We start from the raw sequence: 57,671 nt of genomic DNA, 5'->3' as shown, positions 1-57,671 counted from the left end.
GGGATTTTTCTTTTACACTCATTTGTCTCACATACTGATTCATCTCATCTAATTTCATACAATTCCACCTATCTTCATAGCCAAAAGTTTTATTCCTAGAAAGGAGAATAGAGTCATGCGAGAATACATCCTGTTTGCTATTCTGATTATCTTGTTTTTAGCGGTCATTCTTTTCACCCGCTACTTGACTAAACCTGTTAAAGGTTTATTTGTCGTCTACTATCTGGCGCTTAGTATTTTATTTGTTATCATCAAGAAACGTATTGATAACAAATTTGAAGATGCTGCACAGATGCCAAATGCTTACTGGCTCGTAAATAATGAATGGATCGCGGATATCCGTCATTTACTATTTGTACCGATAATAGGGTTGCTGATTTATCTGCTTTACAAAGGCTATACAGACCCAAAAGGCCCGTGGAAACGATCGAACATTTTAGGCGTTATTTTTCCACTCGCCGCACTCCTGGCGGTTTGTTATTGGTTGTTCTCTTACACGTATGGTTATCATTTTTGAGACAGAGCTGGCTGATAGTCTTTTCGATTTATTTTGCAGGACAAGCTATCACTTTTATGGAAATTATATACCATAAACCAACAAAGGAGATAGTCGATGGATTTCAAAGCGCAGCAAAATAAATACACCTACTCATCCAGACAAGCTGCTCCTGCTTGGATGGACTTTATAAGAGAAACCGTGCCTTATCAGCAAATAAACCATGCAGTCGATATTGGCTGCGGCGGCGGTATATATACAAAGGCACTAGCAGAGCTAGGAATTCCGCAGATCACAGGTGTAGATTCTTCAGCTGTCATACTCGAGGCAGCAGCTGAAAGTTGTCAGGAGGAACAAGGCGTTCGATTCCATAAAGGAGACGCTCTGGCAACTGGTTTGAAAACCGCTAGCTGTGATCTAATTCTGGAACGCGCCTTGATTCATCACCTGCCAAACTTGCAGCCGTGTTTCTCGGAAGCATATCGGCTGCTACATCCTGGCGGTACGCTTTTGATTCAGGATCGAACACCTGAAGATTGTCTTCTGCCTGGCAGTACCGAACACATAAGAGGCTATTTCTTCACCTGTTTTCCGAAGCTTGCGGAGATAGAAATTAGCAGAAGGCATACTGCTGAACACGTATTAGAGAACTTGAAAGATTGCGGATTTCACACATTAGAACAACACAGTTTATGGGAAGTTCGTCACGTACATGAAACGAAAGAAAAACTGCTGGCCGACCTTCGTGCCAGACGGGGGAGGAGCATCCTGCATGCGTTAAAGGATGACGAACTTGAAGAGTTGATTTTGTATATTGACGATTGTATCACAATAGAAAGGGATATTGTGGAAAGAGATAGATGGACGATTTGGAAGGCGGTTAAATAGAAAGCAGTGCACGCGGAATTCTGGTATGATGTGCATAAATAGCACTTATATAGGAGCGTGCGGTATGTCACTTGAATATTGGCTAAGTTTGATTTGTGCATTTTTTTTCGTTTTACAACTATTCGCGCTCATTGAGCAAAGGGACAAGCTAAAAAAACACCAGAAATTTGGCGGCTACGTATCGTTGTTTCTTCTATTGAGCTTAATCTTATTACAGATATTTCCTTAGTTTATATTGCTACTCTCCTCATCCATTAAGAAGACCTTGAAAGGAATGTCCCTTTCAAGGTCTTCTAAATTAAAGCTTTTCCCCATCTGAAGCAATCACATTTTGATACCATACAAACGAGTCTTTCTTCGACCGTTCCATAGAACCGTTCCCTTCGTTGTCACGATCTACGTGAATCATGCCATAGCGTTTTTTCATTTCGCCTGTTGTGAAGGAGACGATGTCGATAATTCCCCATGGCGTGTAGCCCAGCAGGTCTACACCATCGTACGTAACGGCTTTTTTCAGCTCTTCGACATGCGATCGTAAATAGTCGATTCGCTGCGGGTCATGGATGGAACCATCTTCTTCTATGTGGTCGACGGCACCAAATCCGTTCTCAACGATAAACAAAGGAATCTGGTAACGATCATAAAATCGGTTCAACGTATAGCGCAGACCAACTGGATCAATCGACCAGCCCCAGTCGCTCGCTTTGATGTATGGATTTTCCACACTTTGCGCCATGCCGCCGTTTGTAATATTGGTGTTCTGTTCGACTTCTTTATCACTTTTAACAGTTGTACTCATATAGTAGCTAAACCCTAAGTAATCCACTGTCCCGTTCCGGAGGATTTCATCATCTCCTTCTTCAAAGACAATGTTATAGCCTTCCCGTTTAAATTCTTGTAGCACGTAGCTTGGGTAATAGCCGCGGACATGGACATCTGGGAAGAAATACCGTTCACGCATTAGTTCCTCAGCAAGCATGACGTCAGCTGGATTGGAGGAGTATGGATATACCGGGACATGCGATACCATCGCACCAATCTGGAAATCTGGATTAATCTCCTTCCCCTTACGCACAGCGAGCGCACTGGCAATCAGCTCATGATGGCCTGCTTGGTACATCACTTCGCGCGCATTTTCCCCTTCCCTAACTGTTACGCCAGAATTTGTCCAGAGGAATAACGGATTGTCTGTGTCCATTTTGTTGTTGATTTCGTTAAATGTCATCCAGTATTTGACCTTATTTTTATAACGACGGAACACGACTTCAGCAAATCGAACGAAATGCTGCACAACTTCACGGCTGCGGAATCCGCCATATTCGCGTGCTAAATGCAAAGGCATCTCAAAATGGGACAGCGTGATAACCGGCTGAATATTATGCTTCAGCAGCTCGTCAAATAGATCATCGTAGAACTGCAAACCGGCTTCGTTCGGTTCTGCTTCGTCACCTTTTGGGAAAATTCGCGTCCAGCCAATTGATGTACGCAAACATTTCAGACCCATTTCCGCAAACAGCGCTACATCTTCTTTATAGCGATTGTAAAAATCAATTGCTTCATGGTTTGGATAAAACTTATCCTCCTCGATGGTTTCTGTAATTTCTCTTGGCACACCATGTGCACCTGCTGTCATCACATCGATGACGCTTGGTCCTTTACCGTCCTGGTTCCAGCCGCCCTCGAATTGATGAGCGGCAAGTGCGCCGCCCCATAAAAAGTCTTTAGGTAGTGTTTTCATTTCTATCTCCTCCTATTTAATAGCTGTCATTAAGTAATTACCGTGTTCTGTCATCTCTGTTTCATCAATCGTAATTTCCGTATAGTCAGCTGGATTCGTTACAATAATTGGGGTAATCGTTTGTACGCCCGCGGACTTAATGGCTTCTGCATCAAATTCATTGATAACATCCCCTTGTTTGACACTGTCTCCTTCTTTCACACGAAGCGTAAAAGGCTCCCCATCCAGTTTGACTGTATCAAGACCAACATGGATTAATACCTCTACGCCAGTTTCTGACTGCAGACCAATCGCATGTTTCGTCGGTGCAATCATGACAACTTTCCCATCAAACGGGGCGTAAACCTTGTTCTCATTCGGCTCGATTGCCAGACCTGTTCCCATTGCTCCTGAGCTGAATACCTCATCGGGTACTTCCTCCAGCGCCATCAGTTTTCCGCTCAATGGCGCGTGAATCGTGTCTTCACTAAGTTGTGCAGCAGATGCCTCTGCTTTGCTGTCTTCCGTAGTGACTGCATCTTTCCCTTTTGCCAAGTCTTCATCAGCTTGTTTTGCTGTGTCTTCACCAAATCCAAAGATCTGAATCAAAATGATTGGCAGCACAGTAGCAATGACAGAACCGATTAAGATGCCCCATACGCTTGTAGGATAGTCAGCGTTGATACCGTTTACAATTGTCAGCGGACCCGGTAATCCAGCATAAGCGAAGTAATATGGATTAAAAAAGCTTGCCGTAATTGCGCCGATAGCACCCGAAATACAACCGATAATAAATGGCTTCTTAAAGCGCAATGTTACCCCATAAATAGCTGGCTCCGTAATACCAAATAATCCAGTCGTACCAGCGGAAATACCTATTCTCTTTGTTTCCTTGCTTCTTGCTTTAATAATTACACCGACAACCGCTCCAATTTGTGCGATTACCGCAATCGTTTGGTATGCCTGGAAGGAGTCCATACCATATTGTTCGTAGTTTGCTAGAGAAAGCGGCGTAATACCCCAATGAACACCAAAGATAACAATTACCTGCCAAAAGGCACCGATAATAGCTGCTGCGAGCCATGGTACATTATCAGCCAGTACATTGTATCCGTTTGCAATTCCATTCGCACCAAGTGTTGTAATCGGTCCAATAATGACTAATGTTAACGGAACGATAATTAAGATACTTAGAAATGGCACAAAGATAGGACGGACAACTTCGTGAATAATCTTGTTTAAAAAGCGTTCCAAGTAAGAGAGAATCCACACTAGAAATAAAGGTGGTAAAACAGATGATGTATACGTTGTCTCTGTAAGTGGCAGCCCTAAGAAATTCATGCTGCTGCCATTACCAATACTCTCAGCCATCGCCGTCCACTCCGGACTAACAAGAGCCGCTGTGGCTGCTACAGCGATAAACGTGTTTGTCTTAAAATGCTTGGATGCCGTAATGGCGATGAAAATAGGCAGGAAAGTGAACGGTGCCCAAGACATAAAATCCAAGACCGCAAACGTACTTGTATTCTCAAAGTTTGAAAATAGCATTTTTAGCAAAATCAGTACACCTTGCAATATACCAGCAGCAGCAAGTATATAGATGAATGGTGCAAAAACTGCTGACATGGTTGCAATCACCCGGTTCAATATCGAACCTTTATTTTCATGGTCTTCATTCTCTGTATCTACATTCACCAGTTTGACAAACTCTTCGTACACTTCTCCAACATGCTGTCCAATAACAACTTGGAACTGCCCGCCATTTTCAACTACTGTAATAACACCTGGCAGGCTGTTCACCTCTTGTTTCGCAGCCGGAGTGGAATTTTTTAGTACTAAACGCAAGCGTGTTGCACAGCGGGTGGCACTGACGATATTATCTTCGCCGCCAACCGCTTCTGATATATCACGAGCAAGTTTTGAATAATCTCTTACCTTCTCAGCCATATTAACACCCCTTATCCATTTAGTATACGCTTACATTATAATTATACCGTTATAATTTATCAAGTATAAACTAATTTTATTAATAAAGAATAATTTGAAAAGAGGGTTTCCGTTAACACGCTGCTGTGCTAAAATCGCTCTATCTAAACAAATGAGGAATGTAACGATGCTCAAATACCAGCAAATCGCAAGTGAAATTCAACAGGATATAGAAAAAGACGATCTTCCACAAGGCACTAAATTGCCTGTGCTGGAAACATTTATGTCCAAATACAAGACGAGTAAAAGTACGGTCATTAAAGCACTTAGTCTGCTCGAGCGAAAAGGTCTTGTTTATCAAGTGCGCGGCAGCGGCATCTTCGTTCGCCGCCGAAACCGCAAGGGCTATATCAGCTTCTCCAACCAAGGCTTTAGTGACGAATTGAGTGAATTTGATATTACAGCCAAGGTAATGGAGCTTGATATTCGCAAGCCTCCGGAAGATGTTGCCTTTAATTTAAAAATTCATCCGAAAGAAGATGTCTATTACGTAAGACGTATCCGTTATATTAACGGCCAGACACTTTGTTTAGAAGAATCTTATTACAATAAGTCTATTGTTACGTATTTGAACACTGAAATAGCTACTGGTTCCATTTTCGACTATATTAGTAATGCATTAGGCGTCAAGATTGGCTTTTCTGATTTATATTTCCACATTCAAAAACTGAACCAAGAAGAAGCACAGCAATTGCAGCTAAAGAAAGGTGATCCTAAGCTGTTCGTCGAGACGATATTTTATCTGAATAATGGGGTGCCATTCGACTTTTCTAAGGTGACATATAACTACCAGCAATCACAGTTCTTTTTCCAATCTACGGGACATTCGCTGTAAAATGAAAAATCGCTTGCGGAAAGCCTACGAAAACTGGGAAACAGAGCTAGACAAAAACGAATGGTATTTCAGTGATTGCTTTGACGCGTTGGCTGCAAGACTTTCTCCTTCAGAAGCATTTGATAGCATTCCGGATATTCTCGACGTTTTACTGCATGTAAAGGAAACCTATCTGCTAAATGAAACGCTCGACTTCCTTCTCATTATCTACAACACAGCCAATACGACCGAGTTACATCCTGCCCTCTTAGCAAAGTGCTATGAGATTAACTGTAAATTAGAACTGCTGGGAGATTCGTATAGCAAAAGTGCATGGGATGAGCTCAAAAAGATGCTGCGTGTACCTTGATTCCACGCACAATAAAGCCACCTAGTCTGCTTGGGACCTGGTGGTTTCTTTTATTTTCTTTATTCATTTACCTTCTCAATCAACATTCACCGCTTTAGTAATTACTGGGTCATGACCTTCAAATCCATTCAAATTTGTTTGACGCTAATATTCTCCGTCTGAGCTTTTAACGTACAAGCCTATACCAGATTCGTACTCGACTGAAATGTACTTACCGCCTTTATTAACGGTTGCTTCGAAGTCGATATTATTAAGTTCGAAAGAGCTGCTTTCTTTAAGATAAGCTTTTTCCTGAGCAAACACAGTGTCCAGCTCATCATCGCAGCTTCCCTGAGCGCATCCAGATAAAATCAATAGGGATAATACAAATATCAGACAGCTTGCTTGACCATAATTTAATAAAACAAAAAGACTGCATCCATTCTAGATGCAGTCTTTGCTTTTTATGCTGTTTTATTTGACGTCCTCGCTATCTTTTTTCCCGCTTTTCGTTTCTCTCTATATTCAGCTGTTGCTGTAAATAGGACATCCGTGGAAGAGTTAAGTGCCGTTTCGGTAGAATCCTGTACAACGCCGATTATGAAGCCGACACCAACTACTTGCATGGCAACTTCGGCCGGAATACCGAACAGGCTGCTTGCTAATGGAATTAACAGCAATGACCCGCCGGCTACGCCTGATGCACCACATGCACTGACAGCAGCTAATACACTTAGAAGAATTGCAGTAACAAAATTCACTTCTATGTTGAGCGTATGAACAGCAGCCAACGTCAATACCGTAATAGTAATGGCAGCACCGGCCATATTAATTGTTGCACCTAAAGGAATGGATACGGAATAGCTATCTTTATTCAATCCCAGCTTTTCACTCAGCTTCATATTCACGGGAATATTAGCTGCCGAGCTGCGTGTAAAGAAGGCTGTAACGCCGCTTTCTTTAATACAAGTAAAAACAAGTGGATATGGATTTTGTTTGATGGATAGAAAAACAATCAGCGGATTGACAACTAGCGCTACGAATACCATGCTTCCGAGCAGCACAGCTAGTACTTGACCATAGCTCGCTAGCGATGACAAGCCGTTCTCTGATATGGACTGATATACGAGCCCCATAATACCCAATGGTGCAAACTTAATGATCCAAGTGATGACCTTAGAAATGGCCTCTGAGACATTCGAAATCATAGTTTTCGTCGTATCTGGCGCATTTCGCAGTGCAATACCAAAAAGCACCGCCCAGGCCAGGATACCGATGAAGTTGGAATTTACAAGCGCACTTACTGGGTTATCAACAATATTGAGTAACAAGGTTTGCATTACTTCTCCCAGACCACCAGGAGCTGCTGCTACATCTTCCGGACGATCCGCAAGTGATAAAGTGACCGGGAATAGAAAGCTTGCCACTACAGCCACAAGCGCTGCAGCAAAGGTAGCAAGAAGATACAGACCAATAACCGACTTCATATTCGTCTGCTGTCCTTTTTTATGCTGCGATACAGCTGACACGACCAAGAAAAAGACGAGCAACGGCGCAATCGCCTTTAATGCGCCGACAAACAGCGTTCCAAATATCGTAATAGGTGTTCCTGCATTCGGAATCGTCAGTGCAAAAATGATACCAATAATAAGACCTATAATAATTTGCTGCACTAAACTTATCCGATTCCACTGCTTTAACATGTTTCTCATCGAATACCCCCACTCTAATGTCCACACTAGCTGCTAAAAGAGAGAACAGTGATATGTCCTCTCTAAAAAGACAACTGTCTTTATAATAAGAACAATTATAGAGCTAATTAGGATGGATTACAAGATTTTTCGATAATTTTTTATATCTAGGCAGATAGTACTCCTAAAGTGATTATATTCTCGTTCTGCTTTAAGCGTACTTCAATCATTTTTTCCCATCATCTTCGCCAAGGCCCACGCACCAGCACTTGCTACAATAACTCTTGTTAAAACCGGATGTTTGGCAGCTTTGACGAAGATACTCTTTTTTCGCTTCCAGCCAATGTTCGTTCCGCGTTCGTGTAAGCCATAACCAGCATGATACAAATTGCTTTCTTCCGGCGGGTTTGCGTGCCTATTTTTATCATATTGCGTTGGAGGAAATACAGCTTCCCATATCTTATCTGTGAAACGCGGGAAGTTCGAACCTAGGAACTGCAGGATTTTCGCTTGTGATCCGACGTAAATATCTCGTTTTGGGTTGGCTGCTGCATACAAAATCGCCTCTGCTACTGCTTCTGGAGGGTAAATCATCCCTTTATGAACTGGCATATATTCCTCGTAACTGCGGGCGTGTTCGTTATAAGGTGTATCTACTCTGCCAGGATGAATTAACGTAATAGAAACAGGCACCCGGTCCCGTTCACACTCCATACGTAAGCTTTCTGTCCAGCCATGAACAGCAAATTTGGAAGGTGCGTAAGTAGATTGGACAAGGGTTCCCCGGTCACCAAAGATACTGCCTATGTTAATTAATGCTCCCATATCCCCTCGCTCCAGATAGTGGCGCACCGCTGCTCTTGATCCATAAACAACGCCCCAATAATTCGTCGCAAACAATCGTTTCATATCCTGATCACTAACATCCATTGCATGACCGTAAATAGCTACACCAGCATTATTCACCCATGTATCAAAACGCCCGAATTCCTTTATGGCTGTTTCCGCTATTCTTGTAACGTCTTCTTCCAGACCAACATCTGCTTTCACATAAACAGCTTCATGACCCGCCTGACGCAGCTCTTCTGTCAATTCACGCAGCGCCTCTTCATTCCTCGCCGCTAAAACAACTTTGGCGCCTGCTGCTGCTGCCATACGAGCGGTAACCAATCCAATGCCGCTGGATGCGCCGGTTATGACAATTACTTGATCTTTTAAGTTCTTCAATTTGGTTATGTTCTCTTTTTGTTTCGCAACTTTTTCATTCATACTCCACACTCCTAGCTGTTCTTACAGGTAGTATGAAGCCCAGCAATGAATACATGCATCCATTTAAGAACGAATATGATACTTTTCAAAAAAGCGAAACCAATCTTTTCCGGAACCGTATAAAAGTTACTGAGGATGTAATGAATAAGATTCTCTGCTTTTTGTATAAACGATGGACAATATACATATATATCATTGGCTGTCGCTCTCTGCACAACTTAACGTAAAGGATGAATCGCTCTTGAGTAAATCAACGAAATGGATTACTGGTATCTCTGCAGTCGCGCTTATCGCAGGTATGACAGGATGTTCAAACTCGACGAAAGCCAGTTCTGCTCCTAAGGACACAGACTGCGAAGAATGGGAGCAGGAAGGAGACGCGTGGGAATGCGAGGATTCGAGCTCTTCTTATTACAATCATTACTTTTATAATGGTGCCTTCTATAAGAATAACAGCAGTTTGAAAAGTGCCATTAAGAAGAGCACGTCCAGCACCAAAGCTAGCAAAGGCTTTGGCAGCGGATCCAAATCTTTTGGCGGATAATATTGTATAAAGGAGAAAATTAATCATGGAATTATTCTTAAACTTCTTATCCTACCTTGGGGTAGCAGTCGTACTGTTAGCAATCGGTACAGCTCTCTTCGAAATCACTACAAAAGCAAAGGAATTCAAGCTTATTACAAGCGGAAATCAGACCGCTGCCCTAGTTCTCGGCGGAAAAGTAGTTGGGCTGGCTTTCGTATTAGGATCATCAATTGCCAATTCTATCAGCATGGTAGATATGATTATCTGGGGAGCAGTCGGGATTGTCAGCCAGATCGTCCTTTATTACATTGCCGAGTTAGCCACCGTTCGGTTCAGTATCCATAAAGCAGTTGAGGCAGACAATAAAGCAATCGGTATTCTTTTATTTCTTCTATCCATTTCATTGGGCTGGATTATTGCGCAATGTCTCACTTATTAAAAAAATCCCCGTTTCAGGGGATTTTTTCTATTACTCGACGTAGATGACATAACAAGATCGGTCTTCATCAATTTCGGTTGATGTGACACTCATTTTGCCAAATGCCGGCACCTCTACTGCATCCTTTGTTAGATAACGCAGCACGTCCCAATGTCGGTCTACTTTTATTGTATTCAAATATGTATTCGCTGCATTTCCATGGCTTCCTGGGTACAGCACTTTTCGGAACTCTACTGGTATCCCGAAAGCAGGGTTATAATTCTGTTCATCCGCTTCTTGCGGATTTTCACCAAGATCCTTTAAGGTAAGTTCTTCTTCCTTTTGGTTCATTTCATTTGCTACTAATTCATATTGACGCCCTTGCAGAATGTGGTAGGTACATAATTGCCGCGCCAGCATTTCGTCTTTCTCAATTGCGGGTGCTTTATACTCTAAAAAAGGTTCATATGTGTTTAATCCTCTATCAATATAATAGGTCAGCTTATTCATTTCCTGCCTCCTGTAAATTCCATTATCTAGTATAATATTCTAAACAAAACATGACCGGAGAGGTGATTTGAAGTGAATCCATTCAAACAAAAAAGAGAAAGCTTCTACAAGTCTATTCCTAATTTTTGGGCCGATATGTATGGCGAAGAATACAGTCTCTATGATATACGAGCCATCAGCGAAAAAGATACACACAGAAAAAGACTTTTTGCCTACCGCTGCGGAAAGATCTTATTTAAGACTGCCGATTTACTAGCAAGGCAAGAGATCAGCGATGAGGATTTACTCCGTCTCGGATTCCCGAAAGAAACATTGCGCCTGATCCGCTTGCAAACCATGAAAAACAAAACCATTATCGGTCGATTTGATTCTGTAGAAGTTGATGGTATTGAAAAGCTACTGGAATTCAATAGCGATACCCCTACATTTATTAAGGAATTATTCCATATTAATGAAGCTGTATGTGATGAATTTAGATACAGCAATCCGAATCTAAATGAAGAGAAAAGACTGCGGGCAGTATTGAGAGATGCCATTATTAGTGAAGTACGTAAGATGGATACGGATGAAGTGAATGTCGTGTTTACCTCTCATAGCGATAATATAGAAGACCGAAATACTGTTCTTTATTTGCAGGAACTTGCAGAACTTCCTTCACGATATACACCTTTGGAGAAACTGCGAATTCGCAAGGGGGAAGGTTTATATGACGATTTAGATAATAAAATCGATATATTATATCGCCAGACATTTCCTATTGAAAATCTAATCGAAGATGAAGACCCAGACAGCGGGGAGAAGATTGGCATTTTAATGCTGGACCTCATAGAAAAAAATAAATTGCGAATCATTAATCCGCCAAGCGCCTTTCTCCTGCAAAACAAAGCTATGATGGCGACTGTCTGGGCGCTGCACGAAGAAAACAATCCTTTCTTCACAGCAGTAGAACACCAGTGGATTGAAAGCTACTTCCTCCCCACTTACTTAGATCCCGCCCCTTTCTTGAAATCAGGTTCCAGCTTTGTCAAGAAACCGGCCTTCGGCAGAGAAGGCGACACAGTGGAGATTTACAACAGCGAGGGGAAAAAGGTAAAAGAAGATAAACAGAAAAGCTACACAAACCACCTCTCGGTTTATCAACAGTACGTAGATTTACCGAAAGTCAAAATCCAGACGGTAAAAGGCGAGCAAGAACTGCATCTTATGACTGGTACCTTCCTGCTAAACGGCAAACCGAGCGCTGTAGGATTTCGGGTCGGGAACCAAATTACAGATAACTTATCTTATTTTTTGCCTTGTGGTTATCAGCAAAAAGGATAGAACCAGAGATTTCGGGTCTATCCTCTTCTTTTACTGCTCTTACATTAAAAAATCAGGTTTATCTGCCTATTCCCCTACAAAACCACTAACAAATCCAAAAATGCATAAACACCATTACCTCTCTCAGCTTACCTTATCAGTTTACGTTTCCTACTGTATGTGTAAGATTTCTCTTCCATTTGTGCTTTTGTTCACGTATCTCGTATCACAAGCTGGCATCATGAAAGAAGAATGGATGCGGATTAGATGTTAAGCAGGACTTTAAACAGTATCTTATAAAGTCGACCAGCATCTGTTAGGTCCTATACGATCTATTACCAGATTTCGTCTACTTTTCCACTTTCTTTATTTAAAAAAGTAAACATTTACTCCTTCTTACCGAAATTACTCATATAGAGAGTAATTTCATTACGGAAGGACACAAATAATGAAAAAATTTAGACTAAGCATCAAGAATAAACTAATCACTGCCTTCGTAGCAATTTTAGTTATTCCAAGCATACTCATTGGAATTTTATCCTATCAGAGTGCAAAGAATGAATTATCCGATCAGTTGATCGGGAGCGCAAATGAAAATGTTATTATTTTAAATGGAATTATCGATGATACGATTAGACCGAAAATGCACGATACAGAGTTTTTCGCCGAGAATATAAATCAGTCTTTATATGATTGAAGTGAAAGTCCGCTAGTTAGGGTTCAATTTGATCAATACATTGAATTAAGACCAGAACTAGAAAGTGTATACCTCGGAACTAATGATGGACTTATGATTCAGTCACCAAATAACGTAAAAGATGAAGATTACGATCCGAGAGAAAGACCTTGGTATAAAAAAGCAATGGAAAACCAAGGAAAAGTAATCATAACGGCACCATACACATCCAGTTCTACAAAGAAAATGGTTGTCACTATCGCAAAAACAACCGACGATAATTCAGGCGTAATAGCAATGAACGTCGACCTTAACAAATTGAAAGATACTGTCAGCGAAGTCAATATAGGAAAACACGGTTTCGCAGTTGTATTAGATGAGAATCAAAATGTCATCGTGCATCCAAATGAGGAATCAGGCAGCAAAGCGGAAGGCTCTTATTATGATAAGCAGTACAAAGAAGACGCTGGCCAATTTAAATATGAAAAAGACGGAGAAGCTCGAGAGTTAGTTTTTACAACAAATGAGACAACTGGATGGAAAGTATCTGGAATCATGTCTCTGTCTGAGATTAGTGACGCTACTTCTCCTATACTAGTTACAGGTATTGTGGTAATTGTAATATCCCTTTTACTAGGAGCCTTCGTCATCTTCTCCGTTATCCGATCAATCATTAAACCGTTGAATGAATTGAAGCATACCGCTGAAAAGGTAAGCGAAGGCGATCTTACTGAAAAAGTCGACGTTAAGTCAAACGATGAGCTAGGCCTTGTCTCGCAAGCTTTCAATAAGATGATTGATAACTTAAGCGATCTAATTAGAAAAGTAGAAGATGAATCTGGACACGTTGCTGCCTCATCAGAAGAATTATTGGCTAGTGCCGAGCAAACTACCTCGGTGACGGAGCAAGTAGCTTCTGGCGTCCAACAAGTTGCAAGCGGCGCAGAAACACAAAAGAAAAATGTAGAAGAAAATGCGAGTGCTTTAAATGAAATCGCGATTGGCATCAATAAAGTAGCTGAAAGTGTACAATATGTAACTGACCTCACAGCTCAAGCAGCAGAACAAGCTAAAGATGGCGGAGAATCTGTCAGCAAAACTGTGCGCCAAATGGACACTATTTTTGAGTCAGTTACTGCTTCGAATCAAAAGATTCATTCCTTGCAAGAGCGCTCCAAAGAAATTGGCAGTATCGTTAGTGTCATTGTGGGAATCGCTGACCAAACAAATCTGCTAGCATTAAACGCGGCAATTGAAGCGGCAAGCGCCGGTGAACACGGTAAAGGATTTGCTGTCGTTGCAAATGAAGTAAGGAAGTTAGCGGAACAATCACAGCAATCAGCTACACAAATTGAGCGACTCATACAGGACATGCAGGAAGATACCCAAGTTTCTGTCAGCGTAATGGATGAGGCAACAAAACGTGTCGAAAACGGCATTGCTGCATCTAATGAAACGACAGAAAAATTCCAGAAAATTATTCAAAGTGTTTATGAGATTTCTCCTAAAATGGAAGACGTCGCAGCCATCTCTGAACAAATTGCTGCAAGCATCCAGGAAGTAACTGCACGCGCTGCCGAACTCTCCTCTATTGCGAAAGAAAGTTCATCTGCTTCTGAAGCAATGGCAGAATCCACAGAAGAGCAATTAGCTTCTATGGAGGAAATTGCCGCAGCAGCTAATGCGTTATCCTCTATGGCAGAGGAATTACAGTCTTCATTACGATTATTCAAGTTATAAGTATCGAGCCTCTTTTTAGGGGCTCTTTCTTATTTCTTAAAAGATAGATTATCAAATGAGGTTGTGCCCTTTCCCCTAATTACCATAAAATAGAATAGTAGAAAGGGAGTATAAAATGCGTTATATTATTGGTTTTTGTCTCTGTTTACTTCTATTCACAGGGTGTCAAAAAGAAGAGGAAGCTGCAAAGCCCGAGAAAAAACCTGCACCTTCCGGACCCGCTGTATCATATAAGATTGATCAGTCAGGCTTACAAGTTACCGCGAACAGCGGGCAGGACTGGGAGAAAGTACCTGCGGAAGTTGACGAGATTTTTGGAGGAGAACATCAAGGATCAGAAACAGAGTTAATTGATCAAAGTTATGTTTTAACCGAAGACAGATTTGCTTTTATCATTGGAGGGTTTGAGGAAACATCAGTCTTATCCTCTACGGACCAGGGAAAAACATGGCAGTCGGCAGTACTGCCAAATGCAATTGAAGGTATACGATTCCGGAACATCGGATTTACCAGCGAGAAGAATGGTTTTATCATTTTGTCTGGCGGCAGGACTATGTCTGCTGAAGGAAATCAAATCTACCAAACAACCGATGGCGGCGAGACGTGGAAGCTGATGGGAAGTGCACCAACCACAAGAATCGTTCAAAGCGGAACTTTCGTTTCCAATGATTTAGGCTTCATGAGCTTTGCTTTGACCGGACAAACAGAATACTATCGTACAACCGACGGCGGAGCAAGCTGGCAGCCATTCCAAGTTGACTTGCCTGGCATATACAGTGAGATCTTTACTACAATGGAATCAGCAGAACAAGATGGAGACCACATTATTATGACTGTGGGACAAGGCGCTAATGGAGATTATTATGGCGGCAATGTGATGGCCAAGCTAGTTTCCAATGATAATGGATCCAGCTTTGAAATGACTGGCTTGATTGACCCTGACGATGTCATGACAGAGGAAGAAGAGAAGAATTGGCGAGAAAATGATGATTGGGATTCGTATTTCTAATATACACAAAAGGCTTTGCTCTTCTAGTAAGAGTCAAAGCCTTTTTCATCTTGCCACGTTGAAATTTAAGTAATATCGGACAGTCTCTCTGCTGTAGCTGCTATTCGTTCATAAGCACCTTTAAGTTCTCCAATAGATCCGTAATTCTTATCAATGCTATTCATCACTTGGTTTACCATCTCAGACATAACAGCTACTGATTTCGTAATCTGGTTTAACCGATTCGAAATATCCTCAACCGAATGTTTGCTCGTGTCTGCCATTTTACGAACTTCACTTGCCACCACGGAAAAACCTCGTCCATGCTCCCCGCTCTGGCTGCTTCAATGCTGGCATTCAGACCTAATAAATTGGATTGATCCGCTATTCCTTTTACTGTGGAAGCCATGTTTTTAATTTAATCGATATTTTCTTTTACAACCCGAAATTCTTCGATTAATTTGTCCATATCCGTAACAGCCAGCTGAGATGATTGATGCACTTCGCTTGTGCTGCTATTCATCTCTTTCACTAAAGTCATAAATTCTTTAGAGCTTTGCTTTAAAATGTTCTCCTGCTTCGTTATATCTGTGGCAATCTTTATAATGCTGCCTACTTCACCATTTTCATTAACTGCTGGTGTATAAAATGCATCCAGTCATAAATGCGATAGTATTTACGCAATCTTACACTGTAGGAAATGGAAAATCCAAGGAACCCTTCCTTAATTAATATTGCGCATAGAAAAAGACCCGGAAATCGGAGATATAATTCTCACGAGATCAGGGTCATGAATGAAAATATTTTAGTTAGAGTCTATCTTCTCCAGCATCGCTACACACTCTACGTGCACTGTATGCGGGAACAAATCAACCGGCTGCACTTGATCGAGGCGGTAGCCGAATTGCTCAAGTTCTTTGATATCTTCTGCAAATGTTTCTGGATTACAAGAAACGTAAATGACTTTCTTCGGTTCAGAACGTCCGATTTTACGCATCACTTTGCCGCCTGCACCTGCGCGTGGCGGGTCGAGCAGCAGCAAGTCTGGTGTGCCAAAGTGTTCGAGAACTTGGTCAATACCGTGTCTTGCATTTTCAGCAAGGAAGTACGTGTTGGAAATACCATTATCAGATGCATTTCGTTTCGCAGATTCAATTGAACTTTCCACTATCTCAATACCAGCAAGTTTCTTCACTCGGCTGGCAAATGGCAGGGAGAAGGTGCCGACGCCGCAGAATAGCTCCAGCATATTTTCCGTGCCTTGTGGATTGGCCATTTCAAGCGCTAGATCAATTAGTTTTTGTGCTTGTACCGGATTCGTCTGGAAGAAGGTATCAAACCATAGACGATAACGGTAACCGCTGATTTCGTCATAAATGAAGTCGCGTCCAGACAAGAGATGCATGTCCTCTGCCTGTGTACGGTCTGCCAAATCTGTATTAACGAACCACATGAAGCTCTTCACTTTCGGGTAGTTCTGTTCAATACGTTCTTTCAGCTGCTCCACAGCTTCTGCCAACTCCGCATCAGGTGCTTTTGTTGCGAACAGACCTAACATGATTTCGTCTGTTACGAAAGATTGTCTTACCATTAAATGACGAAGCAATCCTTCATGTGTATCTTTGTTATAACCGCTTAGCTGGTACTCTTTTACCCAAGCAGAAATCTCCATCGCAGCATTCTTCATATCTTCCCCAGCAATCAAACATGTTTCAAGCGGAATGATATTACGGAAGTTGCCTTGTTCATGCAGTCCCATGGAACCATCCGCTGCGAATGTGAACTCCATTTTATTACGGTAATGCCAAGGGTCTTCCTCCATGCCAATTGTATCCTTCACAAGTTCTGGATCAAAACCTTGGCTGATGAGTGAATTCTTCACAAAATCCGTCTTTTGTTTTAGCTGGCCTTCATACTGCCAATGCTGCCACACACAGCCACCGCATAAATCAAAATGCGGACATGGTGCTGTTACACGCTCTGGATGCGCCTCAACTATTTCCTCTAAATCGGCTTTCGATCTTTTCGCATGCGGCCACGCTACAGTAGCGCGCACCTTTTCACCTGGCAGTGTTTTTGGGATGGTTACTTTTATGTTATGAGTCTTGACCAGTTCGTGCTCATACCGAACAACTGCTTGGCCAGCCCCTTTATGATCTAACTGGTTAATTTCTAGTTCCATTAACTCTGGATCCAATTCAATGCGTTTTGCTTTTGGCATTATTCTTCCTCCTTTCTTAACGGAATCTTTAATCTATTATCTAAATGAAAGGTAATTTATAAAAAGGATTCCTATACTTTTTTATCATGTTTTGCGGTTTGATGCTAGCTAAAATTGCAAAAGTCTCGATTCAAGAGAAAAAGACTCGATCCTTAAAAGAATCGAGTCCATCTTGTCACACAGTTCACTGCGTGTACTCAATAGGAGTTCCAGGACCGATTGGCAGCCCTGTCAGCATCCAGATTAACAGCATGATGACCCAGCCGATTGTAAAGGCAATGGAATAAGGAAGCATCGTGGAAACCAACGTTCCGATTCCAACCTTTTTGTCATATTTCTGTGCGAATGCGATAACAATAGCAAAATACGGCATGAGCGGAGAGATAACATTAGTAGTGGAATCAGCTATTCGGTACACAAGTTGTGTGAACTCTGGTGAATAGCCGGACAGCATCATCATTGGTATAAAAACTGGCGCCATGATTGCCCACTTAGCAGATGCACTTCCTATAAATAAATTGATAAAGCCCGATACTACAATAAAGGTGAGTATAAGCGGGATTCCTTTAAACCCTGTGGCGTCTATAAGTGCAGCGCCTTTTACAGCAAGCACAGTGCCTAAATTGGATTCGCTAAAGTAAGCGACAAATTGGGCTGCCGCAAAAGCCAGCACGATATACGCACCCATTGTAGCCATTGTTTCCGATAATTGATTGGCAACGTCTTTATCATTCTTAATTTCTTTGGTGATAAGTCCGTACACCAATCCAGGAATAAAGAATACAATCAGAATGATGGGCACTAGTGTACCTAAGAAAGGCGTATCGATGAAGTTTTCTTCCCCTGCCCGTAATGGTCCCCAAGAAGGGACAACCAGTAACGCAACACCGGCAACCGTTACGAGGAATGCCAGCAGCGCTCCCCACAGCCCTTTCTTTTCTGCTGGTCGTAAGTAAGTTACATCTTCTTTCACACTTCCTCTGTACGTTCCAAGACGTGGTTCTACAATCTTATCCGTAACCAACGTCCCTAGGATTGTAAGCAGGATGACCGATCCGAACATAAAGTAATAGTTCATCGCATAGTTGATACCTTCCGCATAAGCGGGATCAATAATAGAAGCAGCATCTTTTGTTAAACCGCCAAGCAGCGGATCAAGAGATGTAAGCAGTAGGTTCGCACTGAATCCACCTGATACCCCCGCAAATGCGGCAGCCAAGCCTGCTAATGGATGACGTCCCAAACCAGCAAACAACACTGCTCCCAGTGGCGTTAGCACAACGTAGCCGGCATCTGCAGCCATACTGGACATAACACCGCCGAATACTAAAGCTGCTGTCATCAACGTACGAGGAACAGAAGTAACGAGTCCTCGTAAAGCTGCGCTAATCAATCCAGACCGTTCCGCAATTCCAATACCAAGCATCGTAACTAAGACAGTTCCGAGCGGCGCAAAATTTGTAAAGTTGGTAACAGCACTCTCAAAAAGATAAAGAATGCCTTCTGAGCTAAGCAGGTTTTTTACTGCAATCGTCTCTCCGTCGTTGATCGGATCTTCCACACTAAGCCCGATAGCAGAAAAGATGGCTGATAAAATAACCACAGCTACAGCAAAAATGAAGAACAATGTAACAGGATGAGGGAGCTTGTTACCGACTCGCTCGATACCATTCAGAGCGCGCATAATAAAACCAGTCTTCTGTGACTTCTCCATGCTCTTTACCTCCTATAATTATAAAGTTCAGACAATTGCGCGAAATCATACTCTAGTATAGACAAGAGCTCTTATCATTAGAATAGGTAAAAAATCTGGTTCTTTGAGCTGAAAGAATCCAAAATAAGGCCCAGCATATGGTAAAGTTTCTTCACCAATACTAGGCCTTACTAAGGAGTACCTATTTAATTCGTGTTAGCTCGCTGCCTGAGCAGATTAGTTTCTTCCGCCCCGAGAGTTTGATTTCGCTTTCCCTCTTCTTTGTTCATCTGGACGCTTTCCTTCACCATTTTTCTTTTCCCGAGGTGCATAAGAATCTTTTACCATGAAATGTCCCTCCTCTTATCGTGATCGTACAGAATTATGATTTCCGGAAGAGGATGTGTTATGCAAATCTATACGTAGGATTAAAAGTGTTTTTTAAATTTGGCTTTTTAAAAGAATTACATAATGAAACATAGCACAGGCCTCCAATGGTGAAGGAAAAAGACCCTTCCCTTAGATCTACGCCTTTGTTAGATAGGAAGTGACTTATAAAATTCGTCATCACAAAGAAAGATACGCCGACTAATACTCCAAAAATAACTGCACAAATCTGAAGTTCTCTAATTTGTGCGGCCTTCTGCTCTGTGTTATAACCATATTTAGTGTACAAACATCTACCTTTATTAATTGTATCTATACATAGACAGGAGTGTTCATCCCTTGGCGCAGCAGGATTTTTCAAGAGGCCCAATTATGAAGCAGCTAATTACGTTTGCTGGCCCAATAATGCTTACGAATTTATTGCAAGTCTCTTATCAATTTATTGACAGCCTATGGGTTGGAAACCTTTTAGGGGCAAATGCACTTGGCGCGGTAACTATTTCTTCCACCATTGTGTTAACAATTCTGGCGTTCATTATCGGAATTAACAACACCACATTGACGATTCTATCCCAGCAAAGAGGCAACAGAGACAAACAAGGACTGAGAGCTTATTTAAACGCCTTTGTTATAGTGTTAGGTTTGCTATCCATACTCGTGGGCATCATTGGATTGTTATTCTCCTGGCAAATGCTGAGTCTGCTTAACACACCGGCAGGCATGGTCGAGCAAGCACAGACATATTTGCAAGTGAACTTTCTAGGTATTTTATTTTTAATGGGCTATAACTTTATTGGAACTGTATTAAGAGCGTTAGGAGACAGTAAAACACCCTTAAAATTCGTTTTTGCGGCAGTTGTTTTGAATGTCGTATTGGATCCGCTCTTTATTTCTGTATTTGACTGGGGTATTCAAGGCGCTGCGTATGCGACCATCTTATCGCAAGGTGTAGCCTTTCTATTAGGTCTAGGTTACACCATGCGTCACCGGCTTGCTCCTTTTGCCATCCCTTTCTTACCGACAAAGAAGCAGGTATGGCTGATCCTGAAGCTTGGTATTCCATCCGGATTGCAAATGATGGTTATTTATGCTGGTGTAACAGCGATTATGAGTGTCGTCAATTCATTTGGCGGAGCTGTTACAGCAGGTTTCGGAGCATCACAGCGAATTGACAGCTTAATTACACTGCCTGCCATGGCATTAGGAACAGCGGTGAACAGCATGGCCGGTCAAAATATCGGGATTGGCCGCTGGGACCGGGTCAAGGAGATTGCTAAATATGGCGCCCTCTACAATTTAGCAATCATGTTCGTCATTGCAGTTTTTGTTTTTCTATTAGCAGAACCGCTAACCGGTCTGTTTATTGAAGAGAATCAGGCTTATGCATTTGGTACGGATTATTTAAAGATCATCGCCTTCTTCTATCCATTTATTGGCCTTAATTTTATCTTAAACGGCATTGTCCGGAGTTCAGGAGCAATGTACCAAGTCTTAATCTTGAACATTATATCATTTTGGCTGCTGCGATACCCACTCACCTACGTTTGTTCGGCTTTTATCGGGCAGAACGGAATCGCCTTAGGAATGGGAATTAGCTTTATCTTGAGCAGTATTTTTTCTTTCTCCTATTATAAATGGGGCAAGTGGAATCAGAAGCAGTTATTCAGTGAAAAAAATTAACTCGGCAAAAAGAAAAAGGCGCTGCATCGTTAACAGCTGCAGCGACTTTTTCGTATTTAACTGTTATTCTGTAAACGATCCGCCATAATCGGCTAGTTTGTCACGCCATACTGTATGGAAGTGTGCTTCCGCATCTTCTCCGCTGTTGTAGCCTACACCTTGCTGCGAAGCGAATTCCAGCCATAAACGAGGTCCGTCAATTCTTACATAAGAACCTACATCATCATAATCAGTAGAACCAGCCCAGCCAATATATGTTTCGGCAAGTGCTTCATCAGATAAGTATACATCCAGCAATTCCTGTGCAGTATCCTCATCAGCATCTTCTACCCAAGCTTTAATAGCTGTTTGTACAAGCTCCTGCTGGTCCTCACTCAAGTCTGTATACAAAATTCCTTCACTTTCTTCAGGAAACTCACCGTCACTGTCTGCTCCTACTACTACATCTCTGAACGTTTCATCGATTTTCGCTTCGGCAAGCTGCTCTTCATCTAGTGAGTCAATAATGGAGTACAACCCATCTTTACGTGTTTCAATTGGAGAGTAAGTTGTGCCATCCAATTCAAACGTCTGCGGCTCTGTACCAGTGAATTGCGGAGTCGCGCTGACTTCTTCTCCATTAAATACAAGGTTCTCTGCCAAATGGTGTCCGCTGATCTGCAGCATCCACGTATCCGTATCAGACGGTTCACCTAATATAGCGATATAGTACAAGCCAGAACCCCATTCAGTCCGGCCCGTATCCGTTGTCAAGAACTCATCAGCTCGTACAATATTAAGCATCATCTCATAACCGGTTCACTTAATGATCCCTTGGCAAGCGCTAATGCAGCTTCTACACTTTCCTCAGATAAATCACCTAATGCTACTCCATTACGGTTGGTTGAGTTAGCAGGCAAGTTCGTCCAATGCTGTGCATTTTCTTCGGTGAACTTATATGTAGCTGTTTCTTTTTGATCATCTGTTAACGTATCTAAGAAAGCTTCAGCTAGTTCAGCCTCTGTACCATCTTCAGCTTGGTATCAGCAGATGCTTCTACTAAATCAATAATAGAGTCTTTAGGCTCAGACTGCATAGCCGCTCCATCGGGCGGTCCGCCTTGTCCATTCCCCATTTCAGGAGCACCAGTTTCAGATGCTGTTGCTGTATCCGATTCCGTATCTGATGCTGTATCCGAGTTTGCACACCCCGTTAAAAGCAGAAAGCTTGAAGCCACCGCATAGATTCCATTCTTCATCCAAGTATTCATATTTGTACCTCCGTTATTAAATTGCTGTGTTGTTTACTTGTCTTACTTTATCAGCAGATTGTGTAAACGGAATGGCACAAATACAGAAAAAGATAGCGAGTAATCCTACGTTTTTCCACAGAATTAAGTTGACCGAAGCGGATAGCTACTTGTTTTTCCACTAAACTAAAATAGCATTTACAATAGCAGATAGGATAGGATGAATAAAGAAGTTAGAAACAACATGACAGCTATAGGTTTTCTCTTATTCATATACTCAGAAATCCCCAACAAAAGAAACATCAATCCTAAAAAGAAGAACATATAGACATGGATACTGGAATTATTTGTGGTTAACCCATATATTGAAAAACATAATACTATTATTGCACACACTATTTGCATCACTTTTAACAAACTCCACACCTCATCTCGTCAGAACAATTGTAACTTACAGCTTTCGCAATTTTTCATCCGACTTCATAATAATATGCACGCTAGAAGTACTTGCCCAATCAACGTGGTTTTCCCTATCAGATACATCAATCTTTTTCCTTAGCTTTACTGTTTTCGTTTCTTTTCCTTGTAAACTCATCACAAACGGTGTTTTATCATTCATTAGCGAAAGCACCAGGAGTTCGTCATCATACTGGTGTTTATCGTAGAATGTAACAGTGAATTGAACATCTTCCTCACTTTTATTTTCAAACACAAGTTCACATTCACCATCCATGTTAGATTCCCCAATCATTTCGAATTCGCAAATGCTGCTATCCCGATCATAAGAAACTGCGTAAATACCTGTTGCAAATGTCTCTTGATATGAATTTACAACCAAAGCAGGTACATAAATGGTAACCAATATCCACAGGAATACGGCACGTTTATGATACCTTTCTAACGACCTGGTCAGGAAAAATAAGCTTACAATAAACAATATAAGTGAAGTAATGCCAACATATTGCAGCCCATTCATAGGTTGGGGCGGGAAATGCAAAGCCGTCATAATTGTCTCACCAAAAGGGACTGCATGCGGAAATTGAACCGTTATTGCTGAAGATACGATAAGAAGAAGAAGAGCAATCCAGAAGTACTTTATATTTTCAATCAATTTAACACCTCTGCTAATCCAGAATTTGTTAGCCATCTACTATTATTCTATACGCATAAGTATTGCTTTCGGACTCATTTTTTCAATCAAGACTGTCTCTTTACTTTCAACCGCCCAAAGAAGACTGCAATCAATAACAGCATAAACTCACAGAAATAACATAAAAAAACCAAGAAATCAGTATAGAAAAATACTGATTTCTTGGTTTGGTTAGGCGAGGACGTACTATTTATTTACACATCCTGATTCTGTCTCTGTCCGAAGGTATCAAGCAGTTCTCTTGCTTCATTGGTTGACTTTGTATTCATCAATTCATTTCTTAATGCACTTGCCCCTTTGAAGCCTTTTACGTATATCTTAAAGAAACGCGGAAGCGGCTTGAATGGACGTTTTACTTCTTGTGAATATTTATCGTGAAGATCAAGATGCAGCCTTAGAAGATCGAGCAATTCCTTGCTAGTATGTTCTTTCGGCTCTTTCTCGAAAGCAAATGGATTTGTAAAAATTCCGCGCCCAATCATAACCCCGTCAACACCGTATTTTTCAACGAGTTCCAATCCCGTTTTACGATCAGGAATGTCGCCATTGATTGTTAAAAGTGTGTCCGGTGCTACTTCGTCACGAAGTTTCTTAATTTCGGGAATTAGTTCCCAGTGTGCGTCGACTTTACTCATCTCTGCTCTTGTACGTAAATGAATAGAAAGATTAGCAATATCTTGTTTCAGCACATGTGTCAGCCAATCACGCCACTCTTCGATATCCGTGTACCCAAGTCTCGTCTTTACACTTACAGGCAGACCGCCTGCTTTCGCTGCTTGAATTAACTCAGCCGCAACTTCGGGACGACAAATCAGGCCGCTCCCTTTTCCATTCCCAGCTACATTCGGAACCGGACAGCCCATATTGATATCAACGCCCTTAAAGCCTTGCTGCGCCATCCCAATACTCATCTCACGAAAATTCTCCGGACGATCTCCCCATATATGGGCAACTATGGGTTGTTCATCTTCTGTAAAAGTCAAACGACCACGCACGCTATCCTTCCCATCAGGATGACAATAGCTTTCCGAGTTCGTAAATTCCGTAAAGAACACATCAGGTCTAGCTGCTTCACTCACTACATGACGAAAAACAACATCCGTCACATCCTCCATAGGAGCCAGCACAAAAAATGGACGCGGTAAATCACGCCAAAAATTATCTTTCATATATAAAATCCTCTCATTATAGTTACCAGGCAAACCTTTATCTAAATCTTAATAAAGCTAAATAGACTATACTTCTTTTACTTTTATAGCATGTTGGAGTACTTTTTATCAAACGACAGTAAATTTTGAACATTTCGTACAGTGAGAGAGTTGCATATGAAAAAGCCTAGAATTCGGAAACCGAAATCCAGGCCTGATTTGAAAAATCTAGTATACCGACTAAATAACAGCTAGTGACTTTAAGATGTATGCTTATTCTTTTCTTTCTCTTAAAACAAGTAACTTAAAAGACCGATAATACTGCAAACCACCCCTAGTATTACTAACCTTCTACCTTTTAGTTCTTTTTCTTTTATCTCTTTAGAGGCAATGAAAGCAAGTATTAAAGCGGTTATACCTTGTATTCCTCCTTCACCTACAAGTAACACTCCCACAATTGAAATGAGTCCCGTCAGAAAGCAAAGAACCGCCTCTAAGCAGTAGCCTCTTGTTTCACTATATCCTTCTGTACGCACAAAATCATCCCTTACCAGTTACATCAATCTTCTTTCTCAATTGGATATTTTAAACAATAAAGTATTAATATCCTTTTATCAACACTTAATTACTTATGTGATGAAGATTATGGTAAGACCATCAACTTAATGTTTCCACAAACCGTTCCGTAATCTGCTGCGGCCTAGTAATTGCGCCGCCAACCACCACGGCATATGCACCAATCTGCAGACATCGTTTAGCCATTTCCGGCGTCAATACATTACCTTCAGCAATGACAGGTATACGAACATGTTCAATTACTTGTCTTAAAAATTCAAAATCATTATCGTAAAGCTTCTTCTTATTTGTTTCCTCTGTGTATCCGTATAATGTAGTAGAGACACAGTCAAAACCAAGTTGCTCCGCTTGTATAGCTTCTTCTAGGGTAGCAATATCCGCCATTAATTGTATCGATGGATTTTTATCTCGAACATACGCTACTAATTCACTTAAATCAATGTTATTAGGTCTTTTTCGTTCCGTGGCATCCATGGCAATCATCTCACAGCCACTTTCAAGCAGCTCATCCATTTCTCGATAAGTGGCTGTGATGAACACAGAGGAATCTTTATAGTCACGCTTTACTATCCCTATGACTGGCAAGCTTACTTCTTTTTTTATTTCCATAATATCTTGCTTGGAATTTGCCCGTATCCCTTTAGCGCCGCCCTGCTTTGCAGCTAGTGCCATTTTCGACATAATAAAGGAGCTGTGCAAAGCTTCGTCGGGTAAAGCTTGGCAAGATACAATTAGATTATTTTTAACAGCGTTTAACATTCTGCCTTTCCTCCTGCGAGATAAACAGATTTTATTGTCATATACCTGTTCAACTAATAGATATTTTTTCTTTCATCGCATAAAAGAGCTCATCATCCGTCATGTGGTTCCGCAAATTTGTCAGCAGCATAATTCTTCTATCATCTTCTGCATACATAAGTTCTCGCTGCCAGTCAAAAAATCTTGGTCCCTCTCCAATCATGCGTATGAAGTTCATCAGATTTTTGAGGATATAGGCAGTAAACTTACAATTACTTAAGCAATCATTTTCATAAAAACCGTTCCAGACACCGTATTCACTATTTCTCATTTCTGCATTTGCTGCTTGAAACTTTTCAGAAGCCCTGCCTGCCTTGTAAAAAGCACGCATATATTTTCCATCCGCAAAATCCTCATATGCATCGCAAAAATCTAATACGCCTTGTATACAATACAAATGTAACTTCGACTGCATATATATAGTAGAATCAAACACCTTTTTTTGCAGCTCTGGCAATGTGTTACTAATTTCTTTGCATTTGCCCGCCAACTCAGAGAAGGACTTCAACCCTTTTGAACAAGTGTTTTTTAGATACGCCACTTGTCGGCCAAGTGAAACATCGCCTGTGGCCCAAGCAAACGCTGGCGCATGATTATTGTAATCCTTCATCCATTGCGTAGCCAGCACTCTTACACCATAATTATAGAATTGCTCACCAGCGTGGTCATCTTCATGATCGCCATACTTCACCGTACACGTTGCATAGTCTGAAAAACAAGCCGCGACATCACCGAAGTCACCGAAATATTCTGAAATAAAAGCTTGTGCATGGCTCGTACTTTCAATCTCTTTTCCTTCCCAAATCTTTTTAACAGCGTCTAAATAAAACACATGCGGCCGTATATTCGAGCAATTTACGATTAGGAAATCACCCACACCTTTTGTGAATGCATGGTGCAATTCCTGATTAACAAAGTCGATAGAGTTCGGAAGCATCGTAATATGGTTTGCTGCTTGCAGATCATAAAAGGACACGTGATAATAAATTCCATGACGCCCTTTACTTTTTGGCAAAGCCGGTACTCTCAAGTTAGTAACTTCTTGCCTTCTAGAAACCATTTTACCGTAACCATTATCTGCCCATATCTTTATAATATCTGGATTAAGCTGAATATGTCCTTCATTGTACAGTTCCATAACCTCGCCATATAAATTTGTACAGCAAACAGGATTATCTACATATTTTCCGACCAAGTTATACTGAATATTGATTAATTCGCTAATTAACGCGCCTCTTTTTTGAGGTGTGTCATATGCAGGATCCTCCGCCCAAAAAGGATAATCCCCCTGCCCCCGAAACCCCAAATTAAAAACGGTCTTGTTATTTTTCTGCTCCGCTATGCCCTCCTCCCATAACGCATGAAAAAGTTCAGGATGTTTTTTATAAGATGCTTCTAAATGAGGATATTTTCGTGTAAACATCTCCGCACCCAAAGGCTCCGCATGATGATGCGTTATCCAAAGTCCTGTATCCGCAGCTTTTTGCCGAAACTTTCTCGAATTACGATCTGTCCCCGGAATAACCATATTCCCCCCGCACCTAAGCAACGCCTCAAAAGCCATATCCCACAATTCTAACGATTGATTTTTCTCACACATATAATCGATCAAAACCTCATCATTAATAAACCAGCCTCTGTATTTTACGGCCTTCTTTGAAGAAGTATATGTCCGCATAGGAATTTCAATATAATCCACAGACTCGGTTTCCTGATCCATCCAAAACCAGAACGAATTGATCTTCAGAAATTCATTACTTAAGAAAAGTAATGCATAGATAAACCCTAAATCATCCGATGCTCTTATCTCCATAGTATCTGGAGCGGAAAAGACAATCCTATATTCTTCTTGATCAAGATCCGAATCACACACTAAGTCAATCTTGTTTTCTACCGCCTCTGTTTCATTGAATTTCTTTGCCATATCTCGCTTTAAGATGTTTATACCGTTTAGGATTGGTTTGGAAGCTAGATCTGAATTGATTTTTGTACCTCTATTGAGATAGAAGTTATTCATTAAAATCCTCCCGCTTAATTCGAATAATAAATATGAACGTTATAATTCAATCTTACCTAACCTTGATTCATCTCTCCAGAAATAATTCAGTTAGCATTTCTCTCTTCTACTCCCATTAAACATAGTTGATAGCGCTTTACTCCGGATTCCTGTTTTTTTTCAGAGTGACCTATTCTCGTCCCGTTATAATAAAGGCCATACCAATTATTACGTTATAGCACTTAAGTAAGACCGGAAATCAGAGTTGTGGTTGGCTGATAAAGATTAAGATAGTCCGCCACTAACCATCTGAGACAATAGGTTAGATAGTTTCCTACAGCATTGATGAGGTCTTTCATCCTGACCATACATTGAACCGTTAAGAGCCACTTATGCTCCAATAAAAAGTCCTTATATTGTTTAATACCCTTTAACGCTTTGTCAATCAGCATCTCCTTATAACCACCGGTATAAAATCCGCTGTGTTATCTTTCTCTAAGATAGAAAACAAAAGATAAGTTTTTTTGTTGAACAAGTTATCGTCATTTCTCTATATTATCAGTCATAATTTATTTATGAATTTCCTATTACAAAGAAAGTCTTTTTAAAAAAAGATTGTCTGCATCAAGATATCCCTTTCTAGTGATGATTAGAAATACTATATGGTATTTAAATCCATTTATCTCTTTGATAGACTACAAATGTTAAATAATACTAATCTAGGAGGAATTATTATGAGTAGAAAATTAAATTGGGGAAAGTTAATAACAGTGTTATGTACGATTATGTTAACTCTTACAGTTGTAGGTCCTTCTGTAAGTGCAGCAACTAAGCAAACAACCGCAGAAGAAAATTCAGATACCAAAAGATTAGAGTATGAGGAGCTAAACAAGATAATTAACGAAACTGCAAATGAAATAAAAAGTGAAGCTCCTAAAGTAAATGTTGCCAATGAACAACCTACAATGCACACAATGGCAGCAGGTTCCTTAGCTGTTAAACTAGCAAAATTATTCGGAAAAAGTTATGTAAAGTCCAAGCTACCCAAAAAAATATATAAAGCTTTTCCTAAGTCTCTAAAGGACAATGTTAGTGAAGCGAAGTGGGTGGGTATTTGGAATACATACATCTTAATGGGTCCTTTAGATGAGGTTAAGAACAGTGTCGCTAATGCATTAAAACCTTATGTTTGGGATTGGGTTGCTACAACTTGCGGGTATATTGCGCAAGGAATAGTATATGCGGTAATATAAAAGTAAAGAAGGTGTTACTATTGAGAAAATCGTCACTTATAGTTGCGCTTGTCCTATCGGTTGCTGTGACTTTGCTCAACTTCTTAGAGAACAGTTTCGTATATGGTTCTATCATGAGTATCATATCTATATTAATTCTGCTTGAGTTAGCAAAACAGTTCAAAAATAGCCACAGATGAAAAAGTTAAAATATAAACTTTCCCTGAGTAAAGACACGTATAAGCGTGACTTTACTCAGTTTTTTGCTATGTTTATTCCCTCTTTTTCACCTCTATTTCTGAGTATATTAGAAGAATTATCTTGGGTTAATCAAATACACCCTTCTCACCTTTTACCTTCAATGATTTTTTTTGATATTCTCCTGCTTGAATGTGGACAAATTGAAACCTTAAGGATTTAAATCTACGCAACGCCAACTTTTAATACTTTCCATAATACAAATATAGTATATTTCATCTAGATATCCATTTTTATTTAGAATATCCATAACCGATGTCCCCCCTTGCCATCGTTCGAGTTAAAATAAAGATCTCCGAGAAAAGAAGGAAGAGAATATTGAGAAAAGCTTTTAAGGTCAAGGGCTGCACATGAAAAAGACCCGTACTGTAACAAGTCGCATTAATCAATAATTTCGTCCCCTTTGCTTTTTAGTTTCTCTTCCGGTGAGAATGTAAATGAAGACTAAGAAAACGATTACCCCAAATTAACACTTCAAGTATAAAGCTTTCTGTTTTAGAGACCGCTGACCGATGTTGCTTTTGCGCATACCTTATTGCTTCTATTAAACCTCCTTAAAATTCCTCGCCCACTATACTTTTATCTTTATTTACATATCATCTCTCCACTCTTTTTTGATAAAATAACTTTTACAAACTAAAACTAATGTAAAACTATTTAAGGTGACAAAACATGAATATAACCCAGCTTCAATATTTAGTAGATGTCGGAGAGTTAGGCTCCTTTACTGAGGTCGCTAAAAAGAACTTGATGACCGTCCCAGCAATCAGCCTCTCCATAACCCAGTTAGAAACTGAATTAGACGTACTGCTTTTCACACGCTCACGCAAAGGAGTAGTTCCAACCGCTGAAGGAAAAAAAGTCATCCAGTATGCTGTTTCTGTCTTGAAAACAATCGACAGGCTTAAAAATGATATTGCAGTATCAAAAAACAACCAGTACGGTAATATTGTTATTGCTGCAATTCCCGGATTAGTGTCCCAAATCATTAACAATACCCTTGAATTCCGAGAAAGCTTTCCTTATGTAAATGTGCAAGTAGTGGAGGAAGATACGGCTGCTGTGCTGGAACAAGTAAAAAACAGCCATGCAGATATGGGGTTTGTTTCACTAGGATCAAACAATCATGATGTTGCATTGGAATGGGAACCGATTAAAAGAGTTGAAGTGGTTCTTGCCGTTAACAAAAGCTCCTTACTACGATTCAACAATAAAATCTCCCTTGACCAAATCATAAACGAAATGCATGAATCAATCGTATTGTACAATGACCCTTACTTGAAGAAAATAGCTGACGATTTGTTTCCAGATAACTTGAGAAATAGGATTGCATTGACGACAAATAATGGAGATGTCCTTTTACAAATGGTGCTGCAAAGGAATGCTATCACGATAACGAATGATTATATTATCCAAGCATTGCCGGCACATTTAAGAGATGAAGTGGTGACGATTTCAATTAATGAGTACTTTACCCTTTCCAATTATTTATGGCGTGTAACGAGAAAAAATGAAAAATGCGCAGAAATGGTAGATCAATTTACCGAGCATCTTTTGCAAGACTTAAAATAAAAATAATCCTCCTGCCATTATGACAGGAGGATTTACTTTTTTACTAATTCCCCAAGAAATTAGGGTCCATAAATCGAGGATTAGGATATTTATAGAAGCCTTCTCCTGTAGCAACCCCAAGTTTCCCTTTATCAACATATTCTGTTTTCAGTAGCTCTGCAAGTTTCTTAAATTCTGAATTTCCTGTTGCGTCCGCTTTAGCCTTCACAATATTATAAGATGTATTGATTCCGACAACATCTAATATTGCAAATGGACCTTTTGGAGCTCCTGTAGCGATCATCCATGTTTTATCGATTGTCTCAACATCTGCAACCTCTCTTGATAGCAATAGCTCTGCTGCATCCAGAAGAGGAACAAGCAATGAATTCAAAATATATCCTGGTTGCTCTTTATGAAGAGGCAATGCCACCATTCCAATTGCTTTCGCAAACTCAACTACTTGGTCAAACACATTCATATCTGTGCCTGGATGCTTCATAATTTCGGCTGTATTATTGATCCAAATTTCATTAGCAAAATGAAGTGCTAGGAATTTTTCAGGACGTCCTGTCGCTTCAGCAAACTGACTTGGCATTAATGTTGATGAGTTTGATGCAAAAACAGTCTTATCTGGCGCAACTTCATTTAGCTTCTTATAAAACTCTGTTTTAATCGTCACTATCTCTGGTATTGCTTCTATCAGCAAATCTGCATCAGCAACTGCCTTTGCCAGGTCGCTAGAGTAAGAGATGCGGTCAGATGCAGAATCTACTTGCTCTTTACTTGCCTGTAAATCCTCTTGATAACGCCCTTTCAATATGTTTACTTTGTCTTTAGCTGATTGTAATGCTACATCATTAATATCGTATACTGTTACATGAAAACCATTAAATGCAGTTTGGAAAGCGATTTGACTTCCCAAAACCCCACTGCCCGCTATTGTAATATGTTTGAATTCCATGATTTTTTACCATCCCTTTGTACGATAAATTAAACAATTAATTACTACATCTTTATTGTAAAATACATTTTACATAAAATAAATTTAATAAAACTTAATCTTCCTTAATTTTTATTTAATCTAAATATCACAGTTCGGAGATAGTGTGATAATATAGATTTTCGAATTTGCTGCGGAAGGAAAACTAGAGAAAAATGAATAAGAGCACAGGTTGCACACGAAAAAGACCCGGAAATCGGCATTGTTTATTTTACCGAAATCCAGGTCTTATTAGGAAAAGTCAATTATCACTGGGAAATGTTTATTTTAGTTAGACACTTTTGTACAAAAATAATAAACATTTCCTAAAAAGACCGCCTCCAACCCGCATTCCACCGTTCGAGTTAAAATAAAGATTTCCTACCGAACCCCCATTTTCACACTTTTTCTGTTCAAAATTGGCTGTTTTTCACCTGCTTTTCCACCTTTTTTTTCACCTTTTTTCCTCAGTTAAAATAAAGATCTCCGATAAAAGAAGGAAGAGAATATTGAGAAAAGCCAGTAATGACAAGGGATAATAGAAAAAAGACCCGGAAATCGGAAATGTTTATTTTACCGAAATCGGGGTCTTATTAGGAAAAGTTTATTTTTACTGGGAAATGTTTATTTTAGTTGGACACCTTCAACTCAATCTCCGCCACACACTCAATATGCCCAGTCTGTGGGAACATATCCACTGGCTGTACTTGTTTTGTCTCGAAGCCGCCGTCTTCCAGGAAGCGCAGATCACGAGCGAGTGTGCTTGGGTTGCAGCTTACGTAGACGATGCGTTTTGGTTTCATGTCGATCATGGCTTGCAGCAGTTCTTCGTCGCAGCCTTTGCGTGGTGGGTCGACGACGATGACGTCTGGGTTAAGGCCTTGGGCTTTCCACCATGGCATTACTTCTTCGGCTTTGCCGACGTAGAATTCAGCGTTGTCCATGTGGTTTAGCTTGGCGTTCATTTTCGCGTCTGATACTGCTTGCGGGACGATTTCGACTCCGTAAACTTTCTTGGCTTTTTGTGCCAGGAACAAAGAGATAGTTCCAATACCAGAGTAAGCGTCGATGACTGTTTCATTTCCGCTTAAGTTGGCATATTTTAATGCTTGGTCATACAGCACTTTTGTTTGTGCTGGGTTCACTTGGTAGAAGGACTGCGCTGAAATGGCGAATTTAATATCTCCGATTGTATCGTAGATGTACTCTTCTCCCCATAGAAGCTTTGTCTTGCGGCCAAGGATGACGTTTGTGCGTTCTTTGTTGATATTTTGAACGATTGATTTGATATGCGGGTACGTTTCATGCAGCTCCGCTACAAGCTCTTTCGCATATGGCAGTTCATTCGTACGTGTAACGAGCACAATCATCGTTTCATTTGTCTGCTGGCCAGTACGAACCATGATGTGGCGTAAAACGCCGCGGTGCTGTTCTTCGTTATAAGCCGGAATTCCAAGACGGCTGGCAATACGGCGGACTGCTTCGACCATGCGGTCATTGACCTCGTCTTGAATAACACAGGTTTCCATGTCGTCAATGATATCGTGGCTTCGTTTACGATAGAAACCAGTAATCATCTCACCATTGCGTTCAGCTGCTGGAATTTGAATTTTGTTTCGGTAGCGCCACGGATCATCCATGCCAAGTGACGGGTGCACAGGCACATGCTCCAAATGACCAATTTTCTTCATCGCGTTCTGCACTTGTCTTTGCTTCATGTCCAGCTGCATCGTATAGCTCATATGCTGCAGCTGACAGCCGCCGCATTGGATGTACACATCACATGGCGGTTCTACTCGGTGTTCACTCGGCTTGGTTACTTCAAGCAGCTTCCCAAATCCGAAGTTCTTTTTGGTTTTAATTACTTTAACTTGCGCTGTCTCACCTGGCAGCGCATATGGAACAAACAATGGATAGCCGTTTACTTTTCCTACACCGTCCCCATCATGGGTAAGATCCTCGAAAGTGAGCTCAATTGTCTGATTCTTTTCAACTGGTGGCGTCGTTTTTGCCATTTTCATCGTCCTTTTTGTGTTTGCTTTCATGAGTGTATCACATTGTGACTAAAATCCGAAATACAGGTCTATTGCCCGGGAAATATGTCGAAAAAAGAAACAAGACAGCTTATTTTTGTAAGCTATCTTGTTTCTTTATGAATTCATCTGTTACGAAGTATTCAATGTGCTGATGCAGATTGACGAATTCACCTGGCAATGAGCCGCCGTATTCGCCGTCAATATTGAGCTGCATCTTATCAGCTGGTTTTACTTTAATCCGGTTAGCTCTTGTATAGAAGATCAGATCATGATCCAAGTGTGCTCCTCGAATGGCTAAGGAAACAACACGAATGAATTCTGCAATATTTGTCTTCCGTAAAATAACCAAATCGAACAAACCATCGTCCAGCAAAGCATCTGGAGCTAGTTTTTCAAAGCCGCCGACAGAGTTTGTATTGGATACGAGGAAGAGCATAATCTCATCTTCAAACCATTTGCCGTCGTACTCAATTTCGACCTTGATTGGGCGAAGTGATGGCAGCATTTCAATACCTTTGAGATAATATGCCATCTGACCGAGCATCGTCTTCGTTTTGCTGGGCACGTCATAAGTAAGCTCTGTCAGCTTTCCGCCTCCCGCAATATTCATAAAGTACTGGTCGTTTACTTTTCCAATATCAAGCTTGCGTGTCTTGCCTTCTAAAATAATCTCCGCTGCTCGTTTGATATTGCGGGGAATATTTAATGCACGAGCCAAGTCATTCGTCGTTCCGACCGGAATAATGCCGAGTTTCGGGCGATTTGGCTGTTCAGCTAAACCAGAGACGACTTCGTTCACCGTACCGTCTCCGCCGCATGCAACAACCAGCTCATAGCCTCGCTCTACTGCGAGGCGTGCTGCTGCCTTTGCGTCGCCTTCACAGGTGGTCGCATGTGCCGACGTTTCATAACCTGCTTTTTCAAAGATTTCCAGTACATCCGGGAGCTCCCGTCTGAACGCTTCTTTACCAGAAGTTGGATTATAAATGATCCGAGCGCGTTTCATCGTATTGCCTCCTACCAAACCTTACGTTCACTTAGTCCATGCTCTATCATAGCTTTTTTTTCCTATTTTGAAAAGGTCTTTGCCGCTGCAGGAAGCCTGTCTACACACAGTATAGGAAATACAAGCTCTATTTAATCCGTTTTCAGGAAATTCCCTGCTCTTTTCGCCAAGATCCCTGCACCTTGCGAATATGAACGATTTGACCTGTATGATACGTGATATGCTGGCAAATATGCGCAATCTCTTTTGACCATGTCTGGAGCTTTTCTTCATCCGCTTCCTCTACTGCCTGAAGCCAGCTATCCATGATGACAAAGAACTGCTGTACGGTTTTCTCCCAGCTTTCTTCGCCCTCAAATGTTTGCTGAATTTCTGTAACCTTCGTTCTCTCCTTCCCCTCTTTAAACTGCTTTAAATAATCAGCTTTGTAGAAAAGCAAATGCCGGATAATGTCGTGAATGGAGTTCGTCTCTTCTGTATCTGTCCACGCCGCTTGCTCTGCTGTCAGTCCTTCGATTGCTGGCTTTAGCGGCACAAACCAGGTAGTTTTGTTATAGGAGGCTTCGATTTGATCTAATATGTATGATTTCATTTGTATTCCTCATTTCTAAATTGATATATTCATCTTTTCCTGCACACTAACTATATAGAAATAGGCGCTAGTTTACATGTAATATATTGATGCAAAGCAGTTTAATCTCCTTCTATTCCAGCAACTTATACTTTCCTGTACGTCCCCCCTTAAATTGCTCATTCAGCCAACTTTTCATGCCTTCAACCATATCTGCTGTAAACTGATGATTCACATCTTTATAAATATCAAATGCAACCAGTGGACTATTACAATGTGCAGCATACGCATGCTGACCCTCCACATGTATGATTGTGTCCTTGTCACCGTGCATAAGCAGTACTGGTGCTTCGCTGTACTTTCGCTCAACAGGGTCATAAGCTTTTACTCGCTCTTTCTCTTCTTCTGTTAAGGTGCCTCTTCCATCTTTCTGTCGAAATAGTTCTTCTGATAGCATAAAAGCACCTGATCCATTCACATTCACCAAACCTTGTATTTCATCATATCTAGCAAAGATTCCATTGGCGATAAAACCGCCCATAGAACTGCCAATAACGAGAATGTGTTTCATAGCAATAGCTAAGTCAGATATAAGGAATTCGAATTCATCGATTGTTTGGAACACCGTGCTCCAAAACAATTGCTGTCGTGATTTGCCATCAAAGTGATTAGCTATCGGATTTCTGCTGTCATGGTGCATAATGTCTGGTAAGACTACTTTATATCCTTCTTTCTGCAACTCTTTTGCCAGATCATCATAGCCAGCTGTACTTCCTCCCCAGCCGTGATAGATGAAAAGAATCGGTGCTTCCGTATCCGAACCATTATACATATGATAAGGGAGCTGTACTTTCTCTCTTTTCCTCATGATCATCCCCCTGTCCATTTTCCTCACTCTGCTTATAGTCTATCAAATAACGAAGCGACAAGCAGAATGTATAGAAACCTCTATACAAAAAAAAGACCCTGTCACAAGACAGGATCTTCTTTCTTAGCGCTTATTCATTTCCGCAACGAGGATTTTGTTTACCATTGGCGGGTTGGCTTGGCCTTTTGTCTGTTTCATAACTTGGCCGACTAGGAAGCCGAGGGCACGGTCTTTCCCGTTCTTGAAGTCAATAACAGACTGTTCGTTCTCATCAAGGATTGCTGTGATGATTTCTGTCAGCTGTCCTTCATCAGAGATTTGAACAAGTCCTTTATCTTTAACGATTTGTTCTGGATCGCCACCATTTTCTACAAGCTCAGCGAATACTTTCTTCGCCATCTTAGAAGAAATGGTGCCGTCTTCGATTAGTTTAATCATTTTCGATAGACCTTCAGGAGTTAAGGCGATATCAGAAAGGTCTTTCTGCTGCTTGTTCAAGTAAGCAGATACCTCACCCATCAGCCAGTTTGAAGCCCCTTTGGCGTCTGCGCCAGCTTTCAATGTTGCTTCAAAGAAGTCAGACATCTCTACGCTTAGCGTCAATACCATTGCATCGTATGCTGGCAAGCCAAGCTCATTTATATAGCGAGCTTTACGAGCATCCGGAAGCTCCGGAATAGATGCGCGAATGCGCTCTTTCCAAGCGTCGTCGATGTACAATGGCACAAGATCTGGCTCTGGGAAGTAACGGTAATCGTCAGCGCCTTCTTTAATACGCATTAGAATCGTCTCTTTTGTGGACTCATCATAACGGCGTGTTTCTTGAAGGATTTCACCGCCGGCAAGCAATACTTTCTGCTGGCGTTTTTCTTCGAATTCAAGCCCTTTTTGAACGAATGTGAAGCTGTTCAAGTTCTTCAGCTCTGCTTTTGTACCAAATTTCTCTTGTCCAATTGGACGAAGTGAAATATTGGCATCACAGCGCAAGGAACCTTCTTCCATCTTCACATCAGAAACGCCCGTGTACTGGATAATGTTGCGTAGCTTTTCCAAGTACGCGTATGCTTCTGCAGGTGTACGAAGGTCTGGCTCAGATACGATCTCAATTAGAGGCGTACCTTGACGGTTGTAATCGACGAGAGAATAGCCGTCGCCTGTGTGCGACAGTTTACCAGCATCTTCTTCCATGTGGATACGTGTGATACCGATTTTCTTCGTATAGCCGTCTACTTCGATTTCAATCCAGCCGTTTTCACCGATTGGCTGATCAAATTGTGAGATTTGATATGCTTTCGGGTTATCCGGATAGAAGTAGTTTTTTCGGTCAAATTTAGTATGTGTTGCGATTTCACAGTTCAGTGCCATCGCAGCTTTCATCGCAAAGTTGACTGCTTCTTTATTTAAAACAGGAAGCACACCTGGGTACCCAAGATCGATTGGGTTTGTGTTTTCATTTGGTTCGGCACCGAATGCATTTGGGCTCGGGCTGAAGATTTTAGATTTTGTCTTCAGCTCTACGTGTACTTCGAGTCCGATAATAGTTTCGAAATTCATCCTTTTACGCCTCCCAATGCCGGTTTCTGTTTGTGATGATCTGTCGCTTGCTCGAACGCATGAGCAGCACGGTAGATCGTCGCCTCATCAAAATGCTTGCCGATGATTTGCAAGCCAATCGGCAGCCCTTCACTTGAGAATCCACATGGCAGGGAGATTCCTGGAACACCTGCAAGGTTTACCGGGATAGTCAGGATATCAGTTGCATACATTGTTAATGGATCTTCCACCTTTTCGCCCACTTTGAAAGCAGGAGTTGGTGTAGTTGGTCCAACGATTACATCATAGTCTTCGAACACTTTATCGAAGTCGTTTTTAATCAATGTACGAGCTTTTTGAGCTTTCTTATAATAAGCATCGTAGTAACCAGAGCTTAACGCAAATGTACCAAGCATGATACGGCGCTTTACTTCCTCACCGAAACCATCACGGCGGGAGTATTTGAACACATCCACCATGTTCTCCGCTTGTGTAGAACGTACGCCGTAACGTACACCGTCAAAGCGTGCAAGGTTTGCAGATGCTTCTGAAGAAGACAGCAAGTAGTATGCTGCTACTGCGTAACGAGAATGCGGCAAGGAAACTTCTTCCCAAGTTGCACCCAAGTCTTCATACACTTTTAATGCAGATTTAATGGATTCACGCACTTCATCGGATACACCTTCGCCAAGGTATTCAGAAGGAACCGCGATGCGAAGACCTTTCACATCTTGTTTCAATGCTTCTGTGTAATTTGGAATTTCTACATCAGCACTTGTCGAGTCCATTTCGTCATGACCTACGATTGCTTGCAGCAAGTGTGCATTGTCTTCTACTGTACGTGTCATCGGTCCGATTTGGTCAAGAGAAGATGCAAATGCAACTAGACCGAAACGGGAAACAAGACCGTATGTAGGCTTCAAGCCGACAACGCCGCAGAATGCTGCTGGTTCACGGATAGAACCGCCTGTATCAGAACCAAGAGAGAAGAAAACCTCTCCTGCTGCTACAGCTGCAGCAGACGCACCACTAGATCCGCCTGGTACATAATCTGTATTCCATGGGTTGCGTGTTGTGAAATAAGCAGAGTTCTCATTCGAAGAACCCATCGCGAATTCATCCATGTTCAGCTTACCAATCGTTACCGTGTTTTTCTCTTTCAGCTTGGAAACAACTGTTGCATCATAAAGCGGGTCTGTGAAGTTATCCAAAAACTTACTCGCACAAGTAGTACGAAGACCTTTCGTTACGATATTATCTTTAATACCAATCGGAATACCGAATAGCGGATTGTCGCTGCCCTGCTCGTCCAATTCCTTCGCATGAGCACGCGCCTTCTCCTCATCAAGTGTCAAGAAAGCTTTTACTTCATCATCCACTTCCTTAATACGGTCATAGGAAGCATCGACGAGATCCGTAACCGTGATCTCTTTGTTATGTAGCTTCTCTTGTAATTCTTTCAATGTATAATCAAACAAAGACATAATCTTCCTCCTTAGTCCAAAATCGACGGCACACGGAACTGGCCATTCTTCTCATCCGGTGCATTCTTCAATGCATCCTCCCGGTCGATCCATTTACGCGGTTCATCCTCACGCATGACGTTCTTCAAATCAAGCACGTGTGTCGTAGGCTCCACGTTATCCGTATCAAGCTCATTCAAAAGCTCAGCATACCCAATAATCGCATCGAGTTCCTTCGTCATTTTTTCTGCTTCTTCATCAGTAATGGCAAGACGCGCCAAATGCGCAACATGCAAAACCTGTTCTTTCGTAATCTCTGACATACTGTCACCTCCGGAATTCACCATACATGTATATAAAAATGATCATAGCAAAAGGAGCTGCCGTAAAGCAACCAGACTATAACATATAACTATTTTAGCACGTTTTAATCAACAAACGAAGTCCAGCACCACAAAAAGAAAAAGCCCGCCTTATTCGAAAATAAAGCGAGCAATTGAGGGTCTTACTTAAGGGAAATAGTACATGTTGTATATATTCGGTGAAGGTTTGGAATCTCCTTCTTAGGAAAAAGAAAAAATGCAGCAATATGCTGCATTTTTAGAATGGTAGATTTATGATCGTATAAATCCCTGGCTGGTTGTCAGCAGTGTGGACATCATCATTTGAGAGTAAGAAACTTGCACCTAATGTAACTACAACTGCAACAGCAATGATAATTTTTTTCATTAAATAGACCTCCTAAATTTTCAATAGATTCTCATAAGTGCGGCTAGCTAACTTATAATAATTGGCAGCGTTCTTGTACTTTTTAATCTCTTCATAATATGAAGCAATCATATTAGAATAGATAATTATATATACATTATCTTCTTGTTCAATGAGATAGGGAATTAACTCGTTTACCATTAAGCTTTCGAATTTATTAAACTCTTCGCTTATCATATATTTAAAAACCTTAATTTCCAAATCTACCAACTTGGTTTTTATAGAGTTGGCTTGCATTATTTCCTCAGCAAAAGTAATATACTCACAAGCTTTGTCATACTCCTTATTTAATAGAAACTCTCTTATTAAGGAAGTACCCGTAGTGAGCTTATAATTTAAAGGCACATTTTCTAATTCAAATGCAGCCATATAATACTTTATTGCTTCTTTTGAATTTCCAGCTCTGGAATGCAAGTAACCCAAGTTATGATTCGTTAATTGTATTACTTCATTAGATTCTGTGATTTCACCCAAGTGCTTTGCAAGATTATATTGTTTTATAGCCTGTTCCAACATATGGAGTCTTCTATAGGCTATACCTAGTATGATATGACACTGGGCGCAGCGAATAAATTTATATGAATTTCTAAATATCTCTAGTGCTTTATTTGCATATTCCATAGCATTAAGGTCATTTACAAGTTTACTATGCAATATACTGATAATGTAATATAAATCAGCTGATTCATCTTCTGTGATATCAACAGACCCTAAAATGCCCTCAGCTTGTTGATAGAGTGATAATGCTTGATTTAATTTTTCTTTCTCACCGTGATAGTAATTCCCCAAAAATTTATTCCAATAAAACAAATGAATTGGCTCAAAAGTATTCTCCAGTGATTCTAGTCGTTCAATCTGTTCCTTCGCTTCCTCAACTCTGCCTTCCACCAAGAAAAACCTGATCTTCTGAATCTCGAACAACATTTCATGGTCGGAATTATTTGCTTTAAACAGAACCTCAAGTTCCTCGAATCGCTGTCTTCTTTCGTCGGCATTGTGTACCTCGTACAGCATGCCGTACCATTCCTCTGCCTTCTCCTTAATCATATCTTCATTCTCTGCGTTCAGCTGAATGCCGAGTCGTTCACAGAGGAGGCTGATGACTTCGGGGCTGGCGTCGGTTTTTTGGTTTTCAATTTTGGACAGATAGGATTCTGAAACAATGCCCGCTGCAAGATCTTCTTGTGTCATATTTTGCTTGATTCTATGTAGTTTAATTAAAGGGCCTATTTCCATTTGGGCTACACCTCGAAACATTTTTTTCTTTCTGCGTAAGAGCTTGTGCCCAAGACCATTGCTGGAATGTGTTCCTGTTTTCATTTTAACACATCCCAGCTTTTAGCATATTGGGAAAGTAGGGATTAAAGCGTATGCTTCTCTACCTATTTTCAAGGGATACTTTCCTGGTCTTGTCTAATATTGTATAATTTTGTCTCTATATTGGCTGCTTTAATTAAGAATATAAACTTTTGGTTCTTTTGTATCGTGTTCTCTTGTGATGAGCGCTTCGGTTTGATCATTGGATGTGATGTTCATTTCCAAATCATAATAGTTTGGGAAGATATCCATAATCTGTCCGTATGCATACTGCGAGAATGCGACAACTTCGGCATTTCCTTCAAATTGAATTGGTATATCAATTGTCAGCTTTTTCAGCTCGCCATCCTGGTAAAAGCCTCTGCCGACCATTCCTGTGTAGTTCGGGAAGAAACTTGCTACTTTTGTTTCAAAAGCGGTAATGTATTGGCTCTCATCAGGATAGTTTTCTTCCGCATCATCCGATGGGAACAAGACGTTATCTTCCTTGATTTTCTTCCAATCTCCTACCGAACTGCTGCCTTCTTCTACTGTCGTTTCTGCAACAAAGTTACCAGGTACAACAGATTCTTTCTTTGCTTCACGATAGATGGCGATATGAATTGGCACTTGCCCAAGTCCTTCTTTTTCTCGCATTCTTTCTACAATTTTCTTCGCCATCTCATTGGCTTGCGAAAGCATCTCGTCTTGTGAAATTTCTTCACGGTAAGGACCTTTACCGCCTGTTGTAAATTGGTATTCCGATTTCATGGCAAGTGCAATAGAAACTCCGCCCAGTTTAATGTCGCCGTTGTCATCCTCTGTCATATAGTCCTGCTCAAGAATGTGAGAAAGATATTTCGGGTTATCGCGGAAATCATCCTCCTTTGCTTCATCTTCGTTCAACTCTGGATTCAGACCAAGTTCTTTTGCTTTTTCTTCATTAGAGATTTTTCCATCTTTATCTTTTTGCGCCTTTGAATAACGGCTCAGCCAGCTGTACAGCGTGTCGCTATCGAGCATTTGCCCTTCACGGAAATAATAATCCTCCGGACTAAATACATCCTTGGAATGATTACGCAGGCCTTCCTCGACCTCACTAATATCCAATCGGTTGGCAATCTGATTGATAATTACGCCACGTGCTGCGCTCGTTTCGTAATTCACAACACCTTTGGCTTTGCTGTTTTCGTAAGGAAGCAGTACTTTATATTCTTCATCTGAATAATTATAGCTGGAAACAACCGACGTTTTTTCCCCGCCGTCTGCTGTTTCCTGCTTTACTTCTTCTTCACCGTTTCCTACCGGTCCGCAGCTTGCCAGCAAAAAGAGTGCTCCTATACCAAGAACACCTGCTATTTTTTTCATGTGTTTCTCCTCTCTATTCCTGTAACGCTTCGATCAAACGTGCTTCATCCCATATCTCTATACCGAGCTTCTCGGCTTTATCATATTTTGATCCAGCATCTTCACCGGCGATCAATAAATCTGTCTTCTTGCTAACGCTGCCTGTGACAATTCCGCCCAGTGCCTCGATTTTCTCTTTCGCCTGCGGGCGTGAGAGAGCCTCCATTTTACCAGTCAGTACAATCGTCTTTCCAGTAAATACACTATCGGCTGTTACTTCCTGCGGCTTTATACCTCTATACGTCATATTTACTCCGACTGTTTTCAGCTCTTCAATCAATTGGATCACTTTATCCTCTTGGAAATGCTGATAAATAGAATCGGCCATTTTTTCGCCAATCTCATCAATTGCAACAAGCTCTTCCACGGTTGCCTGCTGCAGTCTGTCGATCGTGTCAAAAGCTTGTGCTAATGTTTTAGCTGCCTTGGATCCAACAAACCGGATACCCAAGCCAAACAATAGACGCTCCAGTGAATTTTCTTTTGATGCTTCAATGGATTGCAGCAAATTATCAGCAGACTTCTCGCCCATACGCTCAAGCTCGAGCAGCTTGTCTCGTTGTAATTTGTACAAATCATCAATCGTATGCACCAATTCAGCTTTGTAGAGCTGCATAATCACTTTTTCACCTAAGCCATCGATATTCATGGCATTCCGGGAAACAAAGTGAATCAATCCTTCCACGAGCTGTGCCGGACAGCTTGGATTGATACAGCGCAGCGCGACTTCATCTTCCAGGCGAACTGTTTCGCTGCCGCATTCTGGGCAATTCGCTGGCATATGAAATTCTTGCTCATCGCCAGTGCGGGCATCGGTTACGACACGGACAACTTCCGGAATAATATCGCCAGCCTTTTTAATGACAACTGTATCGCCAATACGAATATCTTTCTCGCGAATAAGATCTTCGTTATGCAACGTAGCGCGCTGTACAGTTGTGCCCGCTACTCGAACCGGCTCCAGCAGCGCTGTTGGTGTAATAACGCCCGTACGTCCGACGTTCAGCTCGATATCATAAAGCTTTGTTGTCACTTCCTCGGCTGGAAACTTATACGCAATCGCCCAGCGTGGTGTTCGTGCAGTAAAACCAAGTTCATCTTGCTGCTCACGCTTGTCCACTTTGATAACAATCCCATCAATCTCGTAGCTAAGATCAGCACGTTTCGCACTCCACTCTTCCACATACGCTAGCACTTCCTCAATCGTTTCGCAGCGGCGGCGTTCTTTATTTGTCTTGAAGCCTTGCTGTTCCAAATAATCAAGCAGGCCGCTATGGGAATCCAAATCATTTGTCTCCCATTGACCAGAGCCATAAAGGAAGACATCTAAGTTACGGCTGGCAGCAATTTTCGGATCTAACTGACGCAGAGAACCAGCAGCTGCATTACGCGGGTTTGCAAATGGCGCTTCACCGTTTTCTTCCTTTTGCGCATTCAGAGCAGCAAACGATTTTTGCGGCATAAAAGCTTCACCGCGTACTTCGATTGCTTCCTCTAAATCGATTCGAAGCGGAATACTGCGAATTGTCCGCAGATTTTGGGTAATGTCTTCTCCCGTCGCACCGTCTCCGCGAGTCGCTCCTTGAACAAATTCACCATTCTCATAGCGCAAGGATACAGCAAGACCGTCAATTTTCAATTCGCAAATATAGGAATAATCCTCGGTTTCCAGCCCATTTCTGACTCGCTTATCAAAGCTTCGCAGATCCTCTTCATTAAAGGCATTGCCAAGAGATAGCATCGGCACGCGATGTTCCACCTTCTGAAAACCTTCGAGCGGTGCCCCGCCTACACGCTGGGAAGGCGAATCACTCGTAACAAGGTCAGGAAATTCTGCTTCTATGTCTAAAAGCCGCTTTAGTGTCTGATCATATTCGTAATCAGACACTTGCGGATTATCAAGCACATGGTAATCATAATTGTATTGATTGAGCTTTTTGCGCAAATCAGCAAGCTCTTGCATTGCTTCTTCTTTTTTCATGCTGTGCCACCTCAGTTAAGCTTTTGTAATCGGTGCGAACGTCGCGAGCAGGCGCTTAATGCCAACTGGTGCCGGGAAAGCGATATCAAGTTCCATTGCTTCTCCTTCGCCGTTCACTTTCACGACTGTTCCTTCGCCCCATTTCTTATGAACAGCCTTATCACCAAGCCCCCATCCAAGTGCATCGGCACCTGATTTTGGCTTCGGCTTGCGTACAACACGCTTAGGAGCCTGCTTTTGAGCTGCCGCTTGTTTGCTGCTTTGGCCAAAGGGATTTTGTCTCGTTTCCTGCACCCCTTCCAGCAGTTCACTTGGAATCTCACTAATAAAGCGGCTGACTGGATTCATGTTTGTCCGGCCAAATAATGTCCGCATCTTTGCACGAGTAAGATAGAGCTCTTCTTCCGCACGGGTAATTCCAACATACGCAAGACGGCGTTCTTCTTCCATCTCTGTTTCGTCCATTTGTGAACGGCTGTGCGGGAAGACATTCTCTTCCATTCCGATAAGGAACACAACCGGAAACTCCAGTCCTTTTGCACCGTGCAGTGTCATTAAGATGACCTTGTCGTCGCTGGCTGGATCTTCATCCATCGAATCAATATCTGCAATCAAGGCAAGATCAGTCAGGAAGGCAATCAATGACTTATCCTCACTCGTTTGCTCAAAGTTTTTCGTTACTGTTTTGAACTCTTCTAAGTTCTCCAGACGACTTTGTGATTCGATGCTTTTCTCCGCACGCAGCATCTCTTCATAGCCTGATCCTTCCAGCACTTGCTGCACCATATCTGTCGCTGTTAAAAATTCAACTTGCTTCGTCCAGTTGCTGATCATCGTTCCGAATTCACTCAGTGCATTGGCAGCTTTCGCACTGACACCGGTGAAATCGACTTCTTTTAATGTATCGAACAAAGATATCTCATGCATGTTCGCATAAGCTTGCAATTTCTCGATAGAAGTTTTCCCAATACCGCGTTTTGGTTCATTAACGACACGCTCAAAGCTGATATCATCATCTGGGTTGGCAATTAAGCGAAGATAAGCGAGCATATCTTTGATTTCTTTGCGGTCATAGAACTTCGTGCCGCCAATCATTTGATACGGAACGCCTGCTTTTACGAACGTTTCCTCAATCGAACGAGACTGGGCATTCGTGCGGTACAAGATTGCAATATCGCGATAATGCTTTTTCTTTTCGGTAATAACCATCTCTTCAATCTTCTCTGTCACGTACAAAGCTTCGTCCCGCTCTGTCGCTGCTTCGTAATAACGCAGCTTGGAACCATCCATGTTATCCGTCCACAAATTCTTCGGCTTGCGTCCTGTGTTGTTGCCAATTACTTTGTTGGCTGCATCAAGAATCGTCTTCGTCGAGCGGTAATTTTGTTCGAGCATAACGACCTTTGCATTTGGATAATCCTTTTCAAAGGAGAGGATATTCGCAATATCAGCTCCGCGCCAGCGGTAAATCGATTGGTCAGAGTCCCCTACCACACAAAGATTTTTATAACGGGATGCCAGCTGGTTTACCAAACGATACTGCGCGTGGTTGGTATCCTGGTACTCATCTACGTGGATGTATTGGAAACGGCGCTGGTAGTATTGCAATACTTCCGGCACGCGGTCAAACAGCTGAATCGTTTGCATGATCAAATCATCAAAATCGAGTGACTGATTGCGGCGCAATGTTTTTTGATACAAATCAAATACTTCGGCCACTTTCTTCTCATACAAGCTACCTGCTTCTTTGAGGTACTCTTCCGGCGTAATCAATTCGTTTTTAGATGAACTGATAGCGCCTAGCATGGCACGCGGATCATATTGTTTAGGATCCAGATTAAGCCGTTTCAGTGCCTGCTTAATAACAGACAGCTGGTCACTCGTATCCAAAATAGAAAAGTTGCTGTTGTATCCTATTCTGTCTATATCGCGACGTAAAATGCGTACACACATGGAGTGGAAAGTCGAAACCCAAATCTGAGCGCCTTCTTCTCCGACTAATTTGTGCACACGTTCCCGCATTTCACGAGCTGCTTTGTTTGTGAAAGTAATCGCCAATATACTGCGCGGCGACACTTCTTTTTCTCCAAGCAGATAAGCAATACGGTTCGTCAGCACGCGGGTCTTCCCGCTTCCGGCTCCTGCCATAATTAAAAGCGGTCCTTCCGTATGCTGCACAGCTTCTGCTTGCTCTTTATTTAATCCATTTATTAAATCATTCGCCAATTGGCTCATGTTTGCACCGCCTTTATTTCTATCCTTTTACTGCTTTGACTGTCTTCAGAGCAGCCTTTATATTATCATACACGTGGTTTCCGACAATAATCACATCCGCATGCTGCTTCATCTCTGCTGCTTGCTCGGCTGACGTAATGCCGCCCCCGTAAAATAACAGCGTATTTGACAGCTGCTTTTTCACTTTTTGTACGAGTGCCGGATCTGCATAAGCGCCGCTGTTTTCTAAATAAAAAACGGGGAGCTTGTACATATGCTCTGCCATATAAGCATAAGCGATTGTATCATCCTCAGTCGGCATGTTGCATTGCGTATGGGTAAACACTTTGGCATCCGGATTGATGACACAATACCCTTCCATGACAATTTCGTCCCAATGCATCATATCACGGTAAGCTTTAACTGCTTCATGGTGCAGCCCCATGATCCATTGCTTGTCCTTACTATTCATCACCATTGGCACATAATAGTAATCAAAACCTGGCGTAATTGCCTCCATATTGCTGATCTCTAAAATAACTGGAACGGTATGACGGCGAATTCGCGCAAGCAAATCAAGTACACCATCCAGCGTCACATTGTCCGTGCCTCCGACAATAATCGCATCCGTACCAGACTCGCAGATTTTCTCTAAATCCTCATCGTCAATATCTTTGGCCGGATCAAGCTTGAATATATGTTTCCACTCTTTCATGTTATACACGTGTACGTCCTCCATTACTTGCTTCCATAACGTACATTATAGCAAAAATCGACGGGATAATTTAGTGGTTGCCAGAGGAAAATACGAACAGTTGACGAACGAAGAAAGCCTGGCATCGGATTGCCAGGCTTTTCTTGTTCATTGGATTCGATCAGCAGGGAATACTAAGCCGATTTGGCTGCGTGCTTTATCCATAATTTCTGCTACAGCAAGCGCCAATTCATGCGTATTCGTACTGGATTCTCGTTTACCGGATTGAATTAAGTTTACAAATTCTTCTATCTCGTATACCATACGGTGCTCATTATCCTGCGGTCCGCTAATCGTTTCTTCGGTGCTGTCATGATATTGAATCGTGACATCTTCAAAATGGCCGATATGGTCGATCTTAATGGTTGCATCTTCCCCTTGAATTTCAGAAGGCTGTGTGGAGCTGGTGATTTTGGAATAATAAACGACTGCCTCCATTCCTTCATACGATAGCGTAATGGTTGCTTGTCCGTCCACGCCTGATTCGAGCAACGTCCCGCTCGCTTTTATCTCCTGCGGCTTACCAAACAATGCAATAAGTGGATACAAGCAATAAATACCGATATCCATTGTAGCTCCGTTACTAAGCTCTGGATTGAAGGCGTTTAAGATTTTCCCTTGCCTGTAGGCATCATAACGAGATGAGTACTGGCAAAGCTGCGCAACATATCGGCGAATTGGTCCAATCTTATCCAAATGCTGCTGGACGATGCGGTAGTTCGGCAAAAATGTTGTTTTCAACGCTTCCATTAACAGCACATCATGCTGTTTAGCAGTCTCAATCAAATCCTTCACTTCGGCTGCGTTGGATGCAAGCGGCTTTTCACATAATACATGTACGCCATGCTCCATAAAAATTTTTGCTTGGCTTGCGTGCAATGCATTTGGGCTGGCAATATAAACAGCGTCCACTTTCCCACTCGCCGCCATTTCCTCCATGTCAGTGAATGTATGTACAGCACCTTGCTTTTCTGCAAATTCGGCAGCTCGTTCCGCATTTCGGGAATACACTGTTGTCAGTTCAAAGCCCTTAACCTTTCTTCCTGCTTCCAAAAAAGATTCTGTAATCCAGTTCGTTCCAATCACACCAAAGCGTACCATCCACGTCAGCTCCTTATTCTTCTGTTTTATCTTCCAAACGTTCCAGAACCGTGTTGTACCCGTCGTTACCATAATTCAGACAACGCTTCACACGTGAAATTGTTGTTGTAGACGCACTTGTTTCTTGCACAATGGCGTGATACGTTGCACCTTCACGAAGCATCTTCGCAACTTGCAGGCGTTGTGTCAGTGATTGTATTTCACTGATTGTCGCAATATCATCGAAGAAGCGATAGCACTCTTCCTTATCTTCCAGTGTCAGAATTGCTTCAAACAATTCATCTAAATGCTCACCACGGAGCTTGTCAAGCTGCATACAGCTTCCCTCCCCATACGTACGATTGTGCTTGTTACCTTATCCTTTATCATACAACATCTGAAGTATTTTTGCGCCATGTGAGTCCAATGGAATTTTTATACTCGCATAGGCAGCTCGTGCGGAGGGAAAATAAAGTCAAAAGAAAAGAGGTGCCACAAATGCTGAAACCGAATATTGGGATTGTCCAAGCTTTAATCCGAATTGCCGCAGGCATCAGCATGGTCGGTTATGCGACAGCTGCCCTAGTCACCAAACCGAAGCAGCTTACTGCCCACTTAACACTGCTCGCTGGTGCAGTTAAAATCGCTGAAGGAATCGTGCGATACTGTCCAAGCATGGCTTTGATTAATCAGTTCCGGCATAAAGAAGAATCAGAATCTGAAGGCTCATAAAAAAGAAGAACTGGCTGCATACCAGTTCTTCTTGCATTTTTATTCTCCAAACCCAATGTCCGTTCGGTAATGGAAAAGGGCATTATTTTCAAATGTTTTCAGTCCTTCTTTGACACTTTTAACTGCGTCAGACCGATTTTGATGTACAGCGCCAATGAACAAGATACGTCCGCCATTGGAAACATACCCATCAGCAGTTTTTTCTGATCCAGCATGGATGCAGTAAACATCTTGTGGCAGAGTAGACAAATCCGGAATAGAAAGCTGCTTTTGGTAACTACCAGGATATCCGCTGGCTGCAATCACGGTTCCGGTTGCGTAGGCATCTTTCCACTTCAGCAACGGATTTTTGCCAGCAGTTACATCCTGCATCACTTGCAGCAAGTCATTTTCCAAAAGCGGTAAAATAACTTGTGTTTCCGGATCTCCGAAACGTGCATTAAATTCAATCACTTTTGGTCCGTTAGTTGTTTCAATCAAACCTGCGTAAAGAACACCTGTGAAAGAACGTCCTTCGTCAACTAAACCAGCTGCCGCAGGGATAAGAATACGCTCGATTGCCTCATTAATAACTGTTTGCTGCAAATCCGGGATGGGAGCATACGCCCCCATGCCTCCCGTATTTGGACCTTGATCATGATCATAAACGCGCTTATGGTCACGAGCAGGAACAAGCGGATACACATTCTTTCCGTTTACAAAAGCCATGAGTGAAAATTCTTTGCCGTCCAAGAAATCCTCAATAACAACCAGACTGCCAGCCTGACCGAATTGGTTTCCTACGAGCATGCTTTCTACAGCCTCATTCGCTTGTTCGACCGTTTGCGCCACAACAACACCTTTCCCAGCTGCTAAACCGTCTGCTTTCACAACAATTGGTGCACCTTTTTCAGCAATATACGCTTTTGCTTTTGCTGTATCTGTGAAAGTTTGACTAGCAGCTGTTGGAATGTGATGTGTTTGCATAAATTGCTTGGCATAATTCTTACTGCCTTCAATCAAAGCTGCTTCTTTTGTTGGTCCGAACACATGCAATCCTGCCTGCTGGAAAGCATTGACGACACCAGCCAGCAATGGAATTTCCGGTCCAACGAAGGTCCAGTCAATTTGCTCTTCTTTTGCAAAGCTTACCAGGTCGTCCACTGCTGTTACATCAATTGGTACACAGGTAGCCAGATCAGCTATTCCGCCATTTCCTGGTGCTGCGTATAACGCGGTTATTTTCGTACTTGAAGCTAGCTTCGCAACGATACTGTGCTCCCGGCCGCCGCTGCCGATTACAAGAACTTTCACATGTACTCCCCCTGACAATTAATGCTTAAAGTGACGCATTTCTGTAAAGACCATGGCAATATTGTGCGCATTACATACAGCGATAGAATCCTCATCTCGTTTCGATCCGCCAGGCTGAATGATTGCCGTCACGCCAGCTTGAATAGCTGCTTCCACTGTGTCTGGCATTGGGAAGAATGCATCTGATGCAAGAACACTTCCTGCTGCTTTGTCACCTGCTTGCTCTAACGCAATTTTGGCTGCACCGACACGGTTCATCTGGCCTGCACCAACACCGATGGTTTGATCATCTTTGGCTACGACAATCGCGTTGGATTTCACATGCTTCACGACTTTCCAAGCGAAAAGCAAATTCTTCAGTTCTTCATCTGTTGGCTTACAGTTCGTTGCCACTGTAAGATCAGCTTCTGTAACTGCCCCCGTATCATAGTCCTGTACAAGCAGTCCGCCGCTGACGCTGACAACTTTTTTCGGCTGCTCTATTTTGTCCGCAGCAAGCTCCAGCAAACGAATGTTTTTCTTCTCGGTTAGCAATGTTAGTGCTTCTTCTGTGAAACTTGGCGCAATCACAATTTCTAAGAAGATTTCTTTCAGCTGCAGAGCTGTGTCTTTGTCTACTTCCCGGTTCAAAGCTACAATACCACCAAAGATTGAAGTAGAGTCTGCTTCAAATGCTTTGCGGAAAGCATCTGAAATTGTTTCCCCGATTCCGACGCCGCATGGATTCATATGCTTCACTGCTACTGCAGCGGCTTCTTGAAATTCCATTACAATCTCAAGCGCAGCATTAGCATCTTGGATATTATTATAAGAAAGTTCTTTGCCATGCAGCTGCTTTGCATTCGCAATCGAAGCCCCTTTTACGATTGGGTCTTTGTAAAATGCGGCTGCTTGGTGCGGATTTTCGCCATAACGCAAGGATTGCACTTTTTCGTACGTAAGCGTCAATGTTTCATTGTCCTGCTCGTCATTCAATTCTGCCAGGTAACCTGCAATCATCGCATCGTAGTTAGCTGTATGACGGAACACTTTCCCAGCCAAGCGACGTTTCGCTTCATAAGAAAGCTCTCCTTCTCGCAAAGCGGCTAGCGTTGTTTCATAATCAGCTGGGTCGACCAAAACTGTGACGCCAGCAAAGTTCTTTGCTGCAGAACGAAGCATTGTCGGTCCGCCAATATCAATGTTTTCAATAGCATCGGCTTCTGTTACATCTGGATTCTTGATTGTGTTTTTGAAAGGATACAGATTGACAACAACCAAATCTATTGGTGTGATATTACGTTCTTTCAGCTGCTGCATATGGCTTTCATCATCTCTTCTAGCCAACAAGCCGCCATGGATGGCTGGGTGCAATGTTTTCACGCGTCCGTCCATAATTTCATCAAATTTTGTCACGTCAGCTACTGCAGCAGCCGGAACTCCTGCTTCCTGCAGCTGCTTAAGCGTTCCTCCAGTAGAGATGATGTCATAATCCATCGCCGCCAACTCCTTGGCAAATGGGATGATTCCTGTTTTATCTGAAACGCTGATTAACGCACGTGGCATTAGCTGTCATTCCTTTCCTTCTCGTGTAAGTATGTAATGAATCGTTTCCGGGTATAAACGGTGCTCAATTTGCTGCATTCGCTGATGCAAGGTGTGATGTGTATCTCCTGGCTGCACAGGAACTGCTTCTTGGGCGATGATGGTGCCTGTGTCCATACCGCTATCGACAAAATGAATGGTCACACCGCTCACTTTTACCCCAGCGGCCAACGCTTGTCCGATGGCATCTTTGCCGGTGAATGCAGGCAATAAGGACGGATGAATATTTATAATCCGATTCGCAAATGCATCTAGCAAGGTAGATCCAATCAAGCGCATATATCCCGCCAAGAAAATCCACTCAATTTGCATATCCTGCAATTTCGTTAAGATTGCTTGTTCATAAGCTTGCTTATCTGGGAAAGTTTTTGGGTCGCAAACAAAGACTTCTACATTCCATCCTGCTGCTTTTTGGATAACAGGAGCTTCGGGTTTATCACAAACAAGCAGGCAAACAGCGCATGGTAATGCGGAAGCCTGCACAATTGCCTCCGCATTACTGCCGCTGCCAGAAGCAAAGACAGCAGCTGCAATCATGCTTGAAACTCCACGCCGTTTTGCTCTGTCACTTCGCCGATGATCCAGGCTTTTTCGCCAGCATCCTGAAGTAAGCTCAAACACTGCTCGGTGTCTTCTTGGGATACTATCAGCGCCATACCGATACCGGTATTAAATACGCCAAGCATATCGTCAAAAGCGATCTCTGCTTTGTTCATCAAAAATTCATAAACAGCCGGCAGTTCCCAGCTGTCTGTCTGAATGCGAACACCGAGATGGTCTGGCACTGCGCGAGGCAGATTTTCATGAAAGCCGCCGCCGGTAATGTGGGAAATACCGTGAATGTCTATTTCTTCTTGGACAGCGCGGACAGCTGTTGCATAAATTTTCGTCGGCTCCAGCAAAACCTCTCCTAAAGGACGATCAAACGGTGCATATACGTCATCCAGCGATAGATTGTGCTCCTCCAGCAATCGGCGAACTAATGAAAAACCATTTGAATGCAAACCGCTGGATGCAATTCCAATGATCGTGTCGCCAGCTTCCACAGCATCTCCGCTGATAAGTTTCGACTTTTCGCCGATACCGACAACAAAACCAGCCAAATCATACTCGTCTTCTGCATACATGCCAGGCATTTCCGCCGTTTCACCGCCGATTAAGGCAGCACCTGCTTCGACACAGCCGTCAGAAATACCTTTGACAATCTGCTCCATCTTCTCCGGTTCATTTTTGCCGCAAGCGATATAATCCAGGAAAAACAATGCCTGTGCGCCTTGAGCAATAATGTCATTCACGCACATCGCAACCAAGTCAATGCCGACTGTATCATGCTGATTCATATCAAATGCCAGCTTCAGCTTCGTGCCCACTCCATCTGTTCCGGAAACAAGTACCGGCTCCTTATAAGAAAACGACGATAAATCGAATAGTCCAGCAAACGCTCCGACACCGCCGATGACCTCGGGGCGGTTCGTTCGTTTGATATGCTTTTTCATTAAGTCCACTGCGCGATAGCCTGCTTCAACATCTACGCCGGCTTGCTTGTATAGTTCACTCATGCTTGGCCTCCTAACACTTGTATGCCGGAAGTACAGTATCCGGATAGATCTCAGTTGGGTAATTTCCTGTAAAGCATGCTTTGCAGATGCCGTGTGTCATGACGTCGTTATCGCCAACAATGCAATCCTGGAGACCATCGACGCTAAGGAAAGAAAGTGAATCTGCCTCAATTAGTTCGCGCATTTCTTCGATGCTGTGATTCGCTGCAATCAGCTCTGAAGTCGTCGACGTATCGATGCCGTAGAAACACGGATTCTGTATCGGGGGTGATGCAATTCGCACATGTACTTCTGTTGCTCCAGCTTCTTTCAGCATGCGGACAATTCGTTTGCTCGTTGTCCCGCGCACGATAGAGTCATCGACCATGACGACACGCTTGCCTTTCACGATTCCGCGTACAGCAGACAGTTTCATCTTCACGCCTTGCTCCCGCAGCTCTTGAGACGGCTGGATAAACGTTCGGCCAACATAACGGTTCTTAATCAATCCAAGCTCATATGGAATGCCGGTTGCTTCGGAAAAACCGATTGCAGCAGAAATACTGGAATCAGGTACACCTGTGACAACATCTGCTTCAATAGGCGCTTCCTGCGCGAGCACTTTACCCATTTTTTTACGAGAAGCATGCACATTCTGGCCGTTCAAATCGGAGTCCGGACGGGAGAAATAGACATACTCCATGGAACAAAGTGACCGCTCCAACGTGGAAGAAAAGCGCTGCGAATGCAAGCCAGCATCGCTGATTGTAATCAGCTCGCCGGGCTCCACTTCACGTACATATTCTGCTCCTGTTACATCAAAAGCACATGTCTCCGAAGATACAACCCAGGCATCTCCGAGTTTACCGAGCGATAAGGGACGCAAGCCTTTCGGATCTACTGCAACGAACATTTGCGTTTCTGTGAGAATCGTTAAACTGTACGCGCCTTTGACCATGCTGAGTGCAGATTTGATCGCTTCATCCAACTCAATCTGGCCGCTTCGCTTGATCAAGTGCGCGATTACTTCTGTATCAGAAGATGTTTGCAAGATGCTGCCTTGCGCTTCCAGCTGCTGCTTTAATCCGTATGCATTAACAAGGTTGCCGTTGTGGGCAATTGCGAGACTGTCTTTTTGGGAACGAAACAGCAATGGCTGCACGTTTTCATAGCCACCGCCGCCGGCAGTTGCATAGCGAACATGACCAATCGCGGCATTACCGTTCAGCTTATTAAACTCACCACCAGCAAACACCTCATTAATCAAGCCAAGACCTTTATGCAAATGCAGATTTTCTCGGTCTGTTGTTACAACGCCGGCGCCTTCCTGCCCGCGATGCTGCAAGGCATGAAGACCGTAATACGTTACTTCTGCTGCTTTCTCATGACCCCAAATCGCAAAGACACCGCATTCCTCGTTCAAGCCTTTGATTTCAGCAAGCATGGAATAGCTCCCTTCCAAAGTCCCTCAAGTGTTGGTACTGCTTCTGCGATGATTGTCTTGTCTCCCTGTACAACTGTAAGTTCCGCTGTTTCTGTCACGACGCCGATTTGCGCTGCCGCTGGTACTGCTTCTTCAAAAGCTGCTTGATTATCAGGTGAAACAGATACTAGGAAACGTGATTGTGATTCACTGAAAAGTGCTGCCGTAACATCTTCCTCTACTGTCACTTGTGCGCCAAGTGTTGTGCCAAACAAGCTTTCTGCTAATGCGACAGCCAAACCGCCCTCGGCAAGATCATGTGCGGAAGCTGTTAGTCCTTGCTGGATGCTAGCTAGAACTGCTTGCTGATTGCTTGCCTCGATATCAAGATTAATAGCTGGAGCTTTTCCGTAGTAGCGTCCTTCAAGCAGATTTTGCAGCTCACTGCCGCCGAACTCTGCTTTTGTTTCCCCTACTAGATAGATAGCATCACCAGCTTGCTTAAATGTGCTCGTCGTTACATGTTTGATGTCTTCCACTAAGCCAACCATACCGACAATCGGTGTCGGGAAAATAGACTGTTGGTTTGATTCATTGTAAAGCGATACATTTCCGCTGATAACTGGTGTATCCAATGCAAGACAAGCAGCACTCATGCCGTCTACACTCTTTTCCATCTGCCAGAAATTCTCCGGCTTATCTGGATTGCCAAAGTTCAAGCCGTCAGTGAGAGCCAGCGGTTTGGCACCAGAACTGATGATGTTTCTAGCTGCTTCTGCGACTGCAATTTTCCCGCCCGTCTCCGGATCGAGGTAAATATAACGAGAATTACAGTCAGTTGTCATGGCGATGGCTTTCTGTGTGCCGCGAACGCGAACAATCGCCGCATCGCTTCCTGGCGCAACTACTGTATCAGCACCAACCATGCTGTCATATTGATCGTACACCCATTCTTTGCTGGCAATTGTCGGCTGCTGCAGCAGTTGTTTGAGCGTTTCTGCATAATTTGTAACAGCTGGCTTGTAATCCATTGTTTGAAACTTCGTGAAATAATCTGGTACTTTGGAATCTTTATAGTAAACTGGTGCATCTTCTGCCAAACTATCAACCGGTATTTCAGCAGCAATTTCTCCATGATGCAGCAATCGGAACTGCTTATCGTCCGTCACTGTTCCAACTGCAACAGCTTGTAAGCCGTATTTCTCAAATACATCAATAATGCCTTGCTCCTGTCCCTTTTTCACCACGAGCAGCATGCGCTCTTGTGATTCTGACAGCATCAATTCGTAAGGCGTCATATGCAGCTCTCGCTGCGGTACAAGATCCAAATTCATTTCCATTCCCATGCCAGCTTTACTCGCCATCTCGCTCGCACTGGATGTTAAACCGGCAGCACCCATATCCTGCATACCAACAAGCGCTTCATGATGGATAACTTCCAAACAAGCTTCGATTAAAAGCTTTTCCATAAACGGATCGCCAACTTGCACAGACGGACGCTTGGATTCGGACTCTTCACTCAAGTCTTCTGAAGCGAATGTCGCACCATGGATACCATCGCGGCCAGTTGGGGCACCAGCGTAAATAACCGTATTGCCAACCCCGGCAGCGATTCCTTTTTGGATATCTTTTTGATCAATCAAGCCGACACACATGGCATTCACTAATGGATTGCCTTCATAGCTTGTATCAAATTGAATTTCACCGCCGACAGTTGGTACGCCGACACAGTTGCCGTACCCTGCAATACCATGAACAACTTCCTCTACTAAATATTTCACACGAGGTGTTGTCAGATTGCCGAAGCGTAAGGAATTCAACAGCGCAATGGGACGCGCTCCCATGGAAAATACATCA

At 42.3% G+C, this 57,671-nt stretch carries 52 protein-coding genes and 3 pseudogenes (2 of these 55 running past the window's edge); 14 read left to right on the top strand and 41 right to left on the bottom strand.

Translation table 11 applies throughout. The features are described from left to right. Positions 1-22: pseudogene (locus CRO17_RS17920) on the bottom strand (AAA family ATPase); its annotated part reaches 188 nt to the left of the window's first position; the annotation flags it as partial. A 93-nt stretch (positions 23-115) separates the two neighbouring features. Between CRO17_RS17920 and CRO17_RS13700 the strand changes: the two are divergent. After that, positions 116-517 (top strand): hypothetical protein, encoded by a 402-nt coding sequence (locus CRO17_RS13700; protein WP_097043056.1) that lies wholly within the window; start codon positions 116-118, stop codon positions 515-517. A gap of 96 nt (positions 518-613) precedes the next feature. Then, positions 614-1,384 (top strand): class I SAM-dependent methyltransferase, encoded by a 771-nt coding sequence (locus CRO17_RS13695; RefSeq protein ID WP_097043055.1) that lies wholly within the window; start codon positions 614-616, stop codon positions 1,382-1,384. 298 nt (positions 1,385-1,682) lie between these two features. Here the strand turns inward: CRO17_RS13695 and bglA are convergent, their stop codons facing one another. Both bglA and CRO17_RS13685 read right to left on the bottom strand, forming a co-directional pair. Beyond that, positions 1,683-3,122, bottom strand: a complete 1,440-nt coding sequence (bglA, locus tag CRO17_RS13690; RefSeq protein WP_097043054.1) for a 6-phospho-beta-glucosidase BglA — start codon at positions 3,120-3,122, stop codon at positions 1,683-1,685. Between the two features lie 12 nt (positions 3,123-3,134). Next, positions 3,135-5,048 carry a beta-glucoside-specific PTS transporter subunit IIABC gene (locus tag CRO17_RS13685; protein ID WP_097043053.1) on the bottom strand — a complete coding sequence of 638 codons (1,914 nt, stop codon included), beginning with the start codon at positions 5,046-5,048 and terminating at the stop codon, positions 3,135-3,137. A 166-nt stretch (positions 5,049-5,214) separates the two neighbouring features. On the opposite strand from CRO17_RS13685, the gene CRO17_RS13680 reads away from it, so the two are divergent. Together CRO17_RS13680 and CRO17_RS13675 are read left to right on the top strand one after the other, a co-directional pair. Further along, a complete protein-coding gene (locus CRO17_RS13680) occupies positions 5,215-5,922 on the top strand; it encodes a GntR family transcriptional regulator (RefSeq protein ID WP_097043052.1) in 708 nt (235 codons plus the stop codon). A 1-nt stretch (position 5,923) separates the two neighbouring features. Next, complete coding sequence (locus CRO17_RS13675) at positions 5,924-6,271, top strand: hypothetical protein (protein WP_097043051.1); 348 nt, start codon at positions 5,924-5,926, stop codon at positions 6,269-6,271. 443 nt (positions 6,272-6,714) lie between these two features. Here the strand turns inward: CRO17_RS13675 and sstT are convergent, their stop codons facing one another. Beyond that, a complete protein-coding gene (gene sstT / locus CRO17_RS13670) occupies positions 6,715-7,962 on the bottom strand; it encodes a serine/threonine transporter SstT (protein WP_097043050.1) in 1,248 nt (415 codons plus the stop codon). A gap of 201 nt (positions 7,963-8,163) precedes the next feature. Next, complete coding sequence (locus tag CRO17_RS13665) at positions 8,164-9,210, bottom strand: SDR family oxidoreductase (RefSeq protein ID WP_097043049.1); 1,047 nt, start codon at positions 9,208-9,210, stop codon at positions 8,164-8,166. A gap of 241 nt (positions 9,211-9,451) precedes the next feature. On the opposite strand from CRO17_RS13665, the gene CRO17_RS13660 reads away from it, so the two are divergent. Together CRO17_RS13660 and CRO17_RS13655 are read left to right on the top strand one after the other, a co-directional pair. Further along, positions 9,452-9,754: an aminotransferase yhxA gene (locus CRO17_RS13660; RefSeq protein ID WP_097043048.1), complete on the top strand. Its 303-nt coding sequence runs from the start codon at positions 9,452-9,454 to the stop codon at positions 9,752-9,754. 25 nt (positions 9,755-9,779) lie between these two features. Beyond that, positions 9,780-10,175, top strand: a complete 396-nt coding sequence (locus tag CRO17_RS13655) for a DUF350 domain-containing protein (RefSeq protein ID WP_097043047.1) — start codon at positions 9,780-9,782, stop codon at positions 10,173-10,175. A 30-nt stretch (positions 10,176-10,205) separates the two neighbouring features. Here CRO17_RS13655 and CRO17_RS13650 read toward each other — a convergent pair whose 3' ends face one another. Continuing rightward, positions 10,206-10,664 (bottom strand): RNA helicase, encoded by a 459-nt coding sequence (locus tag CRO17_RS13650; RefSeq protein ID WP_097043046.1) that lies wholly within the window; start codon positions 10,662-10,664, stop codon positions 10,206-10,208. A 72-nt stretch (positions 10,665-10,736) separates the two neighbouring features. Between CRO17_RS13650 and CRO17_RS13645 the strand changes: the two genes are divergently transcribed. From CRO17_RS13645 to CRO17_RS13635, 4 genes are all read left to right on the top strand, one after another. Then, entirely contained in the window at positions 10,737-11,984 is a 1,248-nt protein-coding gene (locus CRO17_RS13645; protein WP_245864799.1) for a glutathionylspermidine synthase family protein, read from the top strand. Between the two features lie 427 nt (positions 11,985-12,411). Then, positions 12,412-12,660, top strand: a complete 249-nt coding sequence (locus CRO17_RS17785; RefSeq protein WP_245864798.1) for a hypothetical protein — start codon at positions 12,412-12,414, stop codon at positions 12,658-12,660. A gap of 39 nt (positions 12,661-12,699) precedes the next feature. Continuing rightward, complete coding sequence (locus CRO17_RS13640) at positions 12,700-14,379, top strand: methyl-accepting chemotaxis protein (RefSeq protein ID WP_281253835.1); 1,680 nt, start codon at positions 12,700-12,702, stop codon at positions 14,377-14,379. A gap of 115 nt (positions 14,380-14,494) precedes the next feature. Further along, positions 14,495-15,388, top strand: a complete 894-nt coding sequence (locus tag CRO17_RS13635; protein ID WP_097043045.1) for a WD40/YVTN/BNR-like repeat-containing protein — start codon at positions 14,495-14,497, stop codon at positions 15,386-15,388. Between the two features lie 65 nt (positions 15,389-15,453). Here CRO17_RS13635 and CRO17_RS13630 read toward each other — a convergent pair. From CRO17_RS13630 to CRO17_RS13620, 4 genes and pseudogenes are all read right to left on the bottom strand, one after another. Continuing rightward, positions 15,454-15,770, bottom strand: a pseudogene (locus tag CRO17_RS13630) (methyl-accepting chemotaxis protein); the annotation flags it as partial. 15 nt (positions 15,771-15,785) lie between these two features. Then, a complete protein-coding gene (locus CRO17_RS17915; protein WP_281253832.1) occupies positions 15,786-15,908 on the bottom strand; it encodes a hypothetical protein in 123 nt (40 codons plus the stop codon). A gap of 264 nt (positions 15,909-16,172) precedes the next feature. Then, positions 16,173-17,588 carry a 23S rRNA (uracil(1939)-C(5))-methyltransferase RlmD gene (gene rlmD / locus CRO17_RS13625; RefSeq protein WP_245864796.1) on the bottom strand — a complete coding sequence of 472 codons (1,416 nt, stop codon included), beginning with the start codon at positions 17,586-17,588 and terminating at the stop codon, positions 16,173-16,175. A gap of 184 nt (positions 17,589-17,772) precedes the next feature. After that, on the bottom strand, positions 17,773-19,302 hold the full coding sequence (locus CRO17_RS13620) for an AbgT family transporter (RefSeq protein WP_097043044.1): 1,530 nt from the start codon (positions 19,300-19,302) through the stop codon (positions 17,773-17,775). Positions 19,303-20,040: 738 nt separating this feature from the next. On the opposite strand from CRO17_RS13620, the gene CRO17_RS13615 reads away from it, so the two are divergent. Then, entirely contained in the window at positions 20,041-21,348 is a 1,308-nt protein-coding gene (locus tag CRO17_RS13615) for an MATE family efflux transporter (RefSeq protein ID WP_097043175.1), read from the top strand. A 63-nt stretch (positions 21,349-21,411) separates the two neighbouring features. Here CRO17_RS13615 and CRO17_RS13610 read toward each other — a convergent pair whose 3' ends face one another. The 9 genes and pseudogenes from CRO17_RS13610 to CRO17_RS13570 form a co-directional block, all read right to left on the bottom strand. Continuing rightward, a complete protein-coding gene (locus CRO17_RS13610; protein ID WP_179637070.1) occupies positions 21,412-22,131 on the bottom strand; it encodes a DUF3500 domain-containing protein in 720 nt (239 codons plus the stop codon). Continuing rightward, positions 22,131-22,286, bottom strand: a pseudogene (locus tag CRO17_RS18065) (hypothetical protein); the annotation flags it as partial. The gene CRO17_RS13610 and the pseudogene CRO17_RS18065, both read right to left, overlap by 1 nt. A 50-nt stretch (positions 22,287-22,336) precedes the next feature. Beyond that, the gene (locus tag CRO17_RS13600; protein ID WP_097043041.1) at positions 22,337-22,597 is read right to left on the bottom strand and encodes a hypothetical protein; all 261 of its coding nucleotides are present in this window, start codon (positions 22,595-22,597) and stop codon (positions 22,337-22,339) included. Positions 22,598-22,774: 177 nt separating this feature from the next. After that, positions 22,775-22,900, bottom strand: a complete 126-nt coding sequence (locus tag CRO17_RS18060; protein WP_425444459.1) for a DUF3953 domain-containing protein — start codon at positions 22,898-22,900, stop codon at positions 22,775-22,777. Positions 22,901-23,027: 127 nt separating this feature from the next. Next, complete coding sequence (locus CRO17_RS13590; protein WP_097043039.1) at positions 23,028-23,723, bottom strand: hypothetical protein; 696 nt, start codon at positions 23,721-23,723, stop codon at positions 23,028-23,030. A 197-nt stretch (positions 23,724-23,920) separates the two neighbouring features. Beyond that, positions 23,921-24,895, bottom strand: coding sequence for a tRNA dihydrouridine synthase (locus CRO17_RS13585; protein ID WP_097043038.1), 975 nt, complete (start codon positions 24,893-24,895; stop codon positions 23,921-23,923). A gap of 269 nt (positions 24,896-25,164) precedes the next feature. Continuing rightward, positions 25,165-25,410, bottom strand: coding sequence for a DUF4190 domain-containing protein (locus CRO17_RS13580; protein WP_097043037.1), 246 nt, complete (start codon positions 25,408-25,410; stop codon positions 25,165-25,167). Between the two features lie 121 nt (positions 25,411-25,531). After that, positions 25,532-26,209, bottom strand: coding sequence for an N-acetylmannosamine-6-phosphate 2-epimerase (locus tag CRO17_RS13575; protein WP_097043036.1), 678 nt, complete (start codon positions 26,207-26,209; stop codon positions 25,532-25,534). Between the two features lie 49 nt (positions 26,210-26,258). Beyond that, positions 26,259-28,265, bottom strand: a complete 2,007-nt coding sequence (locus CRO17_RS13570; protein WP_097043035.1) for a glycosyl hydrolase 115 family protein — start codon at positions 28,263-28,265, stop codon at positions 26,259-26,261. 713 nt (positions 28,266-28,978) lie between these two features. Here CRO17_RS13570 and CRO17_RS13560 point away from each other — a divergent pair. Both CRO17_RS13560 and CRO17_RS13555 read left to right on the top strand, forming a co-directional pair. Further along, on the top strand, positions 28,979-29,497 hold the full coding sequence (locus CRO17_RS13560) for a hypothetical protein (RefSeq protein ID WP_097043033.1): 519 nt from the start codon (positions 28,979-28,981) through the stop codon (positions 29,495-29,497). 909 nt (positions 29,498-30,406) lie between these two features. Continuing rightward, positions 30,407-31,306 (top strand): LysR family transcriptional regulator, encoded by a 900-nt coding sequence (locus CRO17_RS13555; protein WP_097043032.1) that lies wholly within the window; start codon positions 30,407-30,409, stop codon positions 31,304-31,306. 43 nt (positions 31,307-31,349) lie between these two features. Here the strand turns inward: CRO17_RS13555 and CRO17_RS13550 are convergent, their stop codons facing one another. The 16 genes from CRO17_RS13550 to CRO17_RS13480 all read right to left on the bottom strand — a co-directional run bounded on the left by CRO17_RS13550 (position 31,350) and on the right by CRO17_RS13480 (position 49,581). Further along, positions 31,350-32,249 (bottom strand): 3-hydroxyacyl-CoA dehydrogenase, encoded by a 900-nt coding sequence (locus CRO17_RS13550; RefSeq protein WP_097043031.1) that lies wholly within the window; start codon positions 32,247-32,249, stop codon positions 31,350-31,352. A gap of 647 nt (positions 32,250-32,896) precedes the next feature. Further along, positions 32,897-34,282, bottom strand: coding sequence for a 23S rRNA (uracil(1939)-C(5))-methyltransferase RlmD (rlmD, locus tag CRO17_RS13545; protein ID WP_097043030.1), 1,386 nt, complete (start codon positions 34,280-34,282; stop codon positions 32,897-32,899). 109 nt (positions 34,283-34,391) lie between these two features. Beyond that, positions 34,392-35,309, bottom strand: a complete 918-nt coding sequence (locus CRO17_RS13540; protein WP_097043029.1) for a diacylglycerol kinase — start codon at positions 35,307-35,309, stop codon at positions 34,392-34,394. 142 nt (positions 35,310-35,451) lie between these two features. Then, the gene (locus tag CRO17_RS13535; RefSeq protein ID WP_097043028.1) at positions 35,452-35,901 is read right to left on the bottom strand and encodes a DinB family protein; all 450 of its coding nucleotides are present in this window, start codon (positions 35,899-35,901) and stop codon (positions 35,452-35,454) included. A 112-nt stretch (positions 35,902-36,013) separates the two neighbouring features. Beyond that, positions 36,014-36,748 carry an alpha/beta fold hydrolase gene (locus tag CRO17_RS13530; RefSeq protein ID WP_245864795.1) on the bottom strand — a complete coding sequence of 245 codons (735 nt, stop codon included), beginning with the start codon at positions 36,746-36,748 and terminating at the stop codon, positions 36,014-36,016. Positions 36,749-36,871: 123 nt separating this feature from the next. Further along, on the bottom strand, positions 36,872-38,302 hold the full coding sequence (gene gatB / locus CRO17_RS13525) for an Asp-tRNA(Asn)/Glu-tRNA(Gln) amidotransferase subunit GatB (protein ID WP_097043027.1): 1,431 nt from the start codon (positions 38,300-38,302) through the stop codon (positions 36,872-36,874). After that, positions 38,299-39,765: an Asp-tRNA(Asn)/Glu-tRNA(Gln) amidotransferase subunit GatA gene (gatA, locus tag CRO17_RS13520; protein ID WP_097043026.1), complete on the bottom strand. Its 1,467-nt coding sequence runs from the start codon at positions 39,763-39,765 to the stop codon at positions 38,299-38,301. The genes gatB and gatA overlap by 4 nt, the downstream gene beginning before the upstream one ends. An 11-nt stretch (positions 39,766-39,776) precedes the next feature. Then, the gene (gatC, locus tag CRO17_RS13515; RefSeq protein WP_077304702.1) at positions 39,777-40,067 is read right to left on the bottom strand and encodes an Asp-tRNA(Asn)/Glu-tRNA(Gln) amidotransferase subunit GatC; all 291 of its coding nucleotides are present in this window, start codon (positions 40,065-40,067) and stop codon (positions 39,777-39,779) included. Positions 40,068-40,344: 277 nt separating this feature from the next. Then, positions 40,345-40,473, bottom strand: coding sequence for a hypothetical protein (locus CRO17_RS17910; RefSeq protein WP_281253831.1), 129 nt, complete (start codon positions 40,471-40,473; stop codon positions 40,345-40,347). Positions 40,474-40,485: 12 nt separating this feature from the next. Then, entirely contained in the window at positions 40,486-41,832 is a 1,347-nt protein-coding gene (locus tag CRO17_RS13510) for a helix-turn-helix domain-containing protein (RefSeq protein ID WP_097043025.1), read from the bottom strand. A gap of 129 nt (positions 41,833-41,961) precedes the next feature. Then, positions 41,962-43,176: a CamS family sex pheromone protein gene (locus CRO17_RS13505; RefSeq protein WP_097043024.1), complete on the bottom strand. Its 1,215-nt coding sequence runs from the start codon at positions 43,174-43,176 to the stop codon at positions 41,962-41,964. A 13-nt stretch (positions 43,177-43,189) separates the two neighbouring features. Then, entirely contained in the window at positions 43,190-45,196 is a 2,007-nt protein-coding gene (gene ligA, locus CRO17_RS13500) for an NAD-dependent DNA ligase LigA (RefSeq protein ID WP_097043023.1), read from the bottom strand. 15 nt (positions 45,197-45,211) lie between these two features. Beyond that, positions 45,212-47,431, bottom strand: a complete 2,220-nt coding sequence (pcrA, locus tag CRO17_RS13495) for a DNA helicase PcrA (RefSeq protein ID WP_097043022.1) — start codon at positions 47,429-47,431, stop codon at positions 45,212-45,214. A gap of 19 nt (positions 47,432-47,450) precedes the next feature. Further along, the gene (gene pcrB / locus CRO17_RS13490; protein WP_097043021.1) at positions 47,451-48,134 is read right to left on the bottom strand and encodes a heptaprenylglyceryl phosphate synthase; all 684 of its coding nucleotides are present in this window, start codon (positions 48,132-48,134) and stop codon (positions 47,451-47,453) included. Between the two features lie 138 nt (positions 48,135-48,272). Beyond that, positions 48,273-49,265 carry a Gfo/Idh/MocA family protein gene (locus CRO17_RS13485; protein ID WP_097043020.1) on the bottom strand — a complete coding sequence of 331 codons (993 nt, stop codon included), beginning with the start codon at positions 49,263-49,265 and terminating at the stop codon, positions 48,273-48,275. 13 nt (positions 49,266-49,278) lie between these two features. Further along, on the bottom strand, positions 49,279-49,581 hold the full coding sequence (locus CRO17_RS13480) for a YerC/YecD family TrpR-related protein (RefSeq protein WP_097043019.1): 303 nt from the start codon (positions 49,579-49,581) through the stop codon (positions 49,279-49,281). Positions 49,582-49,742: 161 nt separating this feature from the next. Here CRO17_RS13480 and CRO17_RS13475 point away from each other — a divergent pair, with 161 nt between their 5' ends. Beyond that, positions 49,743-49,976 carry a YgaP family membrane protein gene (locus CRO17_RS13475; RefSeq protein WP_097043018.1) on the top strand — a complete coding sequence of 78 codons (234 nt, stop codon included), beginning with the start codon at positions 49,743-49,745 and terminating at the stop codon, positions 49,974-49,976. Between the two features lie 39 nt (positions 49,977-50,015). Here CRO17_RS13475 and purD read toward each other — a convergent pair whose 3' ends face one another. The 6 genes in view from purD to purL are tightly spaced (at most 18 nt apart) and all read right to left on the bottom strand, a layout consistent with a single transcriptional unit that may run on beyond the window. Continuing rightward, the gene (gene purD, locus CRO17_RS13470) at positions 50,016-51,269 is read right to left on the bottom strand and encodes a phosphoribosylamine--glycine ligase (RefSeq protein WP_097043017.1); all 1,254 of its coding nucleotides are present in this window, start codon (positions 51,267-51,269) and stop codon (positions 50,016-50,018) included. A gap of 18 nt (positions 51,270-51,287) precedes the next feature. After that, positions 51,288-52,814, bottom strand: a complete 1,527-nt coding sequence (purH, locus tag CRO17_RS13465) for a bifunctional phosphoribosylaminoimidazolecarboxamide formyltransferase/IMP cyclohydrolase (RefSeq protein ID WP_097043016.1) — start codon at positions 52,812-52,814, stop codon at positions 51,288-51,290. A gap of 6 nt (positions 52,815-52,820) precedes the next feature. Continuing rightward, positions 52,821-53,390: a phosphoribosylglycinamide formyltransferase gene (gene purN, locus CRO17_RS13460; protein ID WP_097043015.1), complete on the bottom strand. Its 570-nt coding sequence runs from the start codon at positions 53,388-53,390 to the stop codon at positions 52,821-52,823. After that, complete coding sequence (purM, locus tag CRO17_RS13455; protein ID WP_097043014.1) at positions 53,387-54,412, bottom strand: phosphoribosylformylglycinamidine cyclo-ligase; 1,026 nt, start codon at positions 54,410-54,412, stop codon at positions 53,387-53,389. The genes purN and purM overlap by 4 nt, the downstream gene beginning before the upstream one ends. 10 nt (positions 54,413-54,422) lie before the next feature. Continuing rightward, positions 54,423-55,835: an amidophosphoribosyltransferase gene (purF, locus tag CRO17_RS13450; protein WP_097043173.1), complete on the bottom strand. Its 1,413-nt coding sequence runs from the start codon at positions 55,833-55,835 to the stop codon at positions 54,423-54,425. Beyond that, a protein-coding gene (purL, locus tag CRO17_RS13445; RefSeq protein ID WP_097043013.1) for a phosphoribosylformylglycinamidine synthase subunit PurL crosses the window boundary here: on the bottom strand, positions 55,811-57,671 show its 3' portion. 362 nt of this gene lie beyond the right edge of the window; 1,861 of the gene's 2,223 nt are visible here — the last part of the coding sequence; its start codon lies off the right edge, out of view; its stop codon occupies positions 55,811-55,813. The genes purF and purL overlap by 25 nt, the downstream gene beginning before the upstream one ends.

Source organism: Terribacillus aidingensis, assembly GCF_900215625.1.
Taxonomy (GTDB): Bacteria; Bacillota; Bacilli; order Bacillales; family Amphibacillaceae; genus Terribacillus; species Terribacillus aidingensis.
Note: the sequence above shows the minus strand (reverse complement) of the source record. Positions and strands in the feature narration are given on the sequence as shown.

What these genes read in the sequence shown, in the direction of transcription:
- CRO17_RS13475 (WP_097043018.1), top strand. Translation starts at nt 49,743, where the DNA reads ATGCTGAAACCGAATATTGGGATTGTCCAAGCTTTAATCCGAATTGCC.
- CRO17_RS13570 (WP_097043035.1), bottom strand. Translation starts at nt 28,265, where the DNA reads ATGAATAACTTCTATCTCAATAGAGGTACAAAAATCAATTCAGATCTA.
- CRO17_RS13540 (WP_097043029.1), bottom strand. Translation starts at nt 35,309, where the DNA reads ATGAAACGCGCTCGGATCATTTATAATCCAACTTCTGGTAAAGAAGCG.
- CRO17_RS13480 (WP_097043019.1), bottom strand. Translation starts at nt 49,581, where the DNA reads ATGCAGCTTGACAAGCTCCGTGGTGAGCATTTAGATGAATTGTTTGAA.
- sstT (WP_097043050.1), bottom strand. Translation starts at nt 7,962, where the DNA reads ATGAGAAACATGTTAAAGCAGTGGAATCGGATAAGTTTAGTGCAGCAA.
- rlmD (WP_097043030.1), bottom strand. Translation starts at nt 34,282, where the DNA reads ATGGCAAAAACGACGCCACCAGTTGAAAAGAATCAGACAATTGAGCTC.
- CRO17_RS13655 (WP_097043047.1), top strand. Translation starts at nt 9,780, where the DNA reads ATGGAATTATTCTTAAACTTCTTATCCTACCTTGGGGTAGCAGTCGTA.
- CRO17_RS13610 (WP_179637070.1), bottom strand. Translation starts at nt 22,131, where the DNA reads ATGCTTAATATTGTACGAGCTGATGAGTTCTTGACAACGGATACGGGC.
- gatC (WP_077304702.1), bottom strand. Translation starts at nt 40,067, where the DNA reads ATGTCAGAGATTACGAAAGAACAGGTTTTGCATGTTGCGCATTTGGCG.
- purF (WP_097043173.1), bottom strand. Translation starts at nt 55,835, where the DNA reads ATGCTTGCTGAAATCAAAGGCTTGAACGAGGAATGCGGTGTCTTTGCG.
- CRO17_RS13485 (WP_097043020.1), bottom strand. Translation starts at nt 49,265, where the DNA reads ATGGTACGCTTTGGTGTGATTGGAACGAACTGGATTACAGAATCTTTT.
- CRO17_RS13680 (WP_097043052.1), top strand. Translation starts at nt 5,215, where the DNA reads ATGCTCAAATACCAGCAAATCGCAAGTGAAATTCAACAGGATATAGAA.
- bglA (WP_097043054.1), bottom strand. Translation starts at nt 3,122, where the DNA reads ATGAAAACACTACCTAAAGACTTTTTATGGGGCGGCGCACTTGCCGCT.
- purN (WP_097043015.1), bottom strand. Translation starts at nt 53,390, where the DNA reads ATGATTGCAGCTGCTGTCTTTGCTTCTGGCAGCGGCAGTAATGCGGAG.
- purH (WP_097043016.1), bottom strand. Translation starts at nt 52,814, where the DNA reads ATGCCACGTGCGTTAATCAGCGTTTCAGATAAAACAGGAATCATCCCA.
- CRO17_RS17915 (WP_281253832.1), bottom strand. Translation starts at nt 15,908, where the DNA reads ATGACTTTAGTGAAAGAGATGAATAGCAGCACAAGCGAAGTGCATCAA.
- CRO17_RS13550 (WP_097043031.1), bottom strand. Translation starts at nt 32,249, where the DNA reads ATGGAATTCAAACATATTACAATAGCGGGCAGTGGGGTTTTGGGAAGT.
- CRO17_RS13600 (WP_097043041.1), bottom strand. Translation starts at nt 22,597, where the DNA reads ATGAATACTTGGATGAAGAATGGAATCTATGCGGTGGCTTCAAGCTTT.
- CRO17_RS13650 (WP_097043046.1), bottom strand. Translation starts at nt 10,664, where the DNA reads ATGAATAAGCTGACCTATTATATTGATAGAGGATTAAACACATATGAA.
- CRO17_RS13635 (WP_097043045.1), top strand. Translation starts at nt 14,495, where the DNA reads ATGCGTTATATTATTGGTTTTTGTCTCTGTTTACTTCTATTCACAGGG.
- CRO17_RS13700 (WP_097043056.1), top strand. Translation starts at nt 116, where the DNA reads ATGCGAGAATACATCCTGTTTGCTATTCTGATTATCTTGTTTTTAGCG.
- CRO17_RS13530 (WP_245864795.1), bottom strand. Translation starts at nt 36,748, where the DNA reads ATGAGGAAAAGAGAGAAAGTACAGCTCCCTTATCATATGTATAATGGT.
- CRO17_RS13615 (WP_097043175.1), top strand. Translation starts at nt 20,041, where the DNA reads ATGAAGCAGCTAATTACGTTTGCTGGCCCAATAATGCTTACGAATTTA.
- CRO17_RS13575 (WP_097043036.1), bottom strand. Translation starts at nt 26,209, where the DNA reads ATGTTAAACGCTGTTAAAAATAATCTAATTGTATCTTGCCAAGCTTTA.
- CRO17_RS18060 (WP_425444459.1), bottom strand. Translation starts at nt 22,900, where the DNA reads ATGTTCTTCTTTTTAGGATTGATGTTTCTTTTGTTGGGGATTTCTGAG.
- CRO17_RS13665 (WP_097043049.1), bottom strand. Translation starts at nt 9,210, where the DNA reads ATGAATGAAAAAGTTGCGAAACAAAAAGAGAACATAACCAAATTGAAG.
- purM (WP_097043014.1), bottom strand. Translation starts at nt 54,412, where the DNA reads ATGAGTGAACTATACAAGCAAGCCGGCGTAGATGTTGAAGCAGGCTAT.
- CRO17_RS13555 (WP_097043032.1), top strand. Translation starts at nt 30,407, where the DNA reads ATGAATATAACCCAGCTTCAATATTTAGTAGATGTCGGAGAGTTAGGC.
- CRO17_RS13585 (WP_097043038.1), bottom strand. Translation starts at nt 24,895, where the DNA reads ATGAAAGATAATTTTTGGCGTGATTTACCGCGTCCATTTTTTGTGCTG.
- rlmD (WP_245864796.1), bottom strand. Translation starts at nt 17,588, where the DNA reads ATGCCAAAAGCAAAACGCATTGAATTGGATCCAGAGTTAATGGAACTA.
- CRO17_RS17785 (WP_245864798.1), top strand. Translation starts at nt 12,412, where the DNA reads ATGAAAAAATTTAGACTAAGCATCAAGAATAAACTAATCACTGCCTTC.
- CRO17_RS13620 (WP_097043044.1), bottom strand. Translation starts at nt 19,302, where the DNA reads ATGGAGAAGTCACAGAAGACTGGTTTTATTATGCGCGCTCTGAATGGT.
- gatA (WP_097043026.1), bottom strand. Translation starts at nt 39,765, where the DNA reads ATGTCTTTGTTTGATTATACATTGAAAGAATTACAAGAGAAGCTACAT.
- CRO17_RS13510 (WP_097043025.1), bottom strand. Translation starts at nt 41,832, where the DNA reads ATGAAAACAGGAACACATTCCAGCAATGGTCTTGGGCACAAGCTCTTA.
- CRO17_RS13535 (WP_097043028.1), bottom strand. Translation starts at nt 35,901, where the DNA reads ATGAAATCATACATATTAGATCAAATCGAAGCCTCCTATAACAAAACT.
- CRO17_RS13590 (WP_097043039.1), bottom strand. Translation starts at nt 23,723, where the DNA reads ATGGCTAACAAATTCTGGATTAGCAGAGGTGTTAAATTGATTGAAAAT.
- pcrA (WP_097043022.1), bottom strand. Translation starts at nt 47,431, where the DNA reads ATGAGCCAATTGGCGAATGATTTAATAAATGGATTAAATAAAGAGCAA.
- ligA (WP_097043023.1), bottom strand. Translation starts at nt 45,196, where the DNA reads ATGAAAAAAGAAGAAGCAATGCAAGAGCTTGCTGATTTGCGCAAAAAG.
- CRO17_RS13685 (WP_097043053.1), bottom strand. Translation starts at nt 5,048, where the DNA reads ATGGCTGAGAAGGTAAGAGATTATTCAAAACTTGCTCGTGATATATCA.
- CRO17_RS13675 (WP_097043051.1), top strand. Translation starts at nt 5,924, where the DNA reads ATGAAAAATCGCTTGCGGAAAGCCTACGAAAACTGGGAAACAGAGCTA.
- gatB (WP_097043027.1), bottom strand. Translation starts at nt 38,302, where the DNA reads ATGAATTTCGAAACTATTATCGGACTCGAAGTACACGTAGAGCTGAAG.
- CRO17_RS17910 (WP_281253831.1), bottom strand. Translation starts at nt 40,473, where the DNA reads ATGAAAAAAATTATCATTGCTGTTGCAGTTGTAGTTACATTAGGTGCA.
- CRO17_RS13505 (WP_097043024.1), bottom strand. Translation starts at nt 43,176, where the DNA reads ATGAAAAAAATAGCAGGTGTTCTTGGTATAGGAGCACTCTTTTTGCTG.
- CRO17_RS13695 (WP_097043055.1), top strand. Translation starts at nt 614, where the DNA reads ATGGATTTCAAAGCGCAGCAAAATAAATACACCTACTCATCCAGACAA.
- CRO17_RS13560 (WP_097043033.1), top strand. Translation starts at nt 28,979, where the DNA reads ATGAGTAGAAAATTAAATTGGGGAAAGTTAATAACAGTGTTATGTACG.